The sequence below is a fragment of the Bradyrhizobium forestalis genome (assembly GCF_002795245.1).
GTDB classification, from domain to species: domain Bacteria; phylum Pseudomonadota; class Alphaproteobacteria; order Rhizobiales; family Xanthobacteraceae; genus Bradyrhizobium; species Bradyrhizobium forestalis.
Genome location: NZ_PGVG01000019.1, coordinates 57,672 through 112,570 on the forward strand (window position 1 = coordinate 57,672; position 54,899 = coordinate 112,570).

Annotated in this window: 56 protein-coding genes and 2 pseudogenes (2 of these 58 cut by a window edge); 35 read left to right on the plus strand and 23 right to left on the minus strand. The window is 64.5% G+C overall.

Annotation, left to right across the window (positions count from 1 at the left end; all coding sequences use genetic code 11):
• The 3 genes from CVM73_RS22065 to CVM73_RS22075 form a co-directional block, all read left to right on the plus strand.
• A protein-coding gene (locus tag CVM73_RS22065; RefSeq protein WP_100233969.1) for an MFS transporter crosses the window boundary here: on the plus strand, positions 1 to 409 show its 3' portion. It extends 785 nt beyond the left edge of the window; only the last 409 of its 1,194 coding nucleotides appear in the window; its start codon lies beyond the left edge, outside the window; its stop codon occupies positions 407 to 409.
• Positions 410 to 546: 137 nt separating this feature from the next.
• A complete protein-coding gene (locus CVM73_RS22070; RefSeq protein WP_100233970.1) occupies positions 547 to 966 on the plus strand; it encodes a DUF4118 domain-containing protein in 420 nt (139 codons plus the stop codon).
• 129 nt (positions 967 to 1,095) lie between these two features.
• Complete coding sequence (locus CVM73_RS22075; RefSeq protein ID WP_025034581.1) at positions 1,096 to 1,293, plus strand: hypothetical protein; 198 nt, start codon at positions 1,096 to 1,098, stop codon at positions 1,291 to 1,293.
• A gap of 242 nt (positions 1,294 to 1,535) precedes the next feature.
• Here CVM73_RS22075 and CVM73_RS22080 read toward each other — a convergent pair whose 3' ends face one another.
• Complete coding sequence (locus CVM73_RS22080) at positions 1,536 to 2,513, minus strand: LysR family transcriptional regulator (RefSeq protein ID WP_100233971.1); 978 nt, start codon at positions 2,511 to 2,513, stop codon at positions 1,536 to 1,538.
• Between the two features lie 121 nt (positions 2,514 to 2,634).
• Here CVM73_RS22080 and CVM73_RS22085 point away from each other — a divergent pair, with 121 nt between their 5' ends.
• The 10 genes from CVM73_RS22085 (at position 2,635) to CVM73_RS22130 (ending at position 13,881) form a co-directional block, all read left to right on the plus strand.
• On the plus strand, positions 2,635 to 3,672 hold the full coding sequence (locus CVM73_RS22085) for a class 1 fructose-bisphosphatase (protein ID WP_100233972.1): 1,038 nt from the start codon (positions 2,635 to 2,637) through the stop codon (positions 3,670 to 3,672).
• Between the two features lie 13 nt (positions 3,673 to 3,685).
• Positions 3,686 to 4,561 carry a phosphoribulokinase gene (locus tag CVM73_RS22090; RefSeq protein WP_100233973.1) on the plus strand — a complete coding sequence of 292 codons (876 nt, stop codon included), beginning with the start codon at positions 3,686 to 3,688 and terminating at the stop codon, positions 4,559 to 4,561.
• Between the two features lie 16 nt (positions 4,562 to 4,577).
• The gene (gene tkt / locus CVM73_RS22095) at positions 4,578 to 6,596 is read left to right on the plus strand and encodes a transketolase (protein ID WP_100233974.1); all 2,019 of its coding nucleotides are present in this window, start codon (positions 4,578 to 4,580) and stop codon (positions 6,594 to 6,596) included.
• 12 nt (positions 6,597 to 6,608) lie between these two features.
• Complete coding sequence (fba, locus tag CVM73_RS22100) at positions 6,609 to 7,694, plus strand: class II fructose-bisphosphate aldolase (RefSeq protein WP_100233975.1); 1,086 nt, start codon at positions 6,609 to 6,611, stop codon at positions 7,692 to 7,694.
• 38 nt (positions 7,695 to 7,732) lie between these two features.
• Positions 7,733 to 9,193: a form I ribulose bisphosphate carboxylase large subunit gene (locus CVM73_RS22105; protein WP_100233976.1), complete on the plus strand. Its 1,461-nt coding sequence runs from the start codon at positions 7,733 to 7,735 to the stop codon at positions 9,191 to 9,193.
• A gap of 11 nt (positions 9,194 to 9,204) precedes the next feature.
• Entirely contained in the window at positions 9,205 to 9,612 is a 408-nt protein-coding gene (locus tag CVM73_RS22110; protein ID WP_100233977.1) for a ribulose bisphosphate carboxylase small subunit, read from the plus strand.
• A 98-nt stretch (positions 9,613 to 9,710) separates the two neighbouring features.
• Positions 9,711 to 10,643, plus strand: coding sequence for a CbbX protein (cbbX, locus tag CVM73_RS22115; RefSeq protein WP_167406978.1), 933 nt, complete (start codon positions 9,711 to 9,713; stop codon positions 10,641 to 10,643).
• Complete coding sequence (rpe, locus tag CVM73_RS22120) at positions 10,640 to 11,377, plus strand: ribulose-phosphate 3-epimerase (protein ID WP_100233979.1); 738 nt, start codon at positions 10,640 to 10,642, stop codon at positions 11,375 to 11,377. The genes cbbX and rpe overlap by 4 nt, the downstream gene beginning before the upstream one ends.
• A gap of 236 nt (positions 11,378 to 11,613) precedes the next feature.
• Positions 11,614 to 13,488 (plus strand): putative bifunctional diguanylate cyclase/phosphodiesterase, encoded by a 1,875-nt coding sequence (locus CVM73_RS22125; RefSeq protein ID WP_245452403.1) that lies wholly within the window; start codon positions 11,614 to 11,616, stop codon positions 13,486 to 13,488.
• A gap of 180 nt (positions 13,489 to 13,668) precedes the next feature.
• On the plus strand, positions 13,669 to 13,881 hold the full coding sequence (locus CVM73_RS22130; RefSeq protein WP_100233980.1) for a hypothetical protein: 213 nt from the start codon (positions 13,669 to 13,671) through the stop codon (positions 13,879 to 13,881).
• A gap of 20 nt (positions 13,882 to 13,901) precedes the next feature.
• Here CVM73_RS22130 and CVM73_RS22135 read toward each other — a convergent pair whose 3' ends face one another.
• Positions 13,902 to 14,738 (minus strand): universal stress protein, encoded by an 837-nt coding sequence (locus CVM73_RS22135; RefSeq protein WP_167406979.1) that lies wholly within the window; start codon positions 14,736 to 14,738, stop codon positions 13,902 to 13,904.
• Between the two features lie 212 nt (positions 14,739 to 14,950).
• Between CVM73_RS22135 and CVM73_RS22140 the strand changes: the two genes are divergently transcribed.
• Positions 14,951 to 16,492 (plus strand): Do family serine endopeptidase, encoded by a 1,542-nt coding sequence (locus tag CVM73_RS22140; protein ID WP_100233982.1) that lies wholly within the window; start codon positions 14,951 to 14,953, stop codon positions 16,490 to 16,492.
• Positions 16,493 to 16,764: 272 nt separating this feature from the next.
• Positions 16,765 to 17,127, plus strand: coding sequence for a hypothetical protein (locus CVM73_RS22145; protein WP_100234047.1), 363 nt, complete (start codon positions 16,765 to 16,767; stop codon positions 17,125 to 17,127).
• 12 nt (positions 17,128 to 17,139) lie between these two features.
• Here the strand turns inward: CVM73_RS22145 and CVM73_RS22150 are convergent, their stop codons facing one another.
• Together CVM73_RS22150 and CVM73_RS22155 are read right to left on the minus strand one after the other, a co-directional pair.
• A complete protein-coding gene (locus tag CVM73_RS22150; RefSeq protein WP_100233983.1) occupies positions 17,140 to 17,445 on the minus strand; it encodes a DUF6496 domain-containing protein in 306 nt (101 codons plus the stop codon).
• A gap of 88 nt (positions 17,446 to 17,533) precedes the next feature.
• Entirely contained in the window at positions 17,534 to 17,728 is a 195-nt protein-coding gene (locus CVM73_RS22155; RefSeq protein ID WP_100233984.1) for a DUF3072 domain-containing protein, read from the minus strand.
• 115 nt (positions 17,729 to 17,843) lie between these two features.
• Here CVM73_RS22155 and CVM73_RS22160 point away from each other — a divergent pair, with 115 nt between their 5' ends.
• On the plus strand, positions 17,844 to 18,065 hold the full coding sequence (locus CVM73_RS22160; RefSeq protein ID WP_100233985.1) for a hypothetical protein: 222 nt from the start codon (positions 17,844 to 17,846) through the stop codon (positions 18,063 to 18,065).
• A 126-nt stretch (positions 18,066 to 18,191) separates the two neighbouring features.
• On the opposite strand, the gene CVM73_RS22165 is transcribed toward CVM73_RS22160, so the two are convergent.
• The 5 genes from CVM73_RS22165 to CVM73_RS22195 all read right to left on the minus strand — a co-directional run bounded on the left by CVM73_RS22165 (position 18,192) and on the right by CVM73_RS22195 (position 27,848).
• Entirely contained in the window at positions 18,192 to 18,437 is a 246-nt protein-coding gene (locus CVM73_RS22165; protein WP_100233986.1) for a hypothetical protein, read from the minus strand.
• A 94-nt stretch (positions 18,438 to 18,531) separates the two neighbouring features.
• Positions 18,532 to 18,789, minus strand: a complete 258-nt coding sequence (locus CVM73_RS22170; RefSeq protein ID WP_100233987.1) for a hypothetical protein — start codon at positions 18,787 to 18,789, stop codon at positions 18,532 to 18,534.
• 359 nt (positions 18,790 to 19,148) lie between these two features.
• On the minus strand, positions 19,149 to 20,636 hold the full coding sequence (locus CVM73_RS22180; protein WP_100233989.1) for an HWE histidine kinase domain-containing protein: 1,488 nt from the start codon (positions 20,634 to 20,636) through the stop codon (positions 19,149 to 19,151).
• A 13-nt stretch (positions 20,637 to 20,649) separates the two neighbouring features.
• Entirely contained in the window at positions 20,650 to 26,943 is a 6,294-nt protein-coding gene (locus CVM73_RS22185) for a HAMP domain-containing protein (protein ID WP_100233990.1), read from the minus strand.
• Positions 26,944 to 27,335: 392 nt separating this feature from the next.
• Positions 27,336 to 27,848, minus strand: a complete 513-nt coding sequence (locus CVM73_RS22195) for a DUF4142 domain-containing protein (RefSeq protein WP_100234048.1) — start codon at positions 27,846 to 27,848, stop codon at positions 27,336 to 27,338.
• Positions 27,849 to 27,941: 93 nt separating this feature from the next.
• On the opposite strand from CVM73_RS22195, the gene CVM73_RS41160 reads away from it, so the two are divergent.
• The 3 genes from CVM73_RS41160 to CVM73_RS22210 all read left to right on the plus strand — a co-directional run bounded on the left by CVM73_RS41160 (position 27,942) and on the right by CVM73_RS22210 (position 28,648).
• A complete protein-coding gene (locus CVM73_RS41160; RefSeq protein ID WP_100233991.1) occupies positions 27,942 to 28,139 on the plus strand; it encodes a hypothetical protein in 198 nt (65 codons plus the stop codon).
• On the plus strand, positions 28,084 to 28,374 hold the full coding sequence (locus CVM73_RS22205) for a hypothetical protein (RefSeq protein WP_146006645.1): 291 nt from the start codon (positions 28,084 to 28,086) through the stop codon (positions 28,372 to 28,374). The genes CVM73_RS41160 and CVM73_RS22205 overlap by 56 nt, the downstream gene beginning before the upstream one ends.
• Before the next feature lie 70 nt (positions 28,375 to 28,444).
• Entirely contained in the window at positions 28,445 to 28,648 is a 204-nt protein-coding gene (locus CVM73_RS22210; protein ID WP_100234049.1) for a hypothetical protein, read from the plus strand.
• Between the two features lie 138 nt (positions 28,649 to 28,786).
• On the opposite strand, the gene CVM73_RS22215 is transcribed toward CVM73_RS22210, so the two are convergent.
• Positions 28,787 to 29,035, minus strand: coding sequence for a hypothetical protein (locus tag CVM73_RS22215; RefSeq protein WP_158237598.1), 249 nt, complete (start codon positions 29,033 to 29,035; stop codon positions 28,787 to 28,789).
• Positions 29,036 to 29,207: 172 nt separating this feature from the next.
• Here CVM73_RS22215 and CVM73_RS40435 point away from each other — a divergent pair, with 172 nt between their 5' ends.
• Positions 29,208 to 29,375 (plus strand): hypothetical protein, encoded by a 168-nt coding sequence (locus tag CVM73_RS40435; protein WP_167406980.1) that lies wholly within the window; start codon positions 29,208 to 29,210, stop codon positions 29,373 to 29,375.
• Here CVM73_RS40435 and CVM73_RS22220 read toward each other — a convergent pair.
• From CVM73_RS22220 to CVM73_RS22240, 5 genes and pseudogenes are all read right to left on the minus strand, one after another.
• A complete protein-coding gene (locus CVM73_RS22220) occupies positions 29,372 to 29,860 on the minus strand; it encodes a DUF3147 family protein (protein WP_100233993.1) in 489 nt (162 codons plus the stop codon). The two genes, CVM73_RS40435 and CVM73_RS22220, sit on opposite strands and share 4 nt — an antisense overlap.
• Positions 29,860 to 30,207 carry a DUF3147 family protein gene (locus CVM73_RS22225; protein WP_100233994.1) on the minus strand — a complete coding sequence of 116 codons (348 nt, stop codon included), beginning with the start codon at positions 30,205 to 30,207 and terminating at the stop codon, positions 29,860 to 29,862. Before CVM73_RS22225 ends, CVM73_RS22220 begins: the two co-directional genes overlap by 1 nt.
• Entirely contained in the window at positions 30,204 to 30,791 is a 588-nt protein-coding gene (locus CVM73_RS22230) for a phosphatase PAP2 family protein (protein ID WP_100233995.1), read from the minus strand. The genes CVM73_RS22225 and CVM73_RS22230 overlap by 4 nt, the downstream gene beginning before the upstream one ends.
• A gap of 115 nt (positions 30,792 to 30,906) precedes the next feature.
• Positions 30,907 to 31,134 (minus strand): hypothetical protein, encoded by a 228-nt coding sequence (locus CVM73_RS22235; RefSeq protein WP_100233996.1) that lies wholly within the window; start codon positions 31,132 to 31,134, stop codon positions 30,907 to 30,909.
• Positions 31,135 to 31,142: 8 nt separating this feature from the next.
• A pseudogene (locus tag CVM73_RS22240) lies at positions 31,143 to 31,425 on the minus strand (thiamine pyrophosphate-requiring protein); the annotation flags it as partial.
• Between the two features lie 95 nt (positions 31,426 to 31,520).
• On the opposite strand from CVM73_RS22240, the gene CVM73_RS22245 reads away from it, so the two are divergent.
• The 7 genes and pseudogenes from CVM73_RS22245 to CVM73_RS22275 all read left to right on the plus strand — a co-directional run bounded on the left by CVM73_RS22245 (position 31,521) and on the right by CVM73_RS22275 (position 37,614).
• On the plus strand, positions 31,521 to 31,895 hold the full coding sequence (locus CVM73_RS22245) for a PRC-barrel domain-containing protein (RefSeq protein WP_100233997.1): 375 nt from the start codon (positions 31,521 to 31,523) through the stop codon (positions 31,893 to 31,895).
• A 19-nt stretch (positions 31,896 to 31,914) separates the two neighbouring features.
• The gene (locus tag CVM73_RS40440) at positions 31,915 to 32,073 is read left to right on the plus strand and encodes a hypothetical protein (RefSeq protein WP_167406981.1); all 159 of its coding nucleotides are present in this window, start codon (positions 31,915 to 31,917) and stop codon (positions 32,071 to 32,073) included.
• A 344-nt stretch (positions 32,074 to 32,417) separates the two neighbouring features.
• Positions 32,418 to 33,034, plus strand: a pseudogene (locus CVM73_RS22255) (MFS transporter); the annotation flags it as partial.
• Between the two features lie 123 nt (positions 33,035 to 33,157).
• A complete protein-coding gene (locus CVM73_RS22260) occupies positions 33,158 to 34,162 on the plus strand; it encodes an NAD(P)H-dependent flavin oxidoreductase (protein WP_100233998.1) in 1,005 nt (334 codons plus the stop codon).
• Positions 34,163 to 34,270: 108 nt separating this feature from the next.
• Positions 34,271 to 34,690, plus strand: a complete 420-nt coding sequence (locus CVM73_RS22265; RefSeq protein ID WP_100233999.1) for a hypothetical protein — start codon at positions 34,271 to 34,273, stop codon at positions 34,688 to 34,690.
• Between the two features lie 396 nt (positions 34,691 to 35,086).
• On the plus strand, positions 35,087 to 36,652 hold the full coding sequence (locus CVM73_RS22270) for an alkaline phosphatase D family protein (RefSeq protein ID WP_100234000.1): 1,566 nt from the start codon (positions 35,087 to 35,089) through the stop codon (positions 36,650 to 36,652).
• A gap of 143 nt (positions 36,653 to 36,795) precedes the next feature.
• On the plus strand, positions 36,796 to 37,614 hold the full coding sequence (locus CVM73_RS22275) for an aldo/keto reductase (RefSeq protein WP_100234001.1): 819 nt from the start codon (positions 36,796 to 36,798) through the stop codon (positions 37,612 to 37,614).
• A gap of 194 nt (positions 37,615 to 37,808) precedes the next feature.
• Here the strand turns inward: CVM73_RS22275 and CVM73_RS22280 are convergent, their stop codons facing one another.
• Positions 37,809 to 38,261, minus strand: a complete 453-nt coding sequence (locus tag CVM73_RS22280; protein WP_167406982.1) for a hypothetical protein — start codon at positions 38,259 to 38,261, stop codon at positions 37,809 to 37,811.
• A 159-nt stretch (positions 38,262 to 38,420) separates the two neighbouring features.
• On the opposite strand from CVM73_RS22280, the gene CVM73_RS22285 reads away from it, so the two are divergent.
• A complete protein-coding gene (locus tag CVM73_RS22285; RefSeq protein WP_124159822.1) occupies positions 38,421 to 38,693 on the plus strand; it encodes a helix-turn-helix domain-containing protein in 273 nt (90 codons plus the stop codon).
• A gap of 18 nt (positions 38,694 to 38,711) precedes the next feature.
• Complete coding sequence (gene hpaD, locus CVM73_RS22290; RefSeq protein WP_100234051.1) at positions 38,712 to 39,566, plus strand: 3,4-dihydroxyphenylacetate 2,3-dioxygenase; 855 nt, start codon at positions 38,712 to 38,714, stop codon at positions 39,564 to 39,566.
• 10 nt (positions 39,567 to 39,576) lie between these two features.
• Here hpaD and CVM73_RS22295 read toward each other — a convergent pair whose 3' ends face one another.
• Complete coding sequence (locus tag CVM73_RS22295; RefSeq protein ID WP_100234004.1) at positions 39,577 to 40,809, minus strand: aminotransferase-like domain-containing protein; 1,233 nt, start codon at positions 40,807 to 40,809, stop codon at positions 39,577 to 39,579.
• A 52-nt stretch (positions 40,810 to 40,861) separates the two neighbouring features.
• Entirely contained in the window at positions 40,862 to 41,389 is a 528-nt protein-coding gene (locus CVM73_RS22300; RefSeq protein WP_167406983.1) for a DUF3124 domain-containing protein, read from the minus strand.
• Between the two features lie 67 nt (positions 41,390 to 41,456).
• On the opposite strand from CVM73_RS22300, the gene CVM73_RS22305 reads away from it, so the two are divergent.
• The 4 genes from CVM73_RS22305 to CVM73_RS22320 all read left to right on the plus strand — a co-directional run bounded on the left by CVM73_RS22305 (position 41,457) and on the right by CVM73_RS22320 (position 46,901).
• Entirely contained in the window at positions 41,457 to 43,187 is a 1,731-nt protein-coding gene (locus CVM73_RS22305) for a cation:proton antiporter (protein ID WP_100234006.1), read from the plus strand.
• Positions 43,188 to 43,363: 176 nt separating this feature from the next.
• Complete coding sequence (ribB, locus tag CVM73_RS22310; RefSeq protein ID WP_100234007.1) at positions 43,364 to 44,440, plus strand: 3,4-dihydroxy-2-butanone-4-phosphate synthase; 1,077 nt, start codon at positions 43,364 to 43,366, stop codon at positions 44,438 to 44,440.
• A gap of 132 nt (positions 44,441 to 44,572) precedes the next feature.
• Complete coding sequence (locus tag CVM73_RS22315; protein ID WP_100234008.1) at positions 44,573 to 45,787, plus strand: acyl-CoA dehydrogenase; 1,215 nt, start codon at positions 44,573 to 44,575, stop codon at positions 45,785 to 45,787.
• Positions 45,788 to 45,977: 190 nt separating this feature from the next.
• Positions 45,978 to 46,901 carry an MBL fold metallo-hydrolase gene (locus tag CVM73_RS22320; protein ID WP_167406984.1) on the plus strand — a complete coding sequence of 308 codons (924 nt, stop codon included), beginning with the start codon at positions 45,978 to 45,980 and terminating at the stop codon, positions 46,899 to 46,901.
• A 141-nt stretch (positions 46,902 to 47,042) separates the two neighbouring features.
• Here the strand turns inward: CVM73_RS22320 and CVM73_RS22325 are convergent, their stop codons facing one another.
• The gene (locus CVM73_RS22325) at positions 47,043 to 47,897 is read right to left on the minus strand and encodes a DUF1499 domain-containing protein (RefSeq protein ID WP_100234010.1); all 855 of its coding nucleotides are present in this window, start codon (positions 47,895 to 47,897) and stop codon (positions 47,043 to 47,045) included.
• A gap of 263 nt (positions 47,898 to 48,160) precedes the next feature.
• On the minus strand, positions 48,161 to 49,789 hold the full coding sequence (locus CVM73_RS22330; RefSeq protein ID WP_100234011.1) for a fatty-acid--CoA ligase: 1,629 nt from the start codon (positions 49,787 to 49,789) through the stop codon (positions 48,161 to 48,163).
• Between the two features lie 65 nt (positions 49,790 to 49,854).
• Between CVM73_RS22330 and CVM73_RS22335 the strand changes: the two genes are divergently transcribed.
• Positions 49,855 to 50,979: an extensin family protein gene (locus tag CVM73_RS22335; RefSeq protein WP_100234012.1), complete on the plus strand. Its 1,125-nt coding sequence runs from the start codon at positions 49,855 to 49,857 to the stop codon at positions 50,977 to 50,979.
• A gap of 36 nt (positions 50,980 to 51,015) precedes the next feature.
• Here the strand turns inward: CVM73_RS22335 and CVM73_RS22340 are convergent, their stop codons facing one another.
• A complete protein-coding gene (locus CVM73_RS22340) occupies positions 51,016 to 51,702 on the minus strand; it encodes a L,D-transpeptidase (RefSeq protein ID WP_100234013.1) in 687 nt (228 codons plus the stop codon).
• Between the two features lie 338 nt (positions 51,703 to 52,040).
• Between CVM73_RS22340 and CVM73_RS22345 the strand changes: the two genes are divergently transcribed.
• Positions 52,041 to 53,018: a magnesium transporter CorA family protein gene (locus CVM73_RS22345; protein WP_100234014.1), complete on the plus strand. Its 978-nt coding sequence runs from the start codon at positions 52,041 to 52,043 to the stop codon at positions 53,016 to 53,018.
• A gap of 502 nt (positions 53,019 to 53,520) precedes the next feature.
• Here the strand turns inward: CVM73_RS22345 and CVM73_RS22355 are convergent.
• Positions 53,521 to 54,291: a class I SAM-dependent methyltransferase gene (locus tag CVM73_RS22355; RefSeq protein ID WP_100234015.1), complete on the minus strand. Its 771-nt coding sequence runs from the start codon at positions 54,289 to 54,291 to the stop codon at positions 53,521 to 53,523.
• 13 nt (positions 54,292 to 54,304) lie between these two features.
• A protein-coding gene (locus CVM73_RS22360; protein ID WP_100234052.1) for an SDR family NAD(P)-dependent oxidoreductase crosses the window boundary here: on the minus strand, positions 54,305 to 54,899 show its 3' portion. Its footprint extends 158 nt past the window's final position; only the last 595 of its 753 coding nucleotides appear in the window; its start codon lies off the right edge, out of view; its stop codon occupies positions 54,305 to 54,307.

Below are 54,899 nucleotides of genomic sequence, written 5' to 3' on the forward strand. Positions count from 1 at the left end.
GGCCGGCGTCGCCGGCGTGTTCGCCGCACCGATCGCTGGACGCCTCGCCGACCGCGGCCATAGCCGTATCGCGACGCTGGTCGCGATGCTGCTCGCGGCCGCCGGCTTCCTCGTGACCTCGATCGGCGCGCCCGGCTCGATGCTGAATCTCGCCTGTCTGGTGGTGGCCGCGATTGCGATCGATATCGGTGTCCAGGGCAACGTGGTGCTCGGCTTCCGCGCCATCTTCGCACTCGGGCACGAGCACCGCAGCCGCCTCAACGGTCTCTACATGGCGACATTCTTCGCCGCCGGTGCGGCCGGCTCCGCGGTCGGAGCCTTCGCCTTCGCGCAAGGCGGCTGGGCGCTGGCATCGGCCATTGGCCTCGCTCTGCCCGTCGCGGGCCTGCTCTATGCGGCGACCGAATAGCCGCCGGCGGGGCCGGGATTATGCGATGCGGCCCGTTTACCAACCCCGCGAGGACGCAATTTCCGTCTCGCGGTCCTGGCGCCATTGTAGTACTTTGGTTGCAACGCACCTGGTTAATGGGCGGCAGGGGGAGGCTGATGAGACGTGCGGGGCTGTTTGGCGTACCGCGGGTACGGCCATGGTCGTGGCAGGCATTTCTGCTCGGGCCAATCGTCGTCGGAATGTCGGCTGTGCTTCAGGGCCTCTGCGTCGCGCTCGGCGCAAAGCTCTATTTCGTGGCGTTCCTGCCCGGCCTGTTCCTGCTTGCTCTCGTTGCAGGCGCACCGGCGGCGGCATTCGCCACGCTGCTCACCATTCCGCTGGTGTGGTGGGCGTTCATGCCGCCCTTATTCCAGTTCACCCCGCTGACCAGCGCGAATGCCGACTCCATCAACCTGTTCTGCCTCCTGGCCGTACTCCTGATTGGCCTTGCCGATCTCTGCCGCGAGACGATGACGATCATCAGAAGCGGCGGCCTGAAGCCTTCGGCCGAGAGCACGGCAACGAATCCGCAATAGCTCGCGCCGCGCGCGTTGCGGGCGCGCAACAGTCCGGCAACCATCAGCGAACTTGCCACGCGCCGCTAACTTTTCGAAAAAGATTTGGCCGCAGTTTCTCCCGCGGGAATGACGAGGGAGTTTTCGGACATGAACGGTCACGCCATCTTGGAGAACGTGCGCCGCTACCGCGGCATCGCATCGCTCTATCGCCAGACCGCTGCGTTCCGCCCGGGCCAGAGCTGGTCGCTGCTGGAGCAGGCGAGGGAGTGGGAAGCGCGGGCTCTGTCGGAGCTGGAAGCCTATTTCGCCTCGCGCACGGACCACGCCGCCCCGCTCGCGGCCTGATCGCTGGCCATCGGCGCGGCCGTGAACCGGCTCGCCGAAGGCGCGACCGCCCACAGGGCAATCACGGAGTTGCCCCCGCATCTTTCTGTGCTAGCAACGGGCCGATCGAAACATTCTTCACGTCGGCCGGGGCACGCGATGACCACCTTCAACCGCATCTTCACGACGGAGCGCCTGCTCCAGATCATCGTGGTGCTGGCGGCGACCGTCGCCATGAAGCTGATGAGCTGAGCGCCGGCCGGCTATTGCCCGCCGAGCTCGGGCACATCGGGCAGATAATTCGAGCCTTCCGAGCCCAGGAAATCGAACATCGCCTGCGCGGGCGGCAGCAGCACCTTGTCGCTGCGGCGGATCACGTACCATTGCCGGACGATCGGCAGGCCGGCAACGTCGAGCACGACGAGCCGGCCCTCGGCGAGCTCATGCGCCACGGTGTGGGCCGAGATGAAGGCGATGCCGAGCCCGGCGATGACCGCCTGCTTGATGGTCTCGTTGCTGCTCATCTCCATGCCGATGATCGGCTCGAGATCCGACTTCTGGAACATGCCCTCCATCAGCGTCCGTGTGCCCGAGCCGGGCTCGCGGGTGAGGAAGGTCTCGTGCACGAGGTCAGTCAGGTTGAGGCCGGAATCCTGCTCCAGCCAGTGGCCCTTGCGCGCGACGATGATGTGCGGATTGCGTCCGAGCTGGCGGACGTCGACGGTGACGTCGGCCGGTGGCCGACCCATCACCGCGAAATCGAGGTCGTAGCCGTGCATGGCCTCGCGGATCTCCTCGCGATTGCCGATGGTCAGCTTGATCTCGATCTTTGGATAGCGCTTGGAGAACGCTGCGATCGCGTGCGGCACGAAATATTTGGCGGTCGAGACCGCGCCGAGTTGCACGGTGCCGCCGGTCCGTCCCGCCAGCAGGTCGAGCGCGCCCTGGCAGTCCATGATCGCGGCCTCGACCCGCTCGGCCAGCGCCAGCACCTCCTTGCCCGCCCCCGTCAGCAGCATGCCGTCGCCGGTCCGCTGCACCAGGGGCAGGCCGGCAAGATCCTGAAGCTGCCGAAGCTGCTGGGTCACGGCCGGCTGGGTCAGCCCGAGATGGCTCGACGCCGCCGTCACGCTACCCTTGGCCGACAGCGCCGCAAGCGAGCGAAGCTGCCGGATCGTCAGATGCCGGAGCTGGGCCGCCGCATGGCCGGGGCCATTATAAGAAAATTCTTTGAGGCTCATTATAAATAGAAATTTTCCTTATTAAGCCGCCCCTGTCAATCTCCTGATGCCGGCACTGACCGCACCGACCTCCAGCGGGGAGGGAAACTGGATGCGGCGCCGGCAAAGGGGATGGACGCAGATGACCGGGCAACTCAGGCTGGACGACCACCTTCAACGGTATTCCGAGACCGCTCCTCACGCGCTCGCGGTGGCAGGTGCCGTCGATGCCATCGCGGCAGCGGCGATCGAGATCGCCGATCTCATCGCTAGCGGCGATCTCGCCGACGCCTCCGGCCTGACCACCGGCCGCAACAGCGACGGTGATGTTCAGCGTGACCTCGATGTCCAGGCCGACGCGATCCTGCGCCGCTGCCTCGGTCGGCTGCCGATCGCGGCGCTGGCGTCGGAAGAGATGCGCGAGGCCCAGATCGTCGACCGCGAAGGCCGTATCTGCGTTGCGATCGATCCGCTCGACGGCTCCTCCAACATCGACATCAACATGACCGTCGGCACGATCTTCTCGATCCTGCCGGCCCCCGATGATCTCTCACTCGCCTTCCATCAGCGCGGCTCGGCGCAGCTCGCGGCGGGCTTCGTCACCTACGGCCCGCAGACCTCGCTGGTGCTGACGCTCGGTGACGGCGTCGATATCTTCACGCTCGACCGCAAGGCCGGTTGCTTCCGCCTCGCGCGCAGCGCCGTGCAGATCTCCGAGGCCTGCGAGGAGTTCGCGATCAACGCGTCCAATCGCCGGCACTGGGATTCGCCGGTGCGCGCCTTCATCGACGAATGCCTCGCCGGTGTCGAGGGGCCCGCCAACCACGATTTCAACATGCGCTGGATCGGCTCGCTGGTCGCGGAAGCCTACCGCATCCTCACCCGCGGCGGCGTGTTTCTCTACCCTTCCGACGCGCGCCCCGGCTACGGCGACGGCCGCCTGCGCCTGACCTACGAGGCGCATCCGATGGCGATGATCGTTGAACAGGCCGGCGGCTCGGCCACGACCGGGCGCGAGCGCATCCTCGAACTAGCGGCGCAGAGCCTGCATCAGCGCGTGCCGCTGATCATGGGCTCGAGCAACGAGGTGCGGCGCGTCGAGGAGCTGCATTGCGATCCGCTGCTGATCGCCAGCGTTTCAGCGCCGCTGTTCGCGCGGCGCGGATTCTTCCGGCTCTGAGCGAGGCGTCCCCATGTCCAGGAAGCATCCGATCATTTCCATCACCGGCTCCTCCGGCGCCGGTACCACCTCGGTCAAGAAGACCTTCGAGCAGATCTTTTTCCGCGAGAAGGTCAACGCCGCCTACATCGAAGGCGACGCCTTCCATCGCTACGACCGCGCCGAGATGCGTGCGCAGATGGCGAAGGAGGCCGAGCGCGGCAACAAGCACTTCAGCCATTTCAGCCCCGAGACGAACCTGTTCGAGGAGCTGGAGCGCGCTTTCCGCGACTACGGCGAGACCGGCACCGCGGTGACGCGGCACTACGTCCACGACGCCGAGGAATCCGCGCTGCATGGTACGGCGCCCGGCACCTTCACCGACTGGAAGCAGCTGCCGGAGAACTCCGACCTGCTGTTCTACGAGGGCCTGCACGGCGCCGTGGTCACGGATAAGGTGAATGTCGCGCGCTATGCCGACCTCAAGATCGGCGTCGTGCCCGTCATCAATCTCGAATGGATCCAGAAGCTGCACCGCGACCGCAGTGCGCGCGGCTATTCGACCGAGGCCGTCACCGACACGATCCTGCGGCGGATGCCCGACTACATCCACTACATCTGTCCGCAATTCACCGAAACCGACATCAACTTCCAGCGCGTGCCGACGGTGGACACCTCCAATCCGTTCATCGCGCGCTGGATCCCGACGCCGGACGAATCGATGGTCGTGATCCGCTTCAAGAACCCGCGCGGCATCGACTTCCCCTACCTGCTGTCGATGCTGCCACAGAGCTGGATGTCGCGCGCCAATTCGATCGTGTGCCCCGGCGCCAAGCTCGACCTCGCGATGCAACTGATCCTGACGCCGCTGATCATGCAGCTGATTGAACGCAAGCGCAGCCTGAAGTGAACAGGGAGAGAATCCGATGAACATCTCCGTCCACGCTGAAGCCGACCTCACGGCGGTCACGCACAACGATCTCGCCAATGCCGTCCGCTTCCTCGCGGTCGACGCTATCGAGGCCTCGCAGTCCGGCCATCCCGGCCTGCCCATGGGCATGGCCGATGTCGCGACCGTGCTGTTCTCGCGTTTCCTGAAGTTCGACTCCGCGCACCCCAATTGGCCGGACCGAGACCGCTTTGTGCTGTCGGCGGGCCACGGCTCGATGCTGCTCTATGCGCTGCTGCATCTGACCGGCGGCGACGTCAGCCTCGATGACATCAAGGCCTTCCGCCAATGGGGCTCGAAGACGCCGGGCCACCCCGAATATGGTCATACGCCCGGCGTCGAAACGACCACGGGACCACTGGGGCAGGGGATCGCGACCGCGGTCGGCATGGCGCTTGCCGAGCGCATGGCCAATGCGCGGCATGGCGACGGGCTCGTCGATCACTTCACTTATGTCATTGCCGGCGACGGCTGCCTGATGGAAGGCATCAGCCAGGAGGCGATCTCGCTTGCCGGTCATCTCCAGCTCCGCCGGCTGATCGTGCTGTTCGACGATAACGGCATCTCCATCGACGGGCCGACCTCGCTTGCAACGTCGGACGACCAGCTCGCGCGTTTCGCTGCCTCCGGCTGGTCGGTGCGCCGCGTCGACGGACATGATCCCGAAGCGGTCGCCCAAGCCATTGCGGAGGAGCGGGAGACCGCAAAGCCGTCGCTGATCGCCTGCCGCACCGTCATCGGTTATGGCGCGCCTGATAGGCAGGGCACCGAGAAGGCGCATGGCGCGCCGCTTGGCACCGAGCAGACGGCAGCGGCGCGGCGGACGCTTGGTTGGGACTATCAGCCCTTCGTGGTGCCGATCCCGGTGCTCAAGGCGTGGCGGATGATCGGGCAGCGCGGGCAGGTCGATCGCCTCGCCTGGCTCGATCGTTACGAAGGTGCAGCACCAGAGCAGCGCGATCTGTTTGTCGAGGGCAAGGCCGTGACTCTGCCGGCCGTCTATGCGCTTGCCGCGGCGAAATTGCGCGAGCGCTTTGCCGGCGAGCGGCCGAAGCTCGCGACGCGGCAGGCCTCGCAACAGGTGCTCGATGCCATCGCCGGGACGATTCCCGGCCTGGTCGGCGGCTCCGCGGACCTGACGCATTCGAACCTGACGCATGCCAAGGCGCAGGCGCCGGTCAAGAGTGGTGCGTTCGCCGGCGACTACATCCATTACGGCATCCGCGAGCACGGCATGGCCGCTGCGATGAATGGCCTGGCGCTGCATGGCGGCTTCATCCCCTACGGCGGCACGTTCCTGGCGTTCTCCGATTACAGCCGGCCCGCGATCCGCCTTGCGGCCTTGATGCGGCTGCGCGTCATCCACGTGATGACCCACGACTCCATTGGTCTCGGCGAGGATGGCCCGACGCATCAGCCGGTCGAGCATCTCGCGGCGCTGCGCGTCATTCCCAACCTGCTCGTGTTCCGGCCGGCCGACGCGGTGGAGACGCTGGAGGCCTGGGACTGCGCGCTTGCGGCGGAGCACCGTCCGTCCGTGCTGTGCCTGTCGCGGCAGGCCTTGCCGACCTTCCGCAGCGATGTGCGCGGCAGAAACCGTGTCGCGAACGGCGCCTATCTCGTCGTCTCGCCGGATGGCGGCCGCGACGTGACGCTCATTGCAACCGGCTCGGAAGTCTCGATCGCGCTGGAAGCCGCCCGCCTGCTCGCGACTGAGCACATCCGTGCGGCCGTCGTCTCGGCGCCGTGCTTCGCGCTGTTCGAGGAGCAGCCTGAGGACTACCGCGCCAGCGTGCTCGGCACTGCGCCGCGCGTCGGGATCGAGGCGGCCGTAGCCGGCGATTGGCATCGCTGGATCGGCGCCGACGGTGAATTCGTCGGCATGCGCGGCTTCGGCGCCTCGGCGCCGGCACCCGTGCTGTACCGCGAGTTCGGCATCACGCCGCAGAGCATTGCGGAAGCCGCCCGCCGGGCGATTGCGCGCAAGAGTCAATAAGGAGGACGTCCCGTGGCCCGTATCACCCTTCGCCAACTGCTCGATCACGCCGCTACCTGCGGCTATGCCGTGCCGGCGTTCAACATCAACAACATGGAGCAGGGCATCGCGATCATGCAGGCGGCGGCCGAGGTCGATGCGCCCGTCATCATCCAGGCCTCGCGCGGTGCGCGCAGCTATGCCGGCGATCTCATGCTCTCGCACATGATCGACGCGCTGGAGCGGACCTATCCGGACATTCCACTTTGCATGCACCAGGACCACGGCAATGACGAGGCGACCTGCGCCTCCGCCATCGCCCACGGTTTCACGTCGGTCATGATGGACGGATCGCTGAAGGCCGACGCCAAGACGGCGGCCGACTATGACTACAACGTCGCGATCACGCGCCGCGTCGTCGATCTCGCCCATTGGGTCGGCGCTTCCGTCGAAGGCGAGCTCGGCGTGCTCGGCTCGCTCGAGCACGGCGGTGGCGAGCAGGAGGATGGTCACGGTGTCGAGGGTAAGGTCAGCCACGACCAGCTGCTGACCGATCCGGACCAGGCCGTCGACTTCGTTCGCGCGACGAAGGTCGATGCGCTGGCCATCGCGATGGGCACCTCGCACGGCGCCTACAAGTTCAGCCGCAAGCCTGATGGCGACATCCTGGCGATGCGGGTGGTCGAGGAGATCCACCGCCGGCTGCCGAACACGCATCTCGTCATGCACGGCTCCTCCTCGGTGCCGCAGCCGCTCCAGGACATGTTCAACCAGTTCGGCGGCGAGATGCCGCAGACCTGGGGCGTGCCGGTCGAGGAGATCGTTCGCGGCATCAAGAGCGGCGTGCGCAAGGTCAATATCGACACCGACTGCCGGCTGGCGATGACGGCGGTGTTCCGCAAGGTGGCGGCGCAAGCGCCCTCCGAGTTCGACCCACGCAAGTTCCTCAAGCCCGCGATGGATGCCATGCGCGAGCTCTGCCGGGAGCGGTTCGAGCAATTCGGCACGGCGGGCCACGCCAGCAGGATCAAGGTCGTTCCCTTGAGCGAGATGGCGCGGCGCTATCGCGCCGGCGAGCTCGATCCGTGCGTCGACGCCCGCGAGCCCGTGGCGGCCTGATCAATCAGAAAGAGCCGAGAAAAGAACAGGAGAGAGACATGAACGCACATGCAGGCACGGTCCGCGGCAAAGAGCGCTATCGCTCCGGCGTGATGGAATACAAGCGCATGGGCTATTGGGAGCCCGACTACACGCCGAAGGACACGGATGTGATCGCGCTGTTCCGCGTCACGCCGCAGGAGGGCGTCGATCCGATCGAGGCGTCTGCCGCAGTTGCCGGCGAATCCTCGACCGCGACCTGGACCGTGGTGTGGACCGACCGCCTGACGGCGGCCGAGAAATATCGAGCCAAATGCTATCGCGTCGATCCGGTGCCGGGCTCGCCCGGCTCGTATTTCGCCTATATCGCCTATGACCTCGACCTGTTCGAGCCGGGCTCGATCGCCAACCTCTCGGCCTCGATCATCGGCAACGTGTTCGGCTTCAAGCCGCTGAAGGCGCTGCGCCTCGAGGACATGCGCTTTCCCGTCGCCTATGTGAAGACGTTCCAGGGACCGGCGACCGGCATCGTGGTCGAGCGCGAGCGGCTCGACAAGTTTGGCCGGCCGCTGCTGGGCGCGACGGTGAAGCCGAAGCTCGGCCTGTCCGGCCGCAATTACGGCCGCGTGGTCTACGAGGCTCTGAAGGGCGGGCTCGACTTCACCAAGGACGACGAGAACATCAACTCGCAGCCCTTCATGCACTGGCGTGACCGCTTTCTCTACTGCATGGAGGCGGTGAACCGCGCGCAGGCGGCCTCGGGCGAGGTGAAGGGCACCTACCTGAACATCACCGCGGGCACGATGGAGGACATGTACGAGCGCGCCGAGTTCGCGAAAGAGCTCGGATCGTGCGTCGTCATGATCGACCTCGTGATCGGCTACACCGCGATCCAGTCGATGGCCAAATGGGCCAGGCGCAACGACATGATCCTGCATCTGCACCGCGCCGGCCACTCGACCTATACGCGGCAGAAGAGCCATGGCGTGTCGTTCCGCGTCATCGCCAAATGGATGCGCCTTGCCGGTGTCGACCACATCCATGCCGGCACGGTGGTCGGCAAGCTCGAAGGCGATCCCAACACCACGCGTGGCTACTACGATGTCTGCCGCGAGGATTTCAATCCGACCAAGCTCGAGCACGGCCTGTTTTTCGACCAGCATTGGGCGAGCCTCAACAAGATGATGCCGGTCGCCTCCGGCGGCATCCATGCCGGCCAGATGCACCAGTTGCTCGATCTCCTGGGCGAAGACGTCGTGCTGCAGTTCGGCGGCGGGACCATCGGCCATCCCATGGGCATTGCGGCTGGTGCGACCGCCAATCGCGTGGCGCTGGAAGCGATGATCCTCGCCCGCAATGAGGGCCGCGACTATGTCCACGAAGGGCCGGAGATTCTGGCCAAGGCGGCCCAGACCTGCACGCCGCTGAAGGCCGCGCTCGAGGTCTGGAAGGACGTCACCTTCAACTATCAATCCACCGACACGCCGGACTTCGTGCCGACAGCGCTCGAAACCGTTTGAGGAAACGCAGCATGAAACTCACTCAGGGTTGTTTTTCGTTCCTGCCCGATCTCACCGACGATCAGATCGCAAAGCAGGTGCAGTATTGCCTCGCCAAGGGCTGGGCGGTGAACATCGAATTCACCGACGATCCGCATCCCCGCAACACCTATTGGGAGATGTGGGGGCTGCCGATGTTCGATCTCCAGGATGCCGCCGGCGTGATGATGGAGCTCGCCGAGTGTCGCAGGGTGTACGGCGACCGCTACATCCGCATCAGCGGCTTCGATTCCAGCCATGGCTGGGAATCGGTGCGGATCTCCTTTCTCGTCAACCGGCCGAAGCAAGAGGCGGAGTTCGAGCTGGTGCGGCAGGAGGTAGGTGGCCGCGCAATCCGCTACACCACCGTGCGCCGCGCGGCCACGCACGCGTCAGCCTAAGTCATCCGCTTCCGCGCGGAGCTCTCCCTGCTCCGCATCCTTGGCGGACCACTGCTTCGCCGCTCCCCCGCGGCGAAGCCCTTTTCTTCGAGGTGCCGATGCTCGATGTGCCCCACGCAGCCACGACCGAACACAGCGAGACCCAATTCGATCTCCGCAAGGAGGCTGAAGCGGCCGGGATCACCGATACGCTGCAGCAGCTCGATCAGGAGCTGATCGGACTCAAGCCGGTGAAGAACCGCGTGCGCCAGATCGCCTCACTGCTGCTGATCGAACGTATCCGGCAGCGGGCGGGACTGGCCTCCGCGCCGCCGACGCTGCACATGTCGTTCACGGGCAATCCCGGCACCGGCAAGACCACCGTGGCGCTGCGCATGGCCAAGATCCTGCACGGCCTCGGCTTCGTGCGGCGCGGGCAGGTGATCTCGGTGACGCGTGACGATCTGGTCGGCCAGTATATCGGCCACACCGCGCCGAAGACCAAGGAGATCCTGAAGAAGGCGATGGGCGGCGTGCTTTTCATCGATGAGGCCTATTACCTGCATCGTCCCGACAACGAGCGTGACTACGGTCAGGAGGCGATCGAGATCCTGCTCCAGGTCATGGAGAACCAGCGCGAGGACCTCGTCGTGATCCTCGCCGGCTATGGCGAGCGGATGACGAGCTTCTTCGCCTCAAACCCCGGCTTCCGCTCCCGCATCGCCCACCACATCGAATTTCCGGATTATTCGGAAGCCGAGCTGCTCGTCATCGCCGAGCTGATGCTGAAGGAGCGGGGGTATCGCTTCTCGGCGGCGGCGCGGGATGCGTTCGAGCGGTACATCGCGCTGCGCCGGATCCAACCGTTCTTCTCCAATGCGCGCTCGATCCGCAACGCCGTCGACCGCATCCGCTTGCGCCAGGCCGATCGGCTGGTGTCCGATCTCGACCGGATGCTTGACGTCGCCGACCTCGAAACGGTCGACCCCTCGGACGTCCTGGCGAGCCGGGTCTTCAGCGGCGGCGCCGACACGCGGAGTGCAAAGCCATGACCAAGGAGATCCTCATCGCTCCCTCGATCCTGGCCGCGGATTTCGCCCGTCTCGGCGAAGAGATCGCCGCGATCGACGCGGCCGGCGCCGACTGGATCCATTGCGACGTGATGGACGGGCACTTTGTGCCGAACATCAGCTTCGGTGCCGATGTCATCAAGGCGATCCGGCCAATGACGAAGAAGGTCTTCGACGTGCATCTCATGATCGCCCCGGTCGATCCCTATATCGAGGCGTTCGCGACGGCCGGAGCGGATGTCATCACCGTCCACGCCGAAGCAGGCCCGCATCTCGACCGCTCACTTCAGGCCATTCGTGCACTCGGCAAGAAGGCCGGCGTCAGTTTGTGCCCGGCGACGCCGGAAGCTGTCGTCGAATATGTGCTCGACCGCATCGATCTCGTGCTTGTCATGACGGTCAATCCCGGATTCGGCGGCCAGTCGTTTCTCGAGTCCCAGATCGAGAAGATCAGACGAATTCGAACCATGATCGGCGACCGGCCGATCCGGCTCGAGGTCGATGGCGGCATCACCGGCGACACTGCGGCGATCGTTGCCGCGGCCGGCGCCGATACGCTCGTCGCGGGCTCTGCCGTATTTCGCGGCAAGAATGGCGCAGGATATGCCGCAAACATCGCAGCCATCCGCCTCGCCGCAGAGGCGGCGCGGGTTGCAGGATTGCACGATATTTCCGCGCAACCGGCACGTGCCAGGGAGACTGCGCGTATCCGGTAGATTACGGATGACACGCGGCCTCAGCGCCGTTCTGCTCTCCGGTTGTCCCAAAGAGTGCCACATCTCTCCGGGCTTTTACGGGGATCAAGCGCAAACCCGTCGGGTCCCTTCAGGCCGGCGTAACCAACCCAGCCGACCGTAGGTTGGATTAACGCTCGCGCAATGCTAGTCGGTTCAATCTATGGTTTAGGAACGCACGAGAGCGCGGTGATTTCGGATTAAAGGAATTTTCAGGCATGCTGCCTCAATGCGACGTGAACAATTACGTGAGCATGCATCGCTTGTTCGCCGAGCAGCTTCGTTGCGCGATCAACGCGACAGAGCAGGTCGATTTGAGCAAACTGGGCGAGCTCATCAGTGCGGCTTACGAGACGTGCGACCGTCCGCTCGTGGGCCCCGCGCAGACGCGTGACCGCGCCGAAGAAGAACTGCTGCGGACCCGCGAGTTTCTGGATATCATCATCGAGAGCATCCCGATCGCCGTGTTCGCGAAATGCGCGACGAGTTCGCGCTACATCCTGCTCAACCGAGCCGGCGAGATCTACTATGGCCTGCCGCGCGAGCAGATGCTGGGCAGGACGCCCGAGGAAATCTTTCCGGCGGACGTGGCCCGCATGGTCACCGAGCAGGACCGCCTGGTTATCGCGAGCGGCATGCCGATGTTCCTCGAGGAGCATCTGCTCGAAGTGGGCGTCAAGGGCCGCGACCGCGTCGTCAATTCACGCAAAATGCTGATCACAGATGGCGACGGGGACCCGCAATATCTGGTTGGCGTGATCGAGGACGTCACGGAGCGCGTCACCACCCGGCAGCGCATCAGCCATCTCGCGCATCATGATGTGCTCACCGATCTGCCGAACCGCAGCGCCTTCAACGCGGCGCTCGGCGACCGGTTGGAGCGAGCGCAGGAGGCGGCGACCAGTTTTGCCGTGCTGAGCCTCGATCTCGACCGCTTCAAGGAGGTCAACGACGTATTCGGTCACCCCGTCGGCGACATGCTGATGCGGGGGGCAGCTGACCGACTTGCCACGGAAGCCGAAGGCGCCTTCGTCGCCCGCATCGGTGGCGACGAGTTCATGATCCTGATGCCCGATAACACACGCCGTAAGGACGTTCTGGCGCTGGCTGAACGCCTGGTCGAGACGAGCGGCAAGGAGCTGGAGGCCGACGACCATATCTCCCACGTAGGCCTCAGCGTCGGCGTCGCGTTCTATCCGGACGACGGCGTGGACGCCGCGACGCTGCTCGCCAATGCCGATTCAGCCCTCTATCGTGCCAAGCGCGAGGGCAGGGGCCGGGTTCGCTGCTTCGAATCCGAGATGGACCAGGAGCTGCGCGACCGCAGGCTATTGCAGCACGATCTGCGCCAGGCGCTGGAGCAGAACCAGCTCCTCGTTTATTTCCAGCCGCAGGCGCGGGTGGATGGTGAGGTCATCGGCTTCGAGGCGCTGCTGCGCTGGAATCACCCGGTGCGGGGCTTCGTGCCACCGGACCAGTTCATTCCGCTCGCCGAGGAGAACGGGCTGATCGTCCAGATCGGCGAATGGATCTTGCGCGAAGCGTGCCGTGAGGCGGCATCCTGGCCGCGGCCGCTGCAAGTCGCCGTCAATCTGTCGCCGGTCCAGTTTCAGGCCGGCGATCTCGAGCGCTCGATCCACCAGATCCTGTTGGAGACGGGGCTTGCGCCGACGCGGCTCGAGGTCGAGATCACCGAGGGCGTGCTGATCGGCGATTTCACGCGTGCGCTCAATCTGCTGCGGCGGCTGAAGGCGCTCGGCATCCGCATTGCGATGGACGATTTCGGCACCGGCTATTCCTCGCTGTCCTATCTGCAGTCGTTCCCGTTCGACAAGATCAAGATCGATCACAGCTTCATTTCCAATCTCGAGGCGACGCCGCAATCGGCCGAGATTGTCCGCGCGGTCCTGGGCCTCGCGCACGCCCTGAATATTCCGGTCATTGCCGAAGGGGTGGAGACGGAAGCGCAGCGGACCTTCCTGGCGCGGGAGGCCTGCGAGGAGATGCAGGGCTATCTCGTCGGCCGGCCCGACCTGATCGAACGCTATCTCGACCTGGTCGGCGTGACCGTGGAGCGCCGCCTCTACGCCTAGCGTCCGGCCTGTGGCGGGGTTCCGGGCGTCGGTGGATTCTATTTGGAGCTTTGGCCTGAATACGCAGGTCCCAAGAACGAGCCGAGTTCAGATGCGGGAGCGCAGCAAATCTTTTGCACAACCGCCATCGACCTGACGCAAATCAGGGCAATAACCCATAGCAATGCGAGGGAGGGTCTCATGGAGAACGTACGTCGCTACCGGGCGCTGGCGTCCCTCTTTCGTCAGCAGGCGGCCTATCGGCCGCTCCAGAACTGGGAACTCCTCGGCCAGGCCGAGCATTTCGAGCATCTCGCCGAAATCGAACTCAAGGCGCATTTCGACGCCTGCAATGTGCAACGCGACAAGGACGCCGCCGCGCCCGCGACATGGGAAGCTCCCGTCGCGGCGTGATGGCGCCAAGCCGGCACGCCTCAATGCGACATCAGCGTCGGGACCGTCATGGCTTCCAGCATGGCGCGGGTGACGCCGCCGAGAACGCGCTCCTGCAACCGCGAATGGCCGTAGCCGCCCATCACCAGGAGGTCGAGACCCTCGTCCGCCGCCAGCGACAGGATGGTCGGTTGAATGTCGGCGCGTGTTGCCGATAGGGCGACCGTGCGGGTCGCCAGTCCGCGCCGGCGGAGATGTTTTGCCAGACTGCTCGCTGAAGCTTCGCTGGAGGCGGCGTCGGTCTCGTTGATGGTGATGATCACGGTCTCTGCGGCGCGGGCCAGGAACGGTGCTGCGTCGCGCACAGCACGGGCGGCGAGGCGGCTGCCGTCCCAGCAGATGCCGATCCGGTTCGCCTTGAAGGCTCCACGGAAGGTGTAGGGCAGGAACAGCACCGGGCCGCCCGCCTGGAACAGGATTTCGCGTGGCACGTCGTTGTCGAACGAGCCTTGCGATGGATCAGGCTGGAGCACGACGCTGAGGTCGTGCAGTCGCGCCATCTCACCGAGCGAGCCGGCTGCATCCGCCGGAATCGCGCCGAGTGCGTGGCAGGCGTAGGAGATGCCGGCGTTCGTCGCTTCGCTCTTGAACACCGCGAGCGCGGCCTCGGCCCGCTCCACGGCGCGCTCGCGTTCCATTTCGAACACGGCCGCCACCGCCGCGCCGCCCTCCATCACGTAAGCTGCACTGGTTGCGACATAGCCGACTGCGACCGCGTCGAGATGCGCGTTGAGGTTCGCCGCGAGCGAGATCGAGCCCTCGATCACGGCACGCATGGGACGTTCGGTGGGAATGTGGACGAGAATGTCTTTGTACATGGCGCGCCTCCAATGGACATCATCCGATGGTTGCAGTTTTTCACTGCGCGAAGGCCCCGTGTTGAGCTGCATCAAAACGGCCAGCGACGATTTGCCTGCTGCGCCCGCTCACCCATTCTTTGCCGAGATTTAATCGGATGGACGGGACGCCGTAAGGTAGCAGCGACCATGTTGAGGGCAAGGCGACACCATCTCAACATGGACATTTCGACATGAACGATCGCGTCAATTCCGACACTACCACGTCTCGCAAGATCTTGAGGCCGCGCCGGCTCGCGCTGCTCGGCACCGTGGCCGCGCTGGGCGTGGCCGCCCTGTCAATTGCCCCGGGCCCTTCGCCGTTCGGGATGAACTCCTTCATTGCGCCGGCTCATGCTGCGGAAGCCGTCGCAACGCCGCCGGGTTTCGGCGACCTGGTCAGCAAGGTCAAACCCGCGGTGATCTCGGTGCGGGTCAGAATCGACCAGGACAATGACAAAAGCGCGATGCTGCAGCAGAACCGGATGGATTCGGACGAGGACACGCCGTTCGACCAGTTCTCGCGGCAGTTCGGCTTCCGCTTCCCGGGCGGCCCGAACGGCATGCCGCGCCAGCGTCATCAGATGATCACGGGCGAAGGCTCCGGCTTTTTCATCTCCGCGGACGGCTATGCCGTGACCAACAACCATGTCGTCGACCACGCCGAGTCCGTGCAGGTGACGATGGACGACGGCACGACCTACACCGCGAAGGTGGTCGGCACCGATCCGAAGACCGATCTCGCGCTGATCAAGGTCGACGGCAAGAAGGACTTTCCGTTCGTCAAGTTCTCCGACCAGAAGCCGCGCATCGGCGACTGGGTGGTCGCGGTCGGCAATCCCTTCGGTCTTGGCGGCACTGTGACCGCCGGCATCGTCTCGGCCAGCGGCCGGGATATCGGCAATGGTCCCTATGACGACTTCATCCAGATCGATGCGCCCATCAACAAGGGCAATTCCGGCGGCCCGGCTTTCGACATGAACGGCAACGTCATCGGCGTGAACACTGCGATCTTCTCGCCCTCGGGTGGCTCGGTCGGCATTGGCTTCGATATTCCGGCCTCGACCGCCAAGCTCGTCGTCGCGCAATTGAAGGACAAGGGCGCGGTCACCCGGGGTTGGCTCGGCGTGCAGGTGCAGCCCGTGACGTCGGATATTGCCGACAGCCTCGGCCTCAAGGAGGCGCGCGGCGCGATCGTCGACAATCCGCAAGCTGGCAGCCCGGCGGCGAAGGCCGGCATCGAGGCGGGTGACGTCATCACCGCCGTCAACGGCACCACGATCAAGGACTCCCGCGATCTCGCCCGCACCATCGCCACCTTGGCGCCGGGCACGTCCGTGAAGCTCGATGTCTTCCGCAAGGGCGACAGCAAAACGGTGACCCTGGCGCTCGGTGAGCTGCCGAACGAACAGCAGGCCCAGAACAAGGCCTATGACGGCAAGGTGCAGCCGGGCGCCGGCACGCCGCGCCTCGGGCTTGGTCTGGCTCCGGCCGGTGAGGTGCAGGGCGCCGGCCAGAAGGGCCTCGTCGTCACCGAAGTTGACCCGGAAGGGCCGGCGGCGCAGCGCGGCATCAAGACCGGCGACGTCATCCTCAATGTCGGTGGCAAGGCTGTCAGCAATGTCGGCGAGGTGCGTTCGGAGCTGGCGCAGGCCAAATCGTCGGGCAAGCGCAGCGTTCTGCTGCAAGTCAGAAGCGCAGATGCCACCCGCTTCGTCGCGGTGCCGCTCGCGTAAGGCGAAGCTCGACCGGTACACGTCCGGAAAGGCGGCCCTCGGGCCGCCTTTCGCAGATGTAATCAGGCTCGCCAAATCCCGATAACATTCTCGTTAACGGCAGGGATGATCACCCGGTGCGTCCGAAAAAGCCGTGTTCGCTGGTCACAGTTCCGGGGTGCCTCTGTGCTCTGCTGCAACGCAGCCGCAGAGTCGAGTTGCAAGCGTGGAACTTCGAACCTTCCCGGCGCTTTGTGGAACTGGCCGGTGGTTCACATTTGATCGGTGCCGACATGGATCGATTGAAGCTCTCGCTGAACAGTGCGCTGCTCCTGGTGCCATTGCTGCTCTGGGACGGAAGCGCGCTCGGGCGCGACGACGGCCGCTACGCCGACTCGCCCCTGAAGCCATGGTTCGACAGCCTGCGCAGCCATCTCGGTCCGTGCTGCTCGGATGCGGATGGTTTCGCCGTTGCCGATCCCGACTGGGAGTCGCACAACGGGCGTTACCGCGTGCGTCTCGATGGACAGTGGATCGAGGTGCCGGACGAAGCCGTCATCACCGAGCCGAACCGGGCCGGCCGCACCATGGTGTGGCCGGTGAAGACTGCGTTCGGGATTTCGATCCGCTGCTTCATGCCGGGAAGCATGATCTGAGACTGGTCAGCGTCAGCGCCTGCTGGATTTGCGCTTCGACGACTTCTTCGACGATGTCTTCTTCGACGATGTCTTCTTCGACGATGTCTTGGACGTTCTCTTGGCGCTCTTCCGCTTCGAAGCCTTCTTCGGGACCTTCTTGCCCTTCTTGCGTGCCTTCGACAGTCCGATCGCGATTGCCTGCTTACGGCTCTTCACGCGGCCGCCGCGTCCGCCTCGCCCGCTCTTCGCGGTGCCCTTCTTGTAGCGCCGCATCTCGCTCTCGACATCGCTGCCGGAGCTGCGTGAGTAGCGGCGTTTCTTTGCCTTGCGTGCCATGCATGTTCTCCCTTGGCCGAAGAAAAACCATTCGGCACGGTCATGGTTCCGGGAGCGCGGATGCAACGTTCCACGCGCGAGCCGCAGCCTAGAAGGAATTCGCCAGCTCGATCTCCGCTTCCAGAGCCTGGATGCGCCGTGCGGCCTCGCTGAAGGACAGATCCCGTGCATATTGGGTGGGTTGATAGGCCTCTTCGCTCAGCCGCTTCAGCCTGAGGCCCTGCGCTCGCGTCATCTGCTCGCTCAGAAAAACCCTGGCGTCGTATTTACCTTGAACCTGCATGTCGCTGCTCCGTCCTGAAATCGTGACTTGACTATATGTTCTTATTTTGTTCTAACAAACCATGGACAACAGGATTAATGAAATTCGACGTAAAATCAGAGCCTTAAGGCTTGAGATGGCCGACGTCGAGGCGTCGGTGCGCGACCTCGTCGAGCGCGGCTGCGACTGCACAGAAAGGGCTCTGGCGCAGATGGATCTGCGCCGGAAAATCAACCTCCTGATCGGCGAATGGAGGGCGGCTGGCGGCAGCGACGTTCTGCCTGATGTCCGCGACCGGGTGCGCGTTCGTCCCGTGAAGACAGTTGACAATCCCGTACGAGCGATCCGGCGCCGCTGAGATATTTGGAAGTGCGCAGCGCGAGTGCCGAAAGCTCGTGGATGCCGATGCTTACGGCTTGGAGCGTCCAGCCCTCAAGACAAGGGCCCCGCAATGGCGGAGCCCTTCATAGATTCCTGGGAGCGCCTATTTGGTGTTGGTCATGCCGCCTTTCTTCGTCATGGTGCCGCCCTGATCGGAGCCGGGACCAGAGCCGCCTTGGCCGGAGGGATCTGCGCCCTTGGAAGACTTGATATTGGCGCCGGTGGTCTGCTGCGACGATGACATCGAGGATCCATGCTTGGCCTTATGCGACTTGGCCTGGGCGGCGAACGGCGCGGCGGCTAGGCCGGTTGCCAACATCACGGCGAGAGCGAGCTTGGTCGTCTTCATGCGGGAAACTCCCTGAGTTGAATTGACGCAGGCAGCCAACCGCTATTCGCCGCAGGAGTTCCCAACAAAGCATCCCCCACGCGTCACGCACGTTTCAAGATTGCTTGTCCTCTGCAAGCATGAAAACGACGCCGGTGAGCGTCGCGCCGATCGCGAACGTCGTCACCAAGGTGAGGGCGAAGACCGCAGCGGCCTGGCTTCCGCCGTTGTTCAGCAGGTTGGCCACGGCTGGATTGGACAGGACGAGCGTGAGGCTGAAGGTGAGGCCGAGGGCTGCGCCCATCATTGCATGCGTCATCAGCTTGATAAGGCCGCTGGCAGAGATCAGCTCAGACGACTTCTTGGTGCGCATGGGACTGCATCCCGAACTGGCATGCCAACGCACGCGCAATTCCCTGGTTCCATCCGATTGAAGGAATTTGTCATCACTAGCTTCATCCGACGTTCATGCCGGGCTTGCGAGGATGGGTGCCATCAAAACGGGAATATCGATATGGGTGAGGTAGTCTTTCTTTACCGCTCGCTGGCTTATCGCAATGCGGCCGCCGACATCCTGCGCAAAGCGCGCAAGCTTCCGCGTGGCGCGGAGCGGAGCGCGGCTCGCCGCTACGCTGGGGCGCTGCGTGATCTCGCCCGAACGGAAGCTTGGCTCGAAGGACGCGTCGCGCGCGAACCGCGGATGGCCCGGCGCGTGACGAACGCAGCGTCCGGTTAACCGGATGCGCGCTGCAATTCGGCGGAGCCGGCGGTGTCGAATTTGCCGGGTGTGGTCGTCGCCATCTTGCGTGTCAACGGCACCTCCAGCCGGCACAACAGGCCCTCGGCGCGCCAATCGAACTGCGCCTGTCCGCCAAGCTGGGACTCGATGCTCGCAAGCAGGCTCCGCGTGCCGAAGCCGCGCGACTTCGGTGTCATGACCAGCGGACCGCCGGATTCCTCCCAGTTCAGCGTGAGCAGCTCGTTCTCGACCTGCCAATCGATGGCGAGCCGCCCCGATCGAGTCGAGAGCGCGCCATACTTTGCCGAGTTGGTGAAGAGCTCGTGCAGTGCGAGCGCCAGCGTCTGGGCTGTTGCCGGCAGCAACTGAACTTCGGGACCTGCCAATCTGATCTGGTCCCCGAGCGAATAGGGCGCAAGCTCCTCGTCGATCAGCCTGGAGAGCTCGGCGCCCTGCCAGCTCGACAGCGACAGGATGGTGTGCACGCGCGCCAGCGCATTGATGCGTCCCTCGACGGCGTTGACATAGGCCTTGACCTCGTCGGCCCGCGTGAGGCGCACGATCGACTGCGCTAGCGCCAGCGCATTCTTGGCGCGATGATCGACTTCCCGCGCCAGGAGATTCTGCCGCTCCTCGGCGCGCTTGCGCTCGGTGATATCGACGGTGACGCCGCTGACGCGCACCACGCGCCCGCTCTCGTCGACTGTCGCGGCCGCCGTGCCGACGCACCAGCGCACCTCGCCGTCGGGCCGCACGATGCGGAACTCTGTCTCATAGGCGCGTGTGCCCTTGTTGAATTCGGCGATCGCCTTGCGCAGCTGATCGACGTCATCGGGGTGCAGCAGCGCCTGAACGTTGGCCGGATTGACCTCGAAGCCCTCCGGACCAACGCCGAAGATGCGGTATTGCCCCTCGTCCCACATCCAATCGCCGCTGATCCAGTCCCAGTCCCAAGAGCCCATCTTGCCGGCAGCGATCGCCATGCTGCGCCGCTGCTCGCTCTCGCGCAGCTTCGCGGTGGAGCTCTCCAGTTCAGCGGTGCGTGCGCGGACGCGATCCTCCAGCTCGTGGTTCAGCCGTTCGAGCTCGCGCGTCTTGCGGTAGAGCTCGGCAAACACCTTGATCTTGGCGCGCAGCACTTCCGGCACGACCGGTACCGGCACGTAGTCGACCGCGCCCATCTCGTAGCCGCGCAACCGGTCGATGTCGCTGACCTGGATGGCCGAGATGAAGATCATCGCGGTCTTCTGGAAGCGCGGATGCTCGCGGATCATCGCGGCGAGCTCGAAACCATCGAGCTCGGGCATGCAGACGTCGACCAGGATCACCGCGATCTCGGTCTTGAGCAGCACCTCCAGCGCCTCGCGCCCCGAGGAGGCGATCACGAGATTCTCGCCGAGATCCTTCAGAATCACCTCATAGGCGAGCAGCTTGGCGGGCTGGTCGTCGACGAGGAGGATGTTGACCTTTTCGTGGTCCATTCGCGGATCCCACTTAGCGGTGCAGCCACATGCGGATCGCAAGCAGCAATTGGTCGGTGTTGACGGGCTTGGCGAGGTAGTCGGACGCGCCGGCTTCCAGGCACTTCTCCCGGTCGCCCTTCATCGCCTTGGCGGTCAACGCGATGATCGGAACACGGGCGAAGCCCGGGTTCTCGCGGATCACGCCGATGGTCTGATAGCCATCCATCTGCGGCATCATGATGTCCATCAGCACGATCGCGATCTCCGGATTGGATTCGACCAGTGCCACCGCCTCGCTGCCGGTCGTCGCCGTCAGGACCTTCATGCCGCGTCGTTCCAGCACGCTCGACAGCGCGAATATGTTGCGGGCGTCGTCGTCGACGAGCAGGGCCGTCTTGCCGATCAGGTCCTCGTCGGAACTGTTCAGCTTCTCCAGCATGCGCTGCTTCTCGATCGGCAGCTCCGTGATCACGCGGTGCAGGAACAACGCAGTCTCGTCGAGCAGGCGTTCCGGCGATTCCACGCCCTTGACCACGATGCTGCGCGCCATGGTGTGGAGCTCGGCATCCTCCTCCGCCGAGAGCTCGCGTCCGGTGAACACCACGACCGGGATGTTCGACAGCGCCTCGTCGTTGCGGATCTGGTCGAGCACCTCGAAGCCGCTCATGTCGGGCAGCCTGAGGTCGAGCACCACGCAATCGCAGGGCTGCTCGCGCAGCGTCGAGAGCGCGCCGGCCCCGGTATCCGTAGCCAGGATCTCGATGTCGTCGTGGTGCAGCAGCTCGCGGATCGAAAGCTGCTCGGCCTCGTTGTCCTCCACGATCAGCAGCCGCTTGCGTCGCGGCCGCGCATATTCCTTGATCTGCGTCAGTGCGGCCGAGACGCCCTCGGTCGTCGTCGGCTTGTTGACGAAGGAGAACGCGCCGCGCGCCAGCGCATGCTGGCGGTCCTCGTCGAGCGTAATGATCTGCACGGGGATGTGGCGGGTAAGCGGATTGTGCTTGAGCTGGCTCAGCACGGTCCAGCCGAGCATGTCGGGCAGGAACACGTCGAGCGAGACGGCGGTCGGCTGGTACTGCTTGGCCAGATCCAGCGCTTCGGCGCCGCGGGCGGCGATCAGAACCTTGAAGCCCTTGTCACGGGCCAGATCGACCAGCACGCGTGCATAGTGCGGATCGTCCTCGACGATCAGGAGGATGGTGTCGCCGGGCTCGAGCTTGAGCCGGTCGTCTGGAAGCTGCTCGATGACGCGCTGCTGGTCGGGCGTGGCCGGCTGCAGCGCCGGCGGCTGGCCGTATTGCTGTGACGCCGGCGCGGCGCGCGGCGCGAGTGTCGGGCCGGAATATTTCAACGGCAGGTAAAGCGTGAACGACGAGCCCTTGCCCGGCGCGCTGCGCAGATGGATCTCGCCTCCGAGCAGGCTCGCGAGTTCGCGGCTGATCGCGAGCCCGAGCCCGGTGCCGCCATACTTTCGGCTGGTGCCGGCATCCGCCTGCTGGAACGCCTCGAAGATCAGCTTCTGCTTCTCCAGGGGAATGCCGATGCCGGTATCGGACACTTCGAAGGCGATCACGGCCGGCGCAGAGTTCAGCACCGGGTGATCGGTCCCCCAGCCGCCGACCGCGCCGGCGACCTTCAGGCGCACTTCGCCTTCGGCGGTGAACTTGAAGGCGTTGGAGAGCAGGTTCTTCAGGACCTGTTGCAGGCGCTTGGAGTCGGTGACGATGCTGCGCGGCAGGTTCGGATCGACGTCGATCTTGAACGACAGATTGCGGTTGTCTGCCTCGTGCCGGAACGGCCGGCCGACGGTCTCGAGCAGGTTCGCCGTCAGGATCTCCTCGGCGTCGACCGTCACCGTACCGGACTCGATCTTCGAGAGATCGAGAATGTCGCTGATGAGGTTGAGCAGGTCGGTGCCGGCGCCGTGGATGGTGCGGGCGAATTCGACCTGCTTGGCCGAGAGGTTGCCATCCGGGTTGTCGCTGAGCTGCTGCCCGAGGATCAGGATCGAGTTCAGCGGCGTGCGCAGCTCGTGGCTCATATTGGCGAGGAATTCGGACTTGTATTTCGAGGTCAGCGCGAGCTCGGTCGCCTTCTCCTCGAGCGCGCGGCGGGCCTGCTCGATCTCCTGGTTCTTGCGCTCGACTTCGACGTTGCGCTCGGCGAGCTGCTGCGCCTTCTGCTCGAGCTGGTCGTTGGTCTGCTGCAATTCGCGTTGCTGGGTCTGCAGCTCGCCGGCGAGCTGCTGCGACTGCTTGAGCAGACCTTCCGTCTGCATCGTCGCCTCGATCGAATTGAGCACGATGCCGATGGAGTCGGTGAGCTGCTCCAGGAACGTCATCTGCGAGGTCGTGAAGGAGACGAGCGAGGCGAGCTCGATCACGGCCTTGACCTGGCCCTCGAACAGCACCGGCAGCACGACGAGGTTCTTTGGGGCGACGCGGAACAATGCGGAATTGATCGGCACCACGTCCGTCGGAATGTCCGCGACGACCCGCGGGCGCCTGTCGAGCGCGCACTGGCCAATCAGGCCCTCGCCGAATTGCAACACGCTTTGATAGGGATAGACGCCGTCGCTGGCATAAGAGGCGAGCAGCAGGAGCTGTGGATTGTCCTCGCTCTCGACCTGATAGATCACGCCGGTGTGGGCGTTTACCAGCGGCGACAGTTCGGTGAGCAGCAGCCGGCCCACTGTGGCGAGGTCGCGCTGGCCCTGCAGCATGTTGGTGAATTTGGCGAGATTGGTCTTCAGCCAGTCCTGCTCGGTGTTCACGTCCGTCGTGAGACGGAGGTTCGTGATCATCGTGTTGATGTTGTCCTTGAGCTCGGCGACCTCGCCGCGGGCGTCGACCTGGATCGACCGCGTCAGGTCGCCCTTGGTCACGGCGGTCGCGACTTCCGCGATCGCGCGCACCTGCGAGGTGAGGTTGGCCGCGAGAAGGTTGACGTTGCCGGTGAGGTCCTTCCAGGTGCCGGCGGCGCCGGGCACGTTGGCCTGGCCGCCGAGCCGGCCCTCGACGCCGACCTCGCGCGCCACCGACGTCACCTGATCGGCGAAGGTTGCGAGCGTCTCGGTCATGTTGTTGATGGTGTCGGCGAGGGCGGCGACCTCGCCGCGCGACTTCATCGTCAGGTTCTGCTTGAGGTCGCCGTTGGCGACTGCGGTCACCACCTTGACGATGCCGCGCACCTGCTCGGTCAGGTTCGCAGCCATCAGGTTCACGGTGTCGGTGAGGTCCTTCCACGTACCTGCGACGCCGGGCACCTGGGCCTGGCCGCCCAACTTGCCTTCGGTGCCGACCTCGCGCGCCACGCGCGTCACTTCGCCGGCGAAGGCGTTGAGCTGGTCCACCATGGTGTTGATGGTGTTCTTCAGCTCGAGGATTTCGCCCTTCACGTCGACGGTGATCTTGCGCGAGAGGTCGCCGCGCGCGACCGCAGTAGTGACTTCGGCGATGTTGCGGACCTGGGTGGTGAGGTTCGCGGCGAGCAGGTTGACGTTGTCGGTGAGGTCCTTCCAGGTGCCGCCGACGCCGGGCACGACGGCCTGACCGCCGAGCCGGCCTTCGGTGCCGACCTCGCGCGCGACGCGCGTCACTTCGGCGGCGAAGGAGCGGAGCTGCTCGACCATGGTGTTCAAGGTGTCCTTGAGCAGCAGGATCTCGCCGCGCACGTCCACCGTGATCTTCTTCGACAAGTCGCCGCCGGCGATCGCGGTCGCGACCTCGGCGATGTTGCGGACCTGGGCCGTGAGGTTCGAGGCCATGAAGTTGACGTTGTCGGTGAGATCCTTCCAGGTGCCGGCGACGCCGGGCACCTCGGCCTGGCCGCCGAGCTTACCTTCGGTGCCGACCTCGCGCGCCACGCGCGTCACTTCGCCGGCAAAACCGTTGAGCTGGTCCACCATGGTGTTGATGGTGTTCTTGAGCTCGAGGATTTCGCCCTTCACGTCGACGGTGATCTTGCGCGACAAGTCGCCACGCGCGACCGCGGTCGTCACTTCGGCGATGTTGCGAACCTGGGCGGTGAGGTTGCCGGCCATCGAGTTCACGCTGTCGGTGAGGTCCTTCCAGGTGCCGGCCACGCCGGGCACGTTGGCCTGACCGCCCAGGCGGCCTTCGGTGCCGACCTCGCGCGCCACGCGCGTCACCTCGCCCGCGAAGCGGTTGAGCTGGTCGACCATCGTGTTCAGCGTGTCCTTGAGCTGAAGGATCTCGCCGCGCACGTCCACCGTGATCTTGCGCGACAGGTCGCCGCCGGCGATCGCGGTCGCGACTTCGGCGATGTTGCGGACCTGGGCGGTGAGGTTGCCCGCCATCGAGTTGACGCTGTCGGTCAAGTCCTTCCAGGTGCCGGCGACGCCGGGCACGCCGGCCTGGCCGCCGAGCTTGCCGTCGGTGCCAACCTCGCGGGCGACGCGCGTGACTTCGCCGGCGAAGGCGTTGAGCTGGTCCACCATGGTGTTGAGCGTTTCCTTCAGCTGAAGGATCTCGCCCGACACGTTCACCGTGATCTTCTTCGACAGATCGCCCTTGGCGACCGCGGTCGCGACCTCGGCGATGTTGCGGACCTGGCCGGTGAGGTTCGAGGCCATCGAGTTGACGCTGTCGGTGAGGTCCTTCCAGGTGCCGCCGACGCCGCGCACCACCGCCTGGCCGCCGAGCTTGCCTTCGGTGCCGACCTCGCGCGCCACGCGCGTGACTTCGCCGGCGAAGGCGTTGAGCTGGTCCACCATGGTGTTGATGGTGTCCTTCAGCTCCAGGATCTCGCCGCGCACGTCCACGGTGATCTTCTTCGAGAGGTCGCCGCCGGCAACCGCCGTCGTCACCTCGGCGATGTTGCGGACCTGCGCGGTCAGGTTCGAGGCCATCGAGTTGACGCTCTCGGTCAGGTCCTTCCAGGTGCCGGCGACGCCGAGCACGTTGGCCTGGCCGCCGAGCCGCCCGTCGGTGCCGACCTCGCGGGCGACGCGCGTCACTTCGCCGGCGAAGGCGTTGAGCTGGTCCACCATGGTGTTGAGCGTTTCCTTCAGCTGAAGGATCTCGCCCGAGACGTTCACCGTGATCTTCTTCGACAGGTCGCCGCTCGCGATGGCCGTTGCGACATCGGCGATGTTGCGGACCTGCGCGGTCAAGTTCGAGGCCATGAAGTTGACGTTGTCGGTGAGGTCCTTCCAGGTGCCGGCCACACCCGGCACCTGGGCCTGGCCGCCGAGCTTGCCCTCGGTGCCGACCTCGCGCGCCACGCGCGTCACTTCCGAAGCGAACGAGTTGAGCTGGTCCACCATGGTGTTGATGGTGTCCTTCAGCTCCAGGATCTCGCCGCGCACGTCCACCGTGATCTTGCGCGAGAGGTCGCCACGCGCCACGGCGGTCGTGACGTTGGCGATGTTGCGCACCTGCGCAGTCAGGTTGCCGCACATCGCGTTGACGGAATCGGTGAGATCTTTCCAGGTGCCGGCGACGCCCGGCACGATCGCTTGGCCGCCGAGCTTGCCGTCGGTGCCGACCTCGCGCGCCACGCGCGTCACCTCGGAGGCGAAGGAGCGGAGCTGGTCCACCATCGTGTTGATGGCTTCCTTGAGCTGAAGGATCTCGCCGCGGACGTCGACCGTGATCTTCTTGGAAAGGTCGCCATTGGCGACCGCGATCGTCACCTCGGCGATGTTGCGAACCTGGTTGGTCAGGTTGTTCGCCATCGAGTTGACGCTCTCGGTCAGGTCCTTCCAGACGCCGGTCACCTCAGGCACCTGGGCCTGGCCGCCGAGCTTGCCCTCGGTGCCGACCTCGCGCGCGACGCGCGTCACCTCGGAGGTGAACACGCCGAGCTGCTTGATCATGGTGTTGACGATGGTCGCCGACTGCAAAAACTCGCCGCCGAGCGGACGGCCATCGACGTCGAGCTTGACCGTCTGGAGCAGGTCGCCTTGTGCGACGGCTGCGACTGCGCGCGTCACCTCGCGCGTCGGCCACAACAGGTCGTCGATCAGCGTGTTGACGGAACCTTCCATGTCGGCCCAGGAGCCTGAGGCGAGGCCGAACTTCACGCGCTGGCGGGTCTTGCCTTCGCGCCCCACAACCTGGCCGACCAGCTCGAGTTGCTGCGCCATGCGCTGGTTGGCGGCGATGATTTCGTTAAGAGTGTCGGCAATCTTGCCGTCGATGCCGAGATAGTCGCCGCTCATGCGCACCGAAAAGTCACCGCTGCGCATCGCCTGCAAGGCGAGCAAAAGCTCTGCCCGGGAATCCGGCTCCGTACCGTTGGTTTTGGGCTTTGGGACGCGACGACCGGAGCGTGATGCAGTTCCGGGATCGAGGTCGCTCATACTGATTCCCCCGCAGGCGTCGGCCGAATCCGAGGCAAGACGCGTTTGGTCGAAATGAAATAGAGCGTCAGCCAAATTCGAAATCAAGCGCCAAGGTGCAGCGCTAGGAAATGGAACCCGCTTTGCTCAGCCCGGCTAAAGTAACGATGATCCTCCGGATTGGTTCCAAGCCACTCAGAAGGAAATGCAATCGTGGGCCCGCCGCTCTGCCAGCCCGCAGGCGCAAACGCCGACCACCGGGACGGCCAGCCGATCGAATCCGAGCGGCAGCGGCACGTCATCTTCGGGCGGCAAGGACGACAATGGCGATGCGGGCCGTGACAGGATGCCGGAGAGCGACCGCACGGTGCGGCCGCAGAGCCAGCAACATCACCCGAACGACAAATAGACGGCTACTTGTCCGCCATGGTGCGCTCCGCGTCCCTGACCTGCGAGCGCAGCATCGGGAGCTGTTCGCGCGCGAACGCTGCGAGCGCTGTATTGTCGGGCGCCTTCAGATAGCGCTCAAGCAGGCTGATGATCGATTCGTATTCGGGAATCTGCGCGGCATAGAAGCTTCTGACGTAGGTTGGGCCATCCGACATTTCGGGCTCGACGAGGCTTGCGGTCGAGGATGTTGCTCTGCCGACGTGCAGTTCCGCGCCAATTGCCTTCTGGATCTCCTTCAGACTCTTGTCGCGCTTGGCCGCTTCCTCGGCGCGCAGGGCGGCGAGATTCTTCACCTCCGCATTGCCCTTGAGGTCGGTGTTCTCAAGAAGACCCTGTTGAAATCGGCTGAAATTGTAGACGCTGCCGATAACCTCAGCCGCCGTCGGTGACGGTTCGCCAAGCTTTCGCTCGCCGGTGCTGTCGGCAAGCGCCGCGGTGCTGATGAATGCCTGGATGATTACGGCAACAACTCGCATCGGCATCAATGACGAACGACGTGCGAAGTTCCCCGAGCATTACGATCCGGTAAGCGGGTTGCGGCGCGAGAGTTCCGTCCCCACGTCCCCCACATGAAACAGTCTGACATCTTCAGGGATAACGCCGACAACTGTCTTCAGCTTGCCGAGCGAGCCGACGGACAACCCGCGCACAAGCGTTATTCGCGCATGGCCGAAGCCTGGTTGGCGCTCGCGAACGAGCAGGATTGGCTCGATGGCGAAATCCCGCCCGTTTCGCTCCACATTGCTGCCCCGAAGCGAGGCGTGTGAATCCACGTGTGAGACCGCGCTCACGGAAGGCAAGCAACTGATTTGGGATCATCCGGGAACCGTCGATCGCGTCGATTTCCAGTTTCAGAAGGAGGTTTTGGCGATGGCTCCACGTCTGGCTCTTCTTTCCCTCATTCTCGCCTTTGGCGTCTCGGTCGCGTTCGCGACAGTGACGACGGTGCGGCAGGTTCATCTCGAGAACGCATCTGCTGCTGTCCACGCGGCGCGCAGTTAGCGCTACATCGGAACATTCGAGGCCGCAGTGCGTAAGCGCTCCGAGACACCAGGTGAAGCGAGAGTCCATCATGGCCCATTCCGACCAAGGCATCGTCAAGGACAAGCGTGCGGAGGAGCAGCCGCGCGACAAGCAGCGTGCACAGTCCGTGCACAAGACGGATCCGAAAGGCTCGCCCTCGCGCGAAGCGACGCGCGATCCCAGGCTGAACGACAATAGCAAGACGCCAGGATCCGGCGTGATGCCGGACGGCTCGAGCGACGCGACAGGCTAGTTCTCACGAGGAACGAATTCCCGCGAAGAGTCGGCGGATTGCTTTCGGTTGTCATGCCCCCGGTGCGCCGGAAGCAATCTCCAAGGACGGTCCTGGCACCCCGTGCCGGGGCCGTTTGCTTGTGGAAGGGGCTTCGCGTCAGCCGCCGCTGCCGCTCTCCGGATCCCCCTGAGTATGTCCGTCAGGCCCGCGGCCGAACACGCCGAAGCTGCTTGACTTCACGCCGGCGGCGGCATCGACGCCCACAGCGGCCAGTCCGAACTTGAGGAGCTCGCGGACTGCTGCCGCCCGCGTCGGCATGCGGTGTTTGAACCGGAAATCGTCAATGGCGGCCAACTCTTCCGGCGAGAGCATGACCTGAAGGCGCTCGGCGCGAAGGTCGTTCATGGCGATCACGCAGATTGAGTAGGTTGAGTAGTTTACTCAACGAACCAACTTGGCGGGAGTTCCGCCAGAGTCGGCAAACTCTCCAATTGAGTAAAAATATATAGCGTAATCAATGGGTTATATTTGAAACGTATCCTGCCATGGTGCATTTCTCCCCGAAAGGGAGAGAGGCATGACGGACGAAGTCAGGTTACCTCGCAAGCTTTCCGAAGAGCCCGAAGCGCCCGAGCCGGTGCGGCCAAGCCATCAGAAGGTCATCGATGAAGTCGAACGCTGGGCCAACAGCCCCGGCCTCAAGCCGCCGCAATCGCGGACTTCGACGCGGGCGAAAGCGAGCTAGGGCTTCACGAAGCGAGAGCCAGCTGCCGATGGCGAATGGGCTGATCGGCGAGATTCGTGCCTGACAATGCGAAGCTTGCGCCTGAGCCACCAGGCAGACACGGAAACGATCGCCCAGACAGTCAACGCGGCGATGAAAGCGAATGCGACGCTTGCCCCGACGGTGGCATGGAAGACGGCGGCGAATGCCGCGAGGCCGATGCTGCCGAGTACCGCGCCTGCGGCATCGAGCGCGGCGGCCTTCTGTCCGCGACACCGCCCGCTCAGGCCGGCCTCCTCCTTGGCATGCCGCTCGTGGCTCTCGATCAACGTCGCGCTGGCGCAGAAGATGGCTGGAAGTGCAAGGAAGAGCCCGCCGACAGAAACGCCGAATTGCGAGCCGATGACTCCGGCGAGCACTGTCGCGAAGCCGCCGAGCACGAAGCGAATGGCGTATTCGTACCATCGCGTCTCTTTCAGCACCGATGACGATAGCTTAATCGGCATCAGGCGGCACCTCCCAAACCGGCGAGCAGACCGAAGGCGACCACGAGCCATACGGCAAAGGCCAGGATTGTGGCGGGGAGCGCGCCGAGACGGGACCTCATCAGGAGGTGACAGACGACGAGGCTGTAGCAGGCGAGCGCGATGGCGCCATAGATCATCGTCCAGCTGTCGGCCGCGGCATATTGCGGGCCGTGCTGGACCACGGCGATGCCAAGGGTGGCCAGCGCGACCGACGGCGCCGCGCCGAGCAGCCCGGCAAAGCTCTTCGGCCGCAGCATATCACCGAAGATTGCGAAGACGGATACCATCAGACCGCCGGCGACGAAGCGCACGAGATATTCCGTCATGGCCGTACCCGCGAGGCTTCGGGCCGCTGCTGCTCTGACGTCGCCAGCGTGAACGGCCTGAACAGTCGCTCGACCACGATGCCGAGCGTGAAGCCTGCCACCACGTCGCTGGTCCAGTGCGCGAGCAGCGCCACGCGCGTCAGCGACAGCGCTACGGCCAGCGAGCGCGCCAAGCGGCGCGAGGCTGGCGGCAACAGGTCGGCGGCCGAGGCAAGGGCGCCCATATGCACAGCGTGACCTGAAGGAAACGCGTCGCGCGGGCGCCCCGAATAAGGAACGCCGCGCCAGTGGCCGCTCACCGTCAGCCGGTCGGGCCTCGTCTGATCGAAGAGGGATTTCAAGACATGCGGCAATACGGCCGTCACCAGCGAGACCACCAGGACGTGATCGGCAACGGGACGCTGCTGCGGATGCCGGAGCCGGGTGTAGATCCATCCCGCCGCAGCGAGTGCGACCAGCACATGCTCGTCGGCACCCCAGGTCATTGCCTGGGCGGCGTGCTCGAGGCCTGAGTTGGTGTTTTGTGCGATCTCGTTCGCGATCGTCGTATCGATCCGGGTGGGTTTGACTGTTACGAGCGCCATCGGTCCGCCGGGGCGATGATGGTCCGTTTCATGGTCCGGTCCCTCCGAGTGGTGCGCAGCTTCCTGCCGCGCGTTGCGCCGATCAACACGCCGCCGCGGCCGAGGTTTCTAACGGTCAATCCGTGGGATTCCGGCCGGTCCGCGGATTGATGGGATCAGTCGGCTTGCGTCGAAGCCGCTCGGGCAGAAACGGCTCGGCCGGCGCAGCGGTTGCCTCGGCCCGTACGTCGGCATGACGCTGCGCCCGCTCATGCGGCGTTCGGTTGTCGTTGAACTGCCACTTCACGTCGACGCCGTCGACGGGATCGTTGACGCCGTGCTGGATATCGCGGAAGTCGCCCATGGTTCACCTCATTGCTGTCCGGGCAGGATCGATTCGAGCACCTGCTGCGCTGCTCCCTTGATCATCCGCTCTCGTTCGGATCGCCCTTCATTAGAGCGAGCGAGAAATTCTTCGCCTGCTGGAGCGTGATATGCGGTGGCAGCGGCGGCACCTCGGGATCGGTTTTCACCTCCAGCACGACGGGCATCTCACTCGCCAGCGCTTGCTCCCAGGCCGAGCCGAGCAGCTGGGGCTATCGACGAAGGTGCCGCGCAGGCCGACCAACTCGGCGAACTCAGAGAACCGCCCGTTTCGTGCGATGTTCCCGACCCGCTTGGGGAACATGCACCGGAACGATCGCGCGCCTATCCGGTTGGTTTTACACGTGGCTGAGTGGAGAGTTTTCGATGTTGAATCAAAACGAACTGGATCGCAGTGAGACGGGCCGTTTGATCGGCAGCGACAAGGTCGAGGGGACATCGGTCTATGGCGCCGATCGCAACCGGATCGGCTCGATCGAACGCGTGATGATCGACAAGATCAGTGGCCAGGTGTCATACGCCGTGCTCGGCTTTGGTGGATTCCTTGGACTCGGCAACGACCACTATCCGTTGCCTTGGCAGTCGCTGAAATACGACACCGAGCTTGGTGGTTACGTCACCGGCATTACCACGAAGGAACTGCAAGGCGCGCCGAAATACGGCGCACGAAGCGATTGGAACTGGAGTGACGACGCCGCAGTGCGCGGCATCAATTCCTATTACGGCGTTCCCTTCGCTTGAGACAGAGAAAGGGAGATCGATGAGCAAGGAACGGCCCAATGACGATCCCCGGCAGCAGAGCGACTGGGGTTCGCACCGACAGACCGACAAGCCCTGGAAGGGCAATCCCGAGAAGGAACAGAGGTCGGACGAAGTGAAGCCCGATCTCGAGAAGTGGCACGAGACGAAGACGCACTGAAGATGCGTCCCATTGCAGTCGATTGAGATGAGCGCCGCGTCGGCGATGCCGCGCGCCGCCTTTTTGTTTGAGCCGTGCGATCACGAAATGACAGCGCTGCTGTTGCAGGGCGGAACCATGCTCCGGCCCTGCGGTTGGGCTCCCGGCGTGCAGGCCGGCCCGACCGCTTGCCGCCGGTCTAATCCCGGGAAAGGTATCAGCCGTGGATGCTCAGACACGGGAGCGTGGGCCATCCGCGGAGCAGCAGCTGCGGACGAAAGAAGCTCCAAGGATCTCTCCAGATCAGGCGCTGGATGCCAAGGCTCAGTCGGAGAAGCCGGCGACAACGCCGTCGCTGCGAGACCGGCGGTATTGCGACCCTGGTGCTGATGCCGGTGGTGGGGCGCCTCGTCGCTGTCGTGCAGCCGAAATATCTCATCATGCTCGGCGCCGCCATTGTCACCTTCTCGATGTGGCATCTCACCGGGCTCACCGGCGATATCACCTACGGTTACGCTGCGCTGTCGCGCATTTTCCTCGCACTCGGTCTTCCCTTCCTGTTCCTGCCGGTGACGACAGCATCCTATGACGGCGTTCCGCCTGACAGGACCAATCAGGCCTCCGCCCTGATCAACGTTGCCCGCAACATCGGTGGCTCCTGGGGGTGGCGCTGGCGCAGACCATTCTGGCGCAGCGCCAGCAATTCCACCAAAGCCGCCTGATCGAGCACGCCGCGCCGTCCGATCTCGGCCACCAGCAGACCATCGACGCGATGACGCGCTACTTCCAGGCGCAGGGCTCGAATGCGAGCGATGCGGCGTCACAGGCAATCGCCTGGGTCGGCCGCACCTTGCAGCAGCAGGTCGACCTGCTCGCCTATATCGACGTGTTCTGGATGCTCGCGATCGTCGCGATCCTGATGATTCCCACGGCGGCGGTGCTGCGCCCGATCGATTTGAGAGCGCCAGCAAAGGGGCATTAGGTCGGCTAGCTACCCGAGCTGCGAGCTTCGAGATGAGGCCCAAGAAGAGGAGAGGTGACTGCGCCGCAAAAGTCCGGCTAGACTGATCGCAAGCACCAGGCGAAACTCGAGGAGGAAACCGACGTGAAGACCGCGATCACCGAACTGTTCGGCATCGAGCACCCCATCATTCAGGGCGGCATGCATTTCGTCGGCTTTGCCGAGCTGGCCTCTGCCGTCTGCAATGCCGGCGGGCTCGGCATCATCACCGGTCTCACGCAGAAGACGCCGGGATTGCTCGCGAAGGAGATCGCGCGCTGCCGCGACATGACCGACAAGCCGTTCGGCGGGAACCTCACCTTCCTGCCGACCTTCTCGGCGCCGCCCTATCCCGAATATATTGCGGCCATCGTCGAAGGCGGCATCAAGGCGGTGGAGACCGCAGGCCGCAGCCCGGAAGCCTACATGCCGGCGCTGAAGGCCGCCGGCATCAAGGTCATTCACAAATGCACCTCGGTGCGCCACTCGTTGAAGGCGGAGCGCATCGGCTGCGATGCCGTCAGCGTCGACGGTTTTGAATGCGGCGGACATCCGGACGAGGACGACATTCCCAACATGATCCTGCTGCCGCGCGCGGCGGAGGAACTGAAGATCCCGTTCGTCGCCTCCGGCGGCATGGCCGATGGACGCAGCTTGGTCGCGGCGCTGTCGCTGGGCGCGGCGGGCATGAACATGGGCACGCGCTTCATCGCCACCAAGGAAGCGCCGGTGCATCAGAACGTCAAGGACGCGCTGGTCGCGGCCACCGAGCTCGACACCCGCCTGATCATGCGGGCGCTACGCAATACGGAACGCGTCCTGAAGAATGCCAATGTCGACCGCCTGCTCGAGATCGAGAGCGAGAAGGGCGCCAAGCTCGCGATCGACGATATCCACGACCAGGTCGCGGGCGTCTATCCCAGGATCATGCTGGACGGCCAGATGGACGCCGGCGCCTGGAGCTGCGGCATGGTCGCGGGCCTGATCCACGACATCCCGTCCTGCAAGGAGCTCATTGATCGCATCATGGACGAGGCGGAAACCATCATCCGTAGCCGCCTGATCGGGTTCCTGGACGGGACGGGGGAAGCGGCGCGAAAGGTCGCCTGACACCGCAAACTTCTTAACCACAGCCGCATTTGGTCGCTGGAATTGCGCGCGACGCCTCCTAAATAGGGGTAAATTGCCCCTTTCATAAATCGATTTCAGGAGGCGTCCGTGGTCCTGAAAAGCGTTCCCTTCGCAATTGCCCTTGCCCTCGCGATCGCAGGGGGCGGCATTGCGCGCGCTGACGACTACAAGCCCGACGAATATCTCGGCCTCGATCTGTCCAAGGCCGTGCTGTCGCCGAAGCGTCTCGGGCCGGAGACGCACTTCGCACCGGTTGCGCTCGAAGCGCGCGGCGGCAACGAGGCGCAGGCGCGCGCTGAGCCCATCGACGTGCCGAAGAAGGTTGCCGCTGAACGCATCCGTGTGGCCGAGCCGAAGGTTGCGCATACGAAGAGCACGCAGCCGCGCGGCGCAGCCCGCGCGAAGCTCGCGCATCGCCGCGGCAATCCGCTCGACGCCCAGGCGATGGACGCGCGCATTCAGACCTGGCCCTGCCGCTCCGGCGGCATCTGCAACTGGAAGCGCTAGCTCAGCGATCTCCTCGCCTCTCCCCGCTTGCGGCATGGCTATCGCATATGACTGTTGGAGGCGCCTGAGCGCGCGCCTCGTCCTTCGAGACGACCGCTCCGCGGTCTCCTCTGGATGAGGCTAAGAGGCGTCAGTGCCCGTTGAAACTGCTGCCGCGAACTCCGTCCTCATCCTGAGGAGCCCGCATAAAGCGGGCGTCTCGAAGGATGGTCGCAGGGAAAAGTCCTCAAATGCGATAGCCCTGCCGCTTGCGGGGCAAGGGAGTGCACCGCCGCCGCGTCTGAAGCTCGGCGTCACCCCCGCGTCGCAAAACCGTAGGCGTGGAGTCAAGAAACCGTAAGCTGGAAGTCAAGGAGCGCAGGCACCTTCCGTCGCGATTCGACGAAGGTCTCCTGAATGGCAACGCTCCGCGCCGCGCGCGCATGGACCCGGCGGCAGTTCCTGGTCCGCTCCGCCTCCAGCCTCGCCATCGCCTCGCTTGCGAAGCCGCACATCAGTCGTGCCGCCGATCGCCCGCATATCGCAGGCGGCATCCAGTCCGGCGATGTCTCCGACGACTCCGCCGTGATCTGGGCGCGCGCCGACCGGCCCGCGCGGATGCACGCGGAATGCTCGACCGTCGAGAGCTTCAAGACGATCATCGCGTCAGCCTCCGGCGATGCATTGCCCGACGCCGATTTCACCTCAAAACTGCTGCTGAACGATCTGCCTCGCGGGCAGGACATCTTTTACCGTGTCCGCCTCGACGACATTGCCACCGGTCTTGCCGGCGAGAGCCGCGTCGGCCACTTCCGCACCGCGCCGGCAGCTGGCCAGTCGATCTCGTTCCTGTGGTCCGGCGACACCGCGGGGCAGGGCTGGGGTATCGACGTCTCCCGCGGCGGCTATCGCAGCTATCGGACCATGCTCGACAACCGTCCGGATTTCTTCATCCACTCCGGCGATCACATCTACGCAGACTGTACGATTCCCGCCGTACAAAAGCTGCCGAATGGCGAGATGTGGCGCAATCTCGTCACCGAGGAGAAATCCGAGGTCGCGCACAGCCTGGCCCAATTCCGCGGCAATTACAGATACAACCACCTCGACGAGCACTTCCGCGCCTTCCACGCGGAGGTGCCGATGTTCGCGCAATGGGACGATCACGAGGTGACCAACGACTGGTCGCCGATCGGCAGTTATGACGAGGCCGGCTATGAGGACGACGGCACGCCGCGCCTGGTCGCGCGCGCCCGCCGCGCCTTCTTCGACTACATGCCGATCCGCGACATCGGCGCGCGAAAAGGACGCATCTATCGCAAGATCGGCTACGGCCCGCTGCTGGACGTCTTCATGATTGACATGCGCAGCTACCGCGATGAGAGCTGGAATAAAGGCGATGATCACCGCGGCTGGATCCTGGGCGCCGATCAACTCGCCTGGCTGAAGCGCGAGCTCGCCGCCTCGCGCGCGACCTGGAAAGTGATCGCGGCCGATTTGCCGATCGGCCTGATCAGCCTGGATGCCGTTGCGCTTAGCGATGGGCCGCCCGACCGACGCGAGCACGAGATCGCCGATCTGCTTTCCTCCATCAAGCGCGCCGGCATCCGCAACATCGTCTGGTTCACTGCCGACATGCACTACACCGCCGCGCACTATTACGATCCGAACAAGGCGCAATTTCAGGATTTCGATCCGTTTTGGGAGTTCGTCTCCGGCCCGCTCCATGCCGGCACTTGGGGGCCTGGCAAACTCGACGACACCTTTGGCCCGGTCGCGATGTACCAGCATGGCTGTAGCCCCGCGCAGGGCGACAATCTGGCGCCGTGCTTCGGCCTGCAGTTCTTCGGCAGGGTCGACATCGATGGCCGCAGCGGTGTGATGACCGTGACCTTGAAGGATGTCGACAATCGCGACCTCTGGTCGGTCGATATCGTGCCGCAGCCGCAGGTGCATCCGGCCGTGGTGGCGCAGCATTCCTAGCCGCTAACCCGATCTTGATTGGCCGGCCTGCGATACGCGCGCTATACTCGCTGCTTCCGCCATCTCTTTTCCATCACCGAAGAGTCTGCTCACGCGGCTTCGCCGCGCGCATCGGCGGCTGCAATATCTCAGGAGCCTGTTTCATGGATCATCTGAAAACGCGGGGCATCAGCATGCCCAAGCTCGGCCTCGGTACCTTCCGCATGCAGGGCGAGACCTGCCGTGCAGCGGTCGAAAGCGCGCTGTCGATCGGCTATCGCCACATCGATACTGCCGAGATGTATGCCAATGAGGAGCCGATCGGCTCGGCCATCGCGTCGTCCCGCGTGCCGCGCGGCGAGCTGCACGTCACCACAAAAGTCTGGCACGAGAACCTAAGCCCGGACGCGATCCGCCGCGCTTTCGACGCCAGCCTGCAAAAACTCCGGCTCGACCATGTCGACCTCTACCTCGTGCACTGGCCCTCGAAGGCTGCGAACTGGGGCGCGGTGTTCGAGACCCTGATGAAGCTGAGGGAGGAGGGGCGCACGCGGGCCATCGGCGTTGCCAATTTCACCACCGCGCTGCTCAAGGTCGCGGTCGAGGACATCAAGGCGCCGATCGCCTGCAACCAGATCGAATATCACGCCATGCTCGCTCAATCGAAGGTGCTGGCCTATCTCCAGGCCAAGTCGATTCCGCTGGTTGCCTATTGTCCACTGGCGCAAGGTCGCTTCGCGACCGATCCGGTGCTGGCCGAAATCGGCGTTAAACACAACGCGACCGCCGCGCAGGTCGCGTTGAAATGGCTGCTCGACCAGGACGGCGTCGCTGCGATCCCGAAGGCCTCGCGCCGCGAGAGCCAACAGGCCAATCTAGACGCGCTGAAGATCACGCTCGACGATGCCGATCGCGGGAAGATCGCTGGGCTGGCGAAGGACAAGCGCTGCGTCAATCCCGGCTTCGCACCGGCGTGGGATTAAAGCGGAATGGCTTTAGGTTGAATCGATGGCCGCGGCTCGTTCAGCTCTCCCGCTTGCGGGAGAGGCGTAGGCCGCCTCTGGCTGCCCTTGTGAGCGAAGGAAGAGAGCACGCAAGAAAATGGCCCCCGCGAGGGGCCATTTTCTTTCGCGTTGCGCATGAGCCTCCGGTGGCGATGGCTGCGCTTGACAGGCGGCTAATCGCAGCGCTGCTGCGCGGGAGTTGGTACGCCGGTGGCGACGTACTTGCCGTCCCTGATCGTGTACGCGCCGCGCTCGCTGCGATTGTAAATCGCGCGCAAGCTGCCGTCCTTCTGCAACAGGAGTCCAAATTCGCGCGCCTGGTGCAGCGAGGGGAAGTATACCATCACATTGAGCAGGCCCTCAGCATTCACCGCGGCGGACACCACTTCGTTCTCGTCCCCGGCCTCGCCGAAATTGCGGCGGTACATCACCCGGCCGTCTTTCCGGATTTCGTAAGTCAAGAGTGCCCCCTTGTCGCGGTCTGGCCGGGCCGAGCAATCGACCGCCCACGAGCCGAGCAGGCCCCATTGCTCCACGGTCGCGGCCAGCGTCTCGGCGCCGGCCATGGAGGTGAACGCGACCCACAGCACCGCAGCCGCGATCCCGCGGCCAAGACAACGCATCATGTCCTGAGAAACCCCGCCTCGAAGAATTCCAAAGTGTAGCATCACGCTCACGGCCGTTCCACGGCAGCCGCCGATCGCTCGCGAATTTGATCCGCGTCAATGAGACAGGGCGTTTCGAGGGTAAGATGGCATTTCCCGAAGGCGAACGTGGATAGACCAATGCTCAATCAAGTCATGGATTTTGCGGGCGAAGTGCTGCCGGGGAGCTGTGCCGTACCGCCTTATTCCGAGGCCGCGTTTCTGACGGAGCTGGGCGATCGCTTACGATCCTCGCGCATGCGCTGCGACCTGTCGCGCCGCGAGCTGGCCCGCCGCTCCGGGATCTCCGAGCGCTACATCGCCCAGATCGAGGCCGGCAAGGGTAACGTCTCGATCGTCCTGTTGCTGCGGCTCGCCTCCGCGATCCACGGCAGTCAGCCACAGGTGGCCTGACGCTGCGAGGTGACCGTCATGGGGCAGCTCGTACTCGCGGCCAAGGTCACCCACGTTCCATCATTGATGCTGTCGGAGGCGCCCGGCAGCTTATTGCGGGCCGCCCGTGAGCCGGCGGTCAGCTCTTTGCGCGAGCTCGGCCGGCGGGCGAAGGAGCGCGGCGCTACCTGCTTCGTGGTGTTCGACACCCACTGGCTCTCCAATTTCGGCTACCACATCAACGCCAATGCGCGGCATCGCGGTTCGTTCACGAGCCACGAGGCGCCGCAGATGATCCGGGATCTGCGCTACGATCTGCCGGGTGATACGAAGCTGGCTGAAGCCATCGCCAACAAGGCCGGGGACGCGGGCCTCAACGTGATCGCCCATCAGGTGGCCAGCCTCGGGCTCGAATACGGCACCATCGTCCCGATGCACTACATGAACCCCGACGGATTTGCGAAGGTGGTCTCGGTCGCCTCGCCGCTGTTCGCCTCGTTCGAGGAGAGCCGGATTCTCGGTGAAGCCACCCGCCGGGCGATCGACGAATCCGGTGAGCGGGTCGCCGTTCTCGCCAGCGGCTCGCTCTCGCATCGGCTCTGGCCGAACAAGAAGCTGGGCCCCGAGGCGTGGACCTCGGTTGCCAGCGAGTTCAACCGCCAGGTCGACCTGCGCGTGCTCGAGCTGTGGCAGAGCCGCCGCTACCGCGAATTCCTCGACATGCTTCCGGACTATGCCACCAAGTGCAACGGGGAAGGCGGCATGGCCGACACGATCATGCTGTTTGCAGCGCTCGGCTGGTACGATTATCGTGGCACCGCCGAGCAGCTTTGCGACTATTTTCCGTCGTCGGGCTCCGGCCAGGTCAACGTGGAGTTTCACGTCGAGACGTGAGGCATCGACCTTAGGCCCGCTTCTCGACATTGGCGCTGCGGGCGGGCACGCCGAACTCCTTGCGGCAGACCTCGGCCAGCACGGCGACGCCATCGCGGATCTGCTGATGCGTGGGGCTGGCAAAGCACAGCCGCAGCCGCGAGCTGGAATGGTCCTTGTTGGTCGACCATTCCGGCCCCGGATTGATCGAGACGCCGGCGGCGAGCGCGGCCTGATACAGCTTCAGCGTATCGACCTGGTCGGGCAGCTTCACCCAGAGGAAGATGCCGCCCTTGGGCTCCTCGAACTCGGCGGCCGTCCCGAACTGCTCGTTCAGCGCTTCCATCAGCGTGTCGAGCTTGGTGCGCAGCGCCTTCGTCAGGGTCGGCACATGGCTTGCAAAATGCGGCCTGCAATAGGCGGCCAGCACCATCTGCTCCAGCGCGCCGGAGCCCGCATCCGTCTTCAGCGCCAGTATCCGCGACATCACCTCCCAGGGCGCCACGACGAAGCCGACGCGCAGCGCCGGCGCGATCGACTTGGAGAACGAGCCGATATGGATCACGCCGCCGTTCGGGCTCATCGCGTGGATGGCGGGCGGCCGTTGCCCCGACCAGACCAGGTCGGCATAGCAATCGTCCTCGAAGATGGGCACGCCATATTCGGTCGCGAGCCGCACCAGCTCAGTGCGCCGGCTCTCGGGCATGATGCTGCCGGTCGGGTTCTGCACCGTCGGAATGGTGTAGATGTATTTCGGACGGATGCCGCGGCCCTTCAGGTCGGCCAGCGTGGAGGCCAGCAGGTCCATGCGCATGCCGTCCTTGTCAAGGGGAATGCCGACGACGTTGACGCCGAGTCGCGCCAGGCGCGTCAGGGAGCCCTGATAGCTCTCCTGCTCGAAAATCACGGTGTCGCCGCGCGCCAGCAGGGTGGCGTTGACGAGGTCGAGCGCCTGGAGCGAGCCGGAGACGATCAGGAGATCGTCGACCGTGGAGGTGATGCCGGCATCGCGCTTGAGTTTCGTCGCCAGGAATTCGCGCAAGGGCAGGTAGCCCTGCGGACCATGCGCCAGACCGTAGGTGGCGAGCGAGCGGCCCTCGCGCCGCAGCACCGTGTTGGTCGCTTCGATCAGCTCGTCGAGCGGCACCTGTTCGGCATCGTTGTTGCCGCCGACGAAGCTGTATTGGGCAAGGCCCGTCCAGCGCGCAGAGGGGGCCGGCAGCCCTGCGGGAAACAGGGGCGCGAATTCGAAGCTGGACGTCATGGGAGCGTTCCTCGTTTTGTTCTTGTTGAGCGGCGGCTTTGCACCGGCGGCCTTACCTCTTGCCGGCCGTCCGGGTCGGCCGGCCCTGGCTGATGAAAGCGTAATGCGCATTGGCGATGCCGCCCACCATCAGCGCTTCGACCACCGGCTCGGCGATCTCGCCCGTGGCGGCCCAGTCGACGAGAAAATTGGCCCCGGTCCCGCCGCGCACGTCGTCGGTCGGAATGAAGATCGAGACGGTGGCGAGCGGCCTCAACGCCACCGGCGTCTTCAGATAGCTCTCGACCTGCTTGCCTGCGGTGTCGAAATAGGCGATGCGTTTGACGACCAGCGGCTGGGTCTCGGAGGCGTTGTGCACGCTCAGCGTCACCGAGAAGTCGACACGCAGCTTGCCCTGGCTCATCGCGACGCTGGAATAGGCGGGCACGTAGAATCCGCCGGAAACGGCGAGTTCCTCCTTCGGCAGCGCGGTGAGCGAATCGGCAAAGTTTTGTTCGATATTGACCTTGGATTGCGCGGCGGCGGGCACGACAAAGGCGAGGGGGCCTAGCAGAATGCCTGCGAAGAGCCCTCTCCGCATGTGACGAATTGCTCGCTTGCCGCACCGCAACCCGTCTCTAGGGTGCGGCAAAACGGACCAATTTGGCATGCACGAGCTCATTCGCGACATCACTCTCTCTATCCTGTTTGCCTGGATGCTGGGCCTGCTCGCCCATTTCTCCCGACAACCGCTGATCCTGGCCTACCTTATCGCCGGCTTTTGCATAGGTCCATTCGGCGCCGGTTGGGTCCATTCGCAGGAATCGATCAGCGTCATCTCCGAGCTTGGCCTGATCTTCATGCTGTTCATGATCGGGCTCGAGATCGACCTGAAGAAGATCGTGCGGGCAGGGCGGGTGATCCTGTTCGCGGCGGGCAGCCAGCTGCTCGGCGGCTGCCTGCTCGGGATTCTGTTCTTCGTCGGCATCGGCCTGTCGCTCGGCGGCGGGCATTTCGATGCGGTCTATCTCTGCGTCGCCTGCGCGCTGTCGAGCACCGTCATCATCGTCAAGGTGCTCTACGAGAAACGCGAACTCGATACGCTGCCGGGCCGCATCACCCTCGGCATCCTGGTGCTCCAGGACATCTTCGCCATCCTGTTCCTGGCGGTGCAGCCGAGCCTGGCCAATCTGCAGGTCAGCGTCATCCTGCTCTCGATCGGCCGCGTCGCGGTGCTGGTCGCGGCCGCGCTGCTGGTCAGCCGTTACGTGCTGCCGCGCCTGTTCCACCAGATCGCCCGCCGCCCCGAGCTGATCCTGCTCGGCGCGCTCGCCTGGTGCTTTCTCGTCGCCGAGACCGCCGAGCGGCTCTCGCTGTCGCGCGAGATGGGCGCGCTGATTGCCGGCGTCTCGCTCTCGACCTTCCCTTACGCGCTCGACGTCACCGCCAAGGTCACCACGCTCCGCGATTTCTTCATCACGCTGTTCTTCGTCGCGCTCGGCATGACCATTCCCGTGCCCGGCCTCTCGGTGATTGGCCTTGCCTTGATGATCGCGGGGTTCACGGTGGCGAGCCGCCTCGTCACGACGTTCACGCCGCTCTACCTGATGAAGCAGGGCCTGCGCGCCAGCCTGTTGCCGGCGCTGAACCTTGCGCAGATCTCCGAGTTCTCGCTGGTGGTGATCCAGACCGGTATCGCCGACCACCATATCGCGGCGGAGACGGCGAATGCCGCCTCGTTTGCCTTCGTGGTGCTGGCGGTGCTCTCCACCTTCGTAATGACCCGCAGCGACGAGATCACCCGCTGGGCGATCGGCCCCTTGAAGCGGATCGGCCTGCGCGACCTCGATCACGGCAACGGCCATGCCGAGGACGGACACGGAGGCGGCCATGGCGAGGCCCGCCGCATCGTCATCCTGGGCTTTTTCCGTGCGGCGAGCGCGCTGCTGGCCGAGATCGAACGGCAGACACCGGTGCTGCTCGAGCAGATCACCGTGGTCGATTTCAACCCCAATGTGTACCAGACGCTGCTTTCACGCGATCTGCACGTGATCTACGGCGACATCAGCAATGTCGATACGCTGCTCCATGCCGGCATCGGCAAGTCCGAGATGATCATCCTCAGCGTGCCGGATTCGCTGCTGAAGGGCGCCACAAACGAGAAGCTGGTCCGCCACGTCCGCGCGCTCAATCCGACCGCCCTGATCGTCGCCACGGCCGATCTCCTGGCCGACGTCGGCGCGCTCTACGAGGCCGGCGCCAGCTATGTCACCGTGACCCGGCTCAGCGATGCCCATGAGCTGTTTACCGTGATCGAAGCCGCCCAGGCCGGGCTGCTCGCGGACAAGCGCGCCGAGCTCGATCTGCGCCTCGGCGAGCGCCGCGAGGTGCTGCCCTGACGGCGTCCGGCCGCCTTCCTTGCGGCCAATCTGCGCCTATATCGCTGGTATGCCCGGTGCAAGCCTGAAACCCCTTGGCAGGCCCGCCGTCTGGCATATGTGGTTGCGCTGGGGAGACTAGCGCGCCGACCCAAGTCCGGCTAAGCCTCCCGGCCATAACCGATAGAGATTGGGAAATGCCCGATAGCGTTCAGGAAGTCTTGCAGGCCTTTGCCCGGGGTGAACTCGTGGTCGTCACCGACGACGAGGACCGTGAGGGCGAGGGCGATCTGATCGTCGCCGCCTCGCTCTGCACCGCCGAGAAGATGGCCTTCATCATCCGCCATACCTCCGGCATCGTCTGCGCGCCCGTGACGACCGAGGACGCGCGCCGCCTGCGGCTCGATCCGATGGTCGCCCACAACGATTCCGCGCACACCACCGCGTTCACGGTCTCGGTCGACTACAAGCCCGATGGCGGCACCGGCATCTCCGCCGAGGAGCGCGCCTCGTGCTGCCGCGCGCTCGCCAATCCCAATGTCGGCGCCCACGACTTCGCCCGGCCAGGCCACATCTTCCCGCTGATCGCCAAGGACGGCGGCGTGCTTTTGCGCTCCGGCCATACCGAGGCCGCCGTCGACCTCTGCAAGCTCTCCGGCCTGCCGCCGGTCGGCGTCATCAGCGAGCTCATGAACGACGACGGCAGCGTGATGAAGGGCGAGCAGGTTGCCCGCTTCGCCGCCGAGCACAAGCTCAAGCACGTCACCATCGCGGACATGATCGCCTACCGCCAGGCGCGCGAAAAGCTGATCGAGCGGGTCTCGACCTTCGTCACCGAGAGCCCGATCGGTCCGTTGCAGGGCTATGCCTACCGCTCGCCGTTCGATTCCATCGCGCACGTCGCCTTCGTCTACAACGGGGTCGGCGACGGCAAGAACGTGCTGACGCGCTTCCACAAGCCGAACATCGTCAAGGACACCTTCACCGGCCACAAGCGCATGGCGGTCGTGCTCGAGCATTTCAAGAAATCGGGCCGTGGCGTGCTGGTTTACTTGCGTGACGGCGCGGCCGGTGTCCCCGTGGCGCCGCTGCCGGACGAGTCGTCGACGGAGGCTGACCGCAACCGCCAGTGGCGCGAGGTCGGCGTCGGCGCGCAGATCCTGCGCGACCTCGGCGTCACCTCGATCCGGCATCTCACCTCCTCGGTGCACGACTACAAGGGTCTGTCGGGCTTCGGTATCGAGATCGTCGCCAACGAGCAGCTCGAAAGCTGACCACATCGCGTCCAGGTGCGTGCCGTTGCGCCGCCCCGGAACGATCGACACCAGGATGCAATTGAACTTGTTGCCGCGGCGCTTTACTTTGTCGGGCAATTATCGACGGAACCAGACGCGAAAGGACGTTTCATGAGCGTGCGCCCTCAGGCCAAGGACAAGCCGGCTGCGGCTTCTTTCCAGTGGGACGATCCGTTCCTGCTCGACGAGCAGCTCACCGAAGACGAGCGCATGGTGCGCGACACCGCCCGCGCTTACGCCCAGGACAAGCTGCTGCCGCGCGTCTCCAAGGCCTATCTCGAAGAGAAGACCGACCGCGAGATCTTCAACGAGATGGGCGAGCTCGGCCTGATCGGCATCACGTTGCCGGAGGAGTATGGCTGTGCCAATGCGAGCTACGTCGCCTATGGCCTCGTCGCGCGCGAGATCGAGCGGGTCGATTCCGGCTATCGCTCGATGAACTCGGTGCAGTCCTCGCTGGTGATGTACCCGATCTACGCCTATGGCGACGAGAACCAGCGCAAGAAGTACCTGCCGAAGCTCGCCAGCGGCGAGTGGGTCGGCTGCTTCGGTCTGACGGAGCCCGACGCCGGCTCCGATCCGGCCGGCATGAAGACCCGCGCCGAGAAGGTCTCGGACGGCTATCGTCTCACCGGCAGCAAGATGTGGATCTCGAACGCGCCGATCGCCGACGTGTTCGTGGTCTGGGCCAAGTCGGCTGCGCACGACAACCAGATCCGCGGCTTCGTGCTGGAGAAGGGCATGAAGGGCCTCTCCGCCCCGAAGATCGGCGGCAAGCTCTCGCTTCGTGCCTCCATCACGGGTGAGGTCGTGATGGACGGCGTCGTGGTTCCGGAAGACGCCCTGCTGCCCAACGTCTCCGGCCTCAAGGGCCCGTTCGGCTGCCTCAACCGCGCCCGTTACGGCATCTCCTGGGGTGCGTTAGGGGCCGCCGAGGACTGCATGCACCGCGCCCGCCAGTATACGCTCGACCGCAAGCAGTTCGGCAGGCCGCTCGCCGCGACCCAGCTGGTGCAGAAGAAGCTCGCGGACATGGAGACTGAGATCGCGCTGGGCCTGCAAGCCTCGTTGCGGGTCGGCCGCCTGATGGACGAGGGCAAGTTCGCGCCCGAGATGATCTCAATCGTCAAGCGCAACAATTGCGGCAAGGCCCTCGATATCGCCCGTACCGCTCGCGACATGCACGGCGGCAACGGCATCTCGATCGAGTATCACGTGATGCGCCACGTCCATAACCTCGAGACGGTCAACACTTACGAGGGCACCCACGACGTCCACGCCCTGATCCTCGGCCGCGCGATCACGGGCATCCAGGCGTTTTTCTAAGCGCCGCGTATTCCGTGGTCGTTGTTTTGCTCAGCTGTCATCGCCCGCCCCGTGCTGCAATTGCGCACTAGGGCGGGCGATCCAGTATTCCAGAGACCTGGCCTTCGCCACAGGCGCCGCGGCGTACTGGATATCCCGCCTTCGCGGGGTATGACAGCGGGGGGTGGGGCAGCAGTGCACAGGAAGGCCCATGTCCGACAACGACGACGTCCCGTTCAACCGCAACTTTCCACTTAAGCCTGGCGTCGTCGAGGAAGTCCGTCCCGGCGTGCGGCGCGTGCTCTGCAACAATCCGAGCCCCTTCACCTTCACCGGCACGGTCAGCTACATCGTTGGCACCGGCAACGTCGCGATCATCGACCCCGGCCCGGACGATGCGGCGCACGCAGCGGCGCTGCTCGAGGCCGTGCGCGGCGAGACGGTGAGCCACATCTTCGTCACCCACACCCACCGTGACCACTCGCCGAACACCGCGCGGATCAAGCAGGCGACCGGCGCGCCGGTTTATGCCGAAGGCCCGCATCGCGCCTCGCGCCCGCGTTTCGAGAGCGAGAAGCACAATCCGGAATCCGGCGTCGATCGCGATTTCGCGCCCGATATCACGATCGCCCATGGCGACGTCGTCGAGGGGGCCGGCTGGCGCCTCGAGGCGGTGGCGACGCCCGGCCACACCGCCAACCACCTCGCCTTCGCCTGGCCCGAGAGAAAATTCAACTTCGTTGGCGATCACGTGATGGGCTGGTCGACCTCGATCGTGGCGCCGCCCGACGGCTCGATGATCGACTACATGGACTCGCTCGAGCGGCTCGCGGCACGCGAGGAGGATCTCTATTTCTCAGGCCACGGCCCCGAGATTCCCGAGGGCCCGCGCTTTGCGCGCTTCCTGATCCGTCACCGCAAGGCGCGCGAGGCCTCGATCCTGCACCGCCTTGCCAAGGGCGAGACCGACATCCCGACCATGGTCCGCGCGATCTATATTGGTATCGATCCGAGGTTGACGACGGCCGCCGGCTACTCCGTGCTGGCGCACCTCGAAGACCTGGTCGCCCGCGGCGTGGTGGCAACGGATGGCGATCCCGTGATCGGCGGAACGTATCGAATGGCGAACGCGTAGCTCTCCGCCGTCATTCCGGGGCGATACGCAGCATCGAACCCGGAATCCATTCATCCACCAACTCTGCGGCTCAATGGATTCTCAGGTGCGCAATTGCGCACCATAGCTCGCGCTATCGCGCGCCCCGGAATGACAGCGAGGTTATTTCTTCACCGTCTTCGCCGGCGCCTTGGGCGGCGCGACCGGTGTCTTCTTTACCGGCTTGAGCGCGTCGGCATCGGCGGCGGTGTTGAGATCGTCGATGAATTTCTTGACGCGCGCGGCGTTGCTGCCGAGATCGCTGTCGAAATTGCGCGAAGCCGAACGGATATCGACGCGGGAATCATCGCCATCCGGCACGACCCTTATCGAAACGTCTTCGCGAAAACCCATGATCGGCGTGCGCGCGACCGCTTCGATGCGGCCGATGCGGCGCGGAGGCTGCGGTGCGCGCTCATCGATCACGATCCATTTGCGCTTGTGGACGAGCTGGAGCGCGATCGCATAGGCGCGGTCGACCGAAATCTCGAGCTCGACGGGCTCGATGTCGGGATAGAAGTGGCGCTGCTGCTCCGCCGAATAGAGGCCGGCATAGACCGCGGGGTTGGTGCCTTCGCCGGTACGCAGCCGCGCCAGCGCTTCGAAGCGCGGCGGATCGATCGGGTCGGTGGTGATGTCGTAAATCGACGGCAGCTTACGATATTGCAGGCCGAGATAGCCGGGGTAGGCGAGGATCGCCCCGTCGATCAGGAAGGCAAGCAGGATACGCGCCATGCCACGCGAGCCGTTCTGCCAGATCGCCGCAAAGCCGGCGAGCCCGAACAAGATCGACAGGCCGGCGATCGCGAGCCCGCCGAGGAAAGTCACAAGCGCCGGCTTCGGCTCCAGGAAATCGAAGCGGACGATGATGATGGACACCACCGCCGCCACCACCGCGAACACGGCCAGATTGCGCGCCCAGCTCGCGAGGCTGGACACGGGCTCCGACTGGTAGGGAGCGGAAAACCTGCGGGCCATCGAGTGAGCTCTGCCGGGGTTGGCGATGCCGGCCGATCTGGCGCGACGATGGGCCGTTGAGACCACGGCCCGAGGGCAAATTCAAGGGTCGATCACCCTCCCCTGGAGGGGGAGGGTCGATCGCGCGAAGCGCGAGCGGGGTGGGGTGACAGTCTTTCCGTTGAGGCGGTGCCCGTGTGGAGAGATCACCCCACCCCGTCTCACATTCCGCTTCGCCCCATGTGAGCCGATCCTCCCCCTCCAGGGGAGGGTGGCACCAACGCTTACGCCGCCGCGTTCGGGAAGCGATAGTCCTTGAACTGGTCGCGCAGCGCCGTCTTCAGGATCTTGCCGGTGGCCGTATGCGGAATACCATCGACGAAGACGACGTCATCGGGCATCCACCATTTGGCGATCTTGCCATCCATGTATTTGAGGATGTCCTCGCGCGTGGCCTGCTGGCCCTGCCTGAGCTGCACGATCAAAAGCGGCCTCTCATCCCATTTGGGGTGGAACACGCCGATCACGGCGGCTTCCGCCACGGCCGGGTGGCCGACCGCGAGGTTTTCGAGATCGATCGAGGAGATCCACTCGCCGCCGGACTTGATCACGTCCTTGGAGCGATCGGTGATTCGCATGTAGCCGGCCTCGTCGATGGTCGAGACGTCGCCGGTGTCGAAGAAGCCTTCCTCGTCGAGGATGTTGTCGTCGAGCCGGTAATAGGCCTTGGCGACGGCGGGCCCGGAGACCTTGAGGCGGCCGAAGGTCCTGCCGTCCCAGGGCAGCTCCTTGCCGGCATCGTCGGTGATCTTCATCTGCACGCCGAAGGGCGCATAGCCCTGCATCTGCAGCACGTCGAGCTTGGCATCGCCCGTCGCGTTCTGGAACGGCGGCTTCAGCGCCGCGACGCTGCCGATCGGGCTCATTTCGGTCATGCCCCAGGCGTGACGCACGTTCGAGCCCATGTCGAGGAAGGCCTTGATCATCGAGCGCGGCATCGCCGAGCCGCCGCAGATCACCATCTTCAGGTTCGGCAGCTTGAGATTGTTGGCAGCCATGTGCTGGAGCAGCATCAGCCACACCGTCGGCACGCCGGCGGTGTGCGTCACCTTCTCGGTCGAGAGCAGCTCATAGACCGAGGCGCCGTCGAGCTTGGCGCCGGGCATGACCAGCTTGGTGCCCTGCGAGGGCGCGGAAAAGGCGATGCCCCAGCTGTTGGCGTGGAACAGCGGAACCACCGGCAGCATGGTCTCGGACGCGCTGGTGCCGAGCGCGTCGACATTGTTGGCCATCAGCGCGTGCAGCACGTTGGAGCGATGCGAGTACAGCACGCCCTTCGGGTCGCCCGTGGTGCCCGACGTGTAGCACATCGCGGCCGCCGTGTTCTCGTCAAAGTCCTTCCATTTGAACTTGCCGTCGGCCTCGGCAATCCAGTCCTCGTAGGCTACCGCATTCTTCAGCGTGGTCTGCGGCATATGCGCCTTGTCGGTGAGCACGATGTAGCGCTCCACGCTTCCCAGCTTGTCGGCGATCTTCTCCAGGATCGGAACGAAGGTGATGTCGGTCATCACGACGCGATCCTGCGCATGATTGATGATCCAGGCGATCTGCTCCGGGAAAAGGCGGGGATTGACGGTATGGCAGATGGCGCCGATCCCCATGATGCCGTACCAAGCCTCGAGATGGCGCCAGGTGTTCCAGGCGATCGTTGCGACACGGTCGCCGAGCTTGATGCCGTCGCGTTCCAACATCTGCGAGACCTTGAGCGCGCGCTTGTGGATCTCGGCGTAGTTGGTGCGATGGATCGGTCCCTCGACCGAGCGCGTGACCACCTCCTGCTTGCCATGAATCCTGGCGGCGTGTTCGATGATCCGGTGGCAGAGCAGGGGCCAATCTTGCATCAAACCAAGCATTCCGACGTTCCTCCGAGAAGTTGCTGGGCGCTTTGTCGCTCTCAGCGTTGGGCCAAAGAATTGACATGACTTTTAGCCTGCCGGACTTTCGCCGCAAATGGTCTTGTCGCGGCTATATGTCCGCTGGCGCGGCAATGGTTACCGCTGCGCTCGGGCTGGTGCTTGTGCCTGCCGAGACGGCAGAGGCGCGGAAATATCTAGCGCCCCTCGATATCTTCGGCCTTGGTACACCACGGCCGCGCGCGGCCGTTCATGCCGCCAAGATTCCGCTGCCAAGACCGCGGCCCGACGAGGCTCCCAAGGCACCGGAAAAGGCACCGGACGAGGCACCGCCGGAGGCGGAGGGGAAGCCTTCTCCCGACCAGCCGAGCGCCGACAAGCCTGCAGATGCTGCGTCGCTACCCCCGAAACAGGTCTCAGCCTGCCGCCTCGCGCTGACCGAGGACATTGCGATCGCGCCCTCAATCCCGGATATCCGCGGCCCCGGCGCCTGCGGCGGCGAGGATCTGGTGCGGCTGGAAGCCATCGTGCTGCCGGACAAGCGGAAGGTGACGGTCAAGCCGGCGGCGATCCTTCGCTGCACCATGGCGTCCGCGATCGCCGATTGGCTGCGCAAGGACATGGTGCCGCTGGCCACCAGCCTCGGCTCGCCCATCAGCGACCTCGACAATTTCGATGCCTTCGAATGCCGCGGCCGCAACCGCGTCGTTGGCGCGATGCTGTCCGAGCACGGCAAGGCCAATGCCATCGACATCCGCGCCATCAAGCTCGCCAATGGGCAGTCGATCGGCCTCACCGACCGCACCATATCGCGCGAGGTGCGCGAGCGCGTGCTGCATTCGGTCTGCGCGCGCTTTTCCACCGTGCTCGGTCCGGGCTCGGACTGGTATCACGAGGATCACATCCATCTCGACCTGGCGCAGCGGCGCAACGACTACCGGATCTGTCAGTGGAATGTGTGGGATCCCCTGCCGCTAATCGCCCCGATATTGCCGGCGGAACGTCCGGAGGAGGCGCCGCCGCGCGAGGTCGCGGCCAAGCCCGAGGCAAAGGAAGGTGCCGATGATGATGCGGCGGAGAAATCCTCTCCGCCCGAGGACAAGGCGGTGCCCGAGAAGAAGGCTCATTCGTCCAAGCCGGCAACAAACAAGTCGGTAACAAACAAGCCGGCAACAAAAAAGCGCCGGTGAAACCGGCGCTTTTGGATGTCTAGAGATCGGAGGCGATCAGTAGCTGCCCGCCTGGCCGGTCTGGCTGCTGCCGAGCGCCAATCGCGAGTTGTACGGGGAGTCGCCATGCTTGGGCTCGAGCACCACGACGATGGTGCCGACCTTGACCCGGTTATAGAGGTCGATCGCGTCTTCGTTGGTCAGGCGGATGCAGCCCGACGAGATCGAGGCGCCGATATACTCCGGCTGGTTGGTGCCGTGGATGCGGAACAACGTGTCCTTGCCGCCCGAGTAGAGATACATCGCGCGCGAGCCCATCGGATTGTCCGGGCCAGGTGCGACATAGGTCGGCACGCCCAGACGCGAGATCTCACCCGGGGTCGGATGCCAGGCCGGCCATTCGGTCATGCTGCCGACCTTGGCGATACCGGACCACGCCATGGCCTCTTCGCCGACGGTGATGCCGTAGCGGATCGCCTTGCCGCCCTCCAGCACGTAATAGAGGTAGTGGTTGTCGGAATCGACCACGATCGAGCCCGGGGATTCCTTGCGGTGGTATTCGACGATGGCGCGGCGGAACGGCTCCGCGACCGGAGTGTTCTCGTACCGGACCTTGGCGAGGAGTTCCTTGTCCTTCGGCTTGAACGCCTTGGTGTCGGTCGCCTCGAAATGCGTGGCCTGCATGCAGCCCGACAGCATCAGGCCAGCGGCCAAAATCCCAAACTTAACTTTCAGCGACGACATGGTTTGGTTCCAATCAAAACAATACCGTGCGGAACGCCTGAGCTTAGCGCCCAAGTTCCTCGACTCCGTTAATCCCCATTATCGTTGAAATCTGCCACAATTCCAGCGCTGAAGCCCTTTTCCCGCGCTGCAAGAGCCCACCTGTGGCTTTTCTGCCGCAAATTTGGGGGTGTTATGTGGGTTTTTTGGCCAGACGCGTCAGACTTGTCGATTCCGTGCCACAGTTGAGCCCCGGCGCCGCCACACATGCAAACGCTCCGTTAATGTTGTTGTCATCGTGAACCTGTCAGAATCGCGCTAAGGGCTGTCATTCTGTCGCAGGATCTCTGGAGCTTTTCATGTTTTCGGTGTTTGTTCCCTCCGAGTCCGTCCTCAAGAAGGCTGTCATCGAGGATCTTGCGGCTGTCCCGGAGAACGCCGTCTGGATCGACCTCGTCAGTCCGAGCGCGGCCGAGGACAAGGCGGTGGAGCGGCTCGCGGGTATCGCCATCCCGACCCGGGAAGACATGCAGGAGATCGAGATCTCCAGCCGCCTCTATATGGAGAACGGCGCGCGCTACATGACTGCGACGCTGATGTGCCAGTCCGATACCGACATGCCCCGGACCACGGCGGTGACCTTCATCCTCGGCGACCACCGCCTGGTGACGGTACGCTACGACCTGCCGAAGCCGTTCGCTCTGGTCGAGGCCAAGCTTGCCCGCTCCTGCACGCCCTCCATCACTGGCGAGATGGTGCTGATGGAGCTGCTGGACGCCGTGATCGACCGCTGCGCCGACATTCTGGAGCGCTGCGGCACCGAGATCGATCAGGTCAGCCACGACATCTTCGAGCCTGAGAGCGAGCGCCACGGGCAGGCAAAGAGATATTCCCAGATCTTGATCTCGATCGGCCGCAAGGGCGATTTGACCTCGAAGGTTCGCGAGAGTCTGGTGTCGATCGGCCGCGTCGTGACGTTCCTGTCCGCGGTAGTCGAGGGCGTGAAATGGTCCAAGGACATGCGCGAGCAGCTCAAGACCATGCAGCGCGACGTGGCGTCACTGACCGACCACGCCTCCTATCTCTCCAACAAGATCACCTTCGTGCTCGACGCCATGCTCGGCGTCGTCAATCTCGAGCAGAACAACATCATCAAGCTGTTCTCGGTGATGGCCGTCGTGCTGATGCCGCCGACGCTGATCGCCTCGGTCTACGGCATGAATTTCAAGGTGATGCCGGAACTCGAATGGGTGCACGGCTATCCGATGGCACTGGTGATGATGCTGATCGCCGCCATTGTTCCGTACTGGATCTTCAAGTGGAAGAAGTGGCTGTAGGTGCCATGCTCGAGCAAAGATACCTACCGAGATATTACGCCGCTCGCTGAGACACGGTGAATCGTGTCGCAGAATAGATCGGGATTGCGGCGGCGCGGTGATGTGCGCGCCGTGCCGCAATTCCTCCGGTAAAATTTGAGCGGTGGGCTGAACGTTTGCGCGAAACTTGTCTGCGATAAGCAGTGCGTAGCCGCGAGGAACAGCCATGGTTGAAAAACACATAACGTCGCCCCGCAACGTCATCGATCTGGCGAATTATCGTCAGGTCCTGGCGAGCGGCAAGGCGCCGTCGATGTCGGCGCGCATGTGCCGGCACTGTGGTGCTCCGCTGCTCGATGGTGAGAACGACGACGACTGCTCGACTGCATTCAGCACGGCCGCTCCGCGGCCGCGCGAGAGGTCGCGTCGGATTCGACTCGATTGAGGAACGGAAGGTAAGGGCGATCCAGGACTTGCGGCGGCGTTGTCTGGATCGCCTTGCTTCCGCTCTTCGGCAAATCTGCTAGCGCTTAACTATCTGCGCCGTCGAGACGATGGTCTCTTCGATCGCACAGTCGCGGCTGAACGGGACGAGATGATTTAAGACCTCGCTCAGCATCGCCTCGACATTCTCGCCCAGTGCATCCCGTGACGAGGACGAATAAGTAAGCGTGCGCTCCGCCAAATCGTGCAGGCCGACCAGATGGCTGGTCTCGACGGTGACAAGCTCGGTGAGCTGCAACGGGCTACCGCGGAAGAACGCGGAAAGGTCGCGATGGGTCCGCGTGCCCCGGCCTGCCTCCTCCCAGAGCTGCGACGGCGACCAGCGGCGGCGAATTTCGTTGTAACCATCGAGCCATGGGTTGCGGCCGTCGATAGTCGAGAACGAAGCGCAGATCGCGATCGCGCCCTCGTGTGCGACCAGCTGGTCGAGTTGCGTCAGCGTCGTGTCGCGATCCATCCAATGCAACGCACGGCCGATCGTGACGATGTCGAACGTGCCGATGTCGGGTGGAAGCGTCTCTGCCTTGCCTTCGATCAGCGTGACATGTCGACCCGCGCGGGAAGCGGCAAGCCGCGCGGCGTCGAGCATCGCAGGCTCCGGATCGACTCCGACGACACGGCCGACATAAGGGCCGAAGCCGAGCGCCAGCAGCCCGGGTCCGGTACCGAGATCAATCAGGCTGCTCTGTTTGGTGAGGCCGAGCTTTTGCGCGACGCTGCGAAAGAATTCGCCCGGATAGGGCGGCCGCAGATGCTCATAGAGATAGGCGGTGCTCGCAAACCGGCCCATGCGTCACCTGGCCTTACACGTGCTGGCCGCCGTTGATGTGGATCTCGGCGCCGTTGACGTAAGAACTGGTGTCGGTGCACAGCACGTAAATGATTTTTGCCACTTCGTCGGGCGTGCCGAGGCGGTGCATCGGGATCTGCTGCTCGACGATCTTCTCGGTGCCTGGCGACAGGATCGAGGTGTCGATCTCGCCCGGGGCGATCGCGTTGACGCGCACGCCGATGCGGCCGAAGTCGGAGGCCATCTCGCGCGTCAGCGCGGCGAGCGCCGCCTTCGAGGTGGCATAGGCCGCGCCCGCGAAGGGGTGCACGCGCGAGCCCGCGATCGAGGTGACGTTGACGACCGAGCCCTTGGCCGCCTTCAATTCCTCGATCAGCCCGCGCGCCATCATGATCGGCGCGAAGAAGTTGACATGGAAGACGTGAGTCCAGGTGTCGAGATCAGTGTCGACCGAGCCGAGCCGGGAGCCACCGGGGCCCTTCGGCGAGATCGCGGCATTGTTGACCAGCGCGTGCAGCGTGCCGCCCTCGAGCCGGCGACGGATCTCGTTGATCGCGCGCGCGGTGTCCTCGGGATCGCCGAGGTCGACCTGGATGTGGTCCTCGGGC

Coding starts and splice junctions, on each gene's coding strand:
- CVM73_RS22215 (WP_158237598.1), bottom strand. CDS start 29,035: ATGAACGACCTTCGCGCCGAGCGCCTTCAGGTCATGCTCTCGCCGGAA.
- ribB (WP_100234007.1), top strand. CDS start 43,364: ATGCCCGATAGCGTTCAGGAAGTCTTGCAGGCCTTTGCCCGGGGTGAA.
- CVM73_RS22275 (WP_100234001.1), top strand. CDS start 36,796: ATGGATCATCTGAAAACGCGGGGCATCAGCATGCCCAAGCTCGGCCTC.
- CVM73_RS22090 (WP_100233973.1), top strand. CDS start 3,686: ATGTCCAGGAAGCATCCGATCATTTCCATCACCGGCTCCTCCGGCGCC.
- CVM73_RS22150 (WP_100233983.1), bottom strand. CDS start 17,445: ATGGCACGCAAGGCAAAGAAACGCCGCTACTCACGCAGCTCCGGCAGC.
- hpaD (WP_100234051.1), top strand. CDS start 38,712: ATGGGGCAGCTCGTACTCGCGGCCAAGGTCACCCACGTTCCATCATTG.
- CVM73_RS22205 (WP_146006645.1), top strand. CDS start 28,084: ATGGCGAAATCCCGCCCGTTTCGCTCCACATTGCTGCCCCGAAGCGAG.
- CVM73_RS22220 (WP_100233993.1), bottom strand. CDS start 29,860: ATGCCGATTAAGCTATCGTCATCGGTGCTGAAAGAGACGCGATGGTAC.
- cbbX (WP_167406978.1), top strand. CDS start 9,711: ATGCTCGATGTGCCCCACGCAGCCACGACCGAACACAGCGAGACCCAA.
- CVM73_RS22160 (WP_100233985.1), top strand. CDS start 17,844: ATGGCCGACGTCGAGGCGTCGGTGCGCGACCTCGTCGAGCGCGGCTGC.
- CVM73_RS22075 (WP_025034581.1), top strand. CDS start 1,096: ATGAACGGTCACGCCATCTTGGAGAACGTGCGCCGCTACCGCGGCATC.
- CVM73_RS22130 (WP_100233980.1), top strand. CDS start 13,669: ATGGAGAACGTACGTCGCTACCGGGCGCTGGCGTCCCTCTTTCGTCAG.
- CVM73_RS22210 (WP_100234049.1), top strand. CDS start 28,445: ATGGCCCATTCCGACCAAGGCATCGTCAAGGACAAGCGTGCGGAGGAG.
- CVM73_RS22110 (WP_100233977.1), top strand. CDS start 9,205: ATGAAACTCACTCAGGGTTGTTTTTCGTTCCTGCCCGATCTCACCGAC.
- CVM73_RS22080 (WP_100233971.1), bottom strand. CDS start 2,513: ATGAGCCTCAAAGAATTTTCTTATAATGGCCCCGGCCATGCGGCGGCC.
- CVM73_RS22245 (WP_100233997.1), top strand. CDS start 31,521: ATGTTGAATCAAAACGAACTGGATCGCAGTGAGACGGGCCGTTTGATC.
- CVM73_RS22225 (WP_100233994.1), bottom strand. CDS start 30,207: ATGACGGAATATCTCGTGCGCTTCGTCGCCGGCGGTCTGATGGTATCC.
- CVM73_RS22325 (WP_100234010.1), bottom strand. CDS start 47,897: ATGGCCCGCAGGTTTTCCGCTCCCTACCAGTCGGAGCCCGTGTCCAGC.
- CVM73_RS22340 (WP_100234013.1), bottom strand. CDS start 51,702: ATGTCGTCGCTGAAAGTTAAGTTTGGGATTTTGGCCGCTGGCCTGATG.
- CVM73_RS22165 (WP_100233986.1), bottom strand. CDS start 18,437: ATGAAGACGACCAAGCTCGCTCTCGCCGTGATGTTGGCAACCGGCCTA.
- CVM73_RS40440 (WP_167406981.1), top strand. CDS start 31,915: ATGAGCAAGGAACGGCCCAATGACGATCCCCGGCAGCAGAGCGACTGG.
- CVM73_RS22155 (WP_100233984.1), bottom strand. CDS start 17,728: ATGCAGGTTCAAGGTAAATACGACGCCAGGGTTTTTCTGAGCGAGCAG.
- CVM73_RS22300 (WP_167406983.1), bottom strand. CDS start 41,389: ATGCGGAGAGGGCTCTTCGCAGGCATTCTGCTAGGCCCCCTCGCCTTT.
- CVM73_RS22170 (WP_100233987.1), bottom strand. CDS start 18,789: ATGCGCACCAAGAAGTCGTCTGAGCTGATCTCTGCCAGCGGCCTTATC.
- CVM73_RS22185 (WP_100233990.1), bottom strand. CDS start 26,943: ATGAGCGACCTCGATCCCGGAACTGCATCACGCTCCGGTCGTCGCGTC.
- CVM73_RS22345 (WP_100234014.1), top strand. CDS start 52,041: ATGTTTTCGGTGTTTGTTCCCTCCGAGTCCGTCCTCAAGAAGGCTGTC.
- CVM73_RS40435 (WP_167406980.1), top strand. CDS start 29,208: ATGACGGACGAAGTCAGGTTACCTCGCAAGCTTTCCGAAGAGCCCGAA.
- CVM73_RS22335 (WP_100234012.1), top strand. CDS start 49,855: ATGACTTTTAGCCTGCCGGACTTTCGCCGCAAATGGTCTTGTCGCGGC.
- CVM73_RS22180 (WP_100233989.1), bottom strand. CDS start 20,636: ATGGACCACGAAAAGGTCAACATCCTCCTCGTCGACGACCAGCCCGCC.
- CVM73_RS22135 (WP_167406979.1), bottom strand. CDS start 14,738: ATGTACAAAGACATTCTCGTCCACATTCCCACCGAACGTCCCATGCGT.
- CVM73_RS22105 (WP_100233976.1), top strand. CDS start 7,733: ATGAACGCACATGCAGGCACGGTCCGCGGCAAAGAGCGCTATCGCTCC.
- CVM73_RS22270 (WP_100234000.1), top strand. CDS start 35,087: ATGGCAACGCTCCGCGCCGCGCGCGCATGGACCCGGCGGCAGTTCCTG.
- CVM73_RS22235 (WP_100233996.1), bottom strand. CDS start 31,134: ATGGGCGACTTCCGCGATATCCAGCACGGCGTCAACGATCCCGTCGAC.
- CVM73_RS22280 (WP_167406982.1), bottom strand. CDS start 38,261: ATGATGCGTTGTCTTGGCCGCGGGATCGCGGCTGCGGTGCTGTGGGTC.
- CVM73_RS22230 (WP_100233995.1), bottom strand. CDS start 30,791: ATGGCGCTCGTAACAGTCAAACCCACCCGGATCGATACGACGATCGCG.
- CVM73_RS22085 (WP_100233972.1), top strand. CDS start 2,635: ATGACCGGGCAACTCAGGCTGGACGACCACCTTCAACGGTATTCCGAG.
- CVM73_RS22125 (WP_245452403.1), top strand. CDS start 11,614: ATGCTGCCTCAATGCGACGTGAACAATTACGTGAGCATGCATCGCTTG.
- CVM73_RS22330 (WP_100234011.1), bottom strand. CDS start 49,789: ATGCTTGGTTTGATGCAAGATTGGCCCCTGCTCTGCCACCGGATCATC.
- tkt (WP_100233974.1), top strand. CDS start 4,578: ATGAACATCTCCGTCCACGCTGAAGCCGACCTCACGGCGGTCACGCAC.
- CVM73_RS22305 (WP_100234006.1), top strand. CDS start 41,457: ATGCACGAGCTCATTCGCGACATCACTCTCTCTATCCTGTTTGCCTGG.
- CVM73_RS22140 (WP_100233982.1), top strand. CDS start 14,951: ATGAACGATCGCGTCAATTCCGACACTACCACGTCTCGCAAGATCTTG.
- CVM73_RS22070 (WP_100233970.1), top strand. CDS start 547: ATGAGACGTGCGGGGCTGTTTGGCGTACCGCGGGTACGGCCATGGTCG.
- CVM73_RS22145 (WP_100234047.1), top strand. CDS start 16,765: ATGGATCGATTGAAGCTCTCGCTGAACAGTGCGCTGCTCCTGGTGCCA.
- CVM73_RS22315 (WP_100234008.1), top strand. CDS start 44,573: ATGAGCGTGCGCCCTCAGGCCAAGGACAAGCCGGCTGCGGCTTCTTTC.
- CVM73_RS41160 (WP_100233991.1), top strand. CDS start 27,942: ATGAAACAGTCTGACATCTTCAGGGATAACGCCGACAACTGTCTTCAG.
- CVM73_RS22195 (WP_100234048.1), bottom strand. CDS start 27,848: ATGCGAGTTGTTGCCGTAATCATCCAGGCATTCATCAGCACCGCGGCG.
- CVM73_RS22355 (WP_100234015.1), bottom strand. CDS start 54,291: ATGGGCCGGTTTGCGAGCACCGCCTATCTCTATGAGCATCTGCGGCCG.
- CVM73_RS22295 (WP_100234004.1), bottom strand. CDS start 40,809: ATGACGTCCAGCTTCGAATTCGCGCCCCTGTTTCCCGCAGGGCTGCCG.
- CVM73_RS22285 (WP_124159822.1), top strand. CDS start 38,421: ATGCTCAATCAAGTCATGGATTTTGCGGGCGAAGTGCTGCCGGGGAGC.
- rpe (WP_100233979.1), top strand. CDS start 10,640: ATGACCAAGGAGATCCTCATCGCTCCCTCGATCCTGGCCGCGGATTTC.
- CVM73_RS22320 (WP_167406984.1), top strand. CDS start 45,978: ATGTCCGACAACGACGACGTCCCGTTCAACCGCAACTTTCCACTTAAG.